Annotated in this window: 58 protein-coding genes and 1 tRNA gene (2 of these 59 only partly in view); 35 read left to right on the forward strand and 24 right to left on the reverse strand. The window is 62.1% G+C overall.

What is annotated here, in order from left to right; genetic code table 11:
- On the forward strand, positions 1-47 hold the end of the coding sequence (locus tag PWG15_RS01820; RefSeq protein WP_275022796.1) for a M48 family metallopeptidase. Its footprint begins 1,009 nt before the window's first position; 47 of the gene's 1,056 nt are visible here — the last part of the coding sequence; the start codon falls outside the window, past its left edge; its stop codon occupies positions 45-47.
- 90 nt (positions 48-137) lie between these two features.
- On the opposite strand, the gene PWG15_RS01825 is transcribed toward PWG15_RS01820, so the two are convergent.
- Complete coding sequence (locus PWG15_RS01825; protein WP_425536768.1) at positions 138-1,157, reverse strand: Fe(3+) ABC transporter substrate-binding protein; 1,020 nt, start codon at positions 1,155-1,157, stop codon at positions 138-140.
- Between the two features lie 213 nt (positions 1,158-1,370).
- Here PWG15_RS01825 and rirA point away from each other — a divergent pair, with 213 nt between their 5' ends.
- On the forward strand, positions 1,371-1,835 hold the full coding sequence (rirA, locus tag PWG15_RS01830) for an iron-responsive transcriptional regulator RirA (protein WP_057251106.1): 465 nt from the start codon (positions 1,371-1,373) through the stop codon (positions 1,833-1,835).
- Between the two features lie 108 nt (positions 1,836-1,943).
- Here rirA and PWG15_RS01835 read toward each other — a convergent pair whose 3' ends face one another.
- Both PWG15_RS01835 and PWG15_RS01840 read right to left on the reverse strand, forming a co-directional pair.
- Positions 1,944-2,333 (reverse strand): response regulator, encoded by a 390-nt coding sequence (locus tag PWG15_RS01835; RefSeq protein WP_275022798.1) that lies wholly within the window; start codon positions 2,331-2,333, stop codon positions 1,944-1,946.
- A gap of 73 nt (positions 2,334-2,406) precedes the next feature.
- The gene (locus PWG15_RS01840) at positions 2,407-3,120 is read right to left on the reverse strand and encodes a helix-turn-helix transcriptional regulator (protein WP_275022799.1); all 714 of its coding nucleotides are present in this window, start codon (positions 3,118-3,120) and stop codon (positions 2,407-2,409) included.
- A gap of 648 nt (positions 3,121-3,768) precedes the next feature.
- On the opposite strand from PWG15_RS01840, the gene PWG15_RS01845 reads away from it, so the two are divergent.
- The 8 genes from PWG15_RS01845 to PWG15_RS01880 all read left to right on the forward strand — a co-directional run bounded on the left by PWG15_RS01845 (position 3,769) and on the right by PWG15_RS01880 (position 11,288).
- Entirely contained in the window at positions 3,769-5,364 is a 1,596-nt protein-coding gene (locus PWG15_RS01845) for an ABC transporter substrate-binding protein (protein WP_275022800.1), read from the forward strand.
- 203 nt (positions 5,365-5,567) lie between these two features.
- Positions 5,568-6,572, forward strand: coding sequence for an ABC transporter permease subunit (locus PWG15_RS01850; RefSeq protein WP_275022801.1), 1,005 nt, complete (start codon positions 5,568-5,570; stop codon positions 6,570-6,572).
- 10 nt (positions 6,573-6,582) lie between these two features.
- Entirely contained in the window at positions 6,583-7,491 is a 909-nt protein-coding gene (locus tag PWG15_RS01855) for an ABC transporter permease subunit (RefSeq protein ID WP_275022802.1), read from the forward strand.
- 2 nt (positions 7,492-7,493) lie between these two features.
- The gene (locus PWG15_RS01860) at positions 7,494-8,336 is read left to right on the forward strand and encodes an ABC transporter ATP-binding protein (RefSeq protein ID WP_275022803.1); all 843 of its coding nucleotides are present in this window, start codon (positions 7,494-7,496) and stop codon (positions 8,334-8,336) included.
- Positions 8,333-9,163, forward strand: coding sequence for an ABC transporter ATP-binding protein (locus tag PWG15_RS01865; protein ID WP_275022804.1), 831 nt, complete (start codon positions 8,333-8,335; stop codon positions 9,161-9,163). The genes PWG15_RS01860 and PWG15_RS01865 overlap by 4 nt, the downstream gene beginning before the upstream one ends.
- A 180-nt stretch (positions 9,164-9,343) precedes the next feature.
- Positions 9,344-9,691, forward strand: a complete 348-nt coding sequence (locus PWG15_RS01870) for a RidA family protein (RefSeq protein ID WP_060516475.1) — start codon at positions 9,344-9,346, stop codon at positions 9,689-9,691.
- Positions 9,692-9,867: 176 nt separating this feature from the next.
- The gene (locus PWG15_RS01875; protein ID WP_275022805.1) at positions 9,868-10,038 is read left to right on the forward strand and encodes a hypothetical protein; all 171 of its coding nucleotides are present in this window, start codon (positions 9,868-9,870) and stop codon (positions 10,036-10,038) included.
- Positions 10,039-10,142: 104 nt separating this feature from the next.
- Positions 10,143-11,288 carry an AI-2E family transporter gene (locus tag PWG15_RS01880; protein ID WP_275022806.1) on the forward strand — a complete coding sequence of 382 codons (1,146 nt, stop codon included), beginning with the start codon at positions 10,143-10,145 and terminating at the stop codon, positions 11,286-11,288.
- 16 nt (positions 11,289-11,304) lie between these two features.
- Here the strand turns inward: PWG15_RS01880 and PWG15_RS01885 are convergent, their stop codons facing one another.
- A complete protein-coding gene (locus PWG15_RS01885; protein ID WP_275022807.1) occupies positions 11,305-12,102 on the reverse strand; it encodes a response regulator in 798 nt (265 codons plus the stop codon).
- 177 nt (positions 12,103-12,279) lie between these two features.
- On the opposite strand from PWG15_RS01885, the gene PWG15_RS01890 reads away from it, so the two are divergent.
- Entirely contained in the window at positions 12,280-12,492 is a 213-nt protein-coding gene (locus PWG15_RS01890; RefSeq protein WP_275022808.1) for a NepR family anti-sigma factor, read from the forward strand.
- A 60-nt stretch (positions 12,493-12,552) separates the two neighbouring features.
- Here PWG15_RS01890 and PWG15_RS01895 read toward each other — a convergent pair whose 3' ends face one another.
- Complete coding sequence (locus PWG15_RS01895) at positions 12,553-12,801, reverse strand: YMGG-like glycine zipper-containing protein (RefSeq protein ID WP_275022809.1); 249 nt, start codon at positions 12,799-12,801, stop codon at positions 12,553-12,555.
- 463 nt (positions 12,802-13,264) lie between these two features.
- Between PWG15_RS01895 and PWG15_RS01900 the strand changes: the two genes are divergently transcribed.
- Both PWG15_RS01900 and PWG15_RS01905 read left to right on the forward strand, forming a co-directional pair.
- Positions 13,265-13,588 (forward strand): hypothetical protein, encoded by a 324-nt coding sequence (locus PWG15_RS01900; protein ID WP_275022810.1) that lies wholly within the window; start codon positions 13,265-13,267, stop codon positions 13,586-13,588.
- A gap of 48 nt (positions 13,589-13,636) precedes the next feature.
- On the forward strand, positions 13,637-13,834 hold the full coding sequence (locus PWG15_RS01905) for a CsbD family protein (RefSeq protein ID WP_275022811.1): 198 nt from the start codon (positions 13,637-13,639) through the stop codon (positions 13,832-13,834).
- Between the two features lie 135 nt (positions 13,835-13,969).
- Here the strand turns inward: PWG15_RS01905 and PWG15_RS01910 are convergent, their stop codons facing one another.
- A complete protein-coding gene (locus PWG15_RS01910) occupies positions 13,970-14,167 on the reverse strand; it encodes a hypothetical protein (protein WP_275022812.1) in 198 nt (65 codons plus the stop codon).
- 226 nt (positions 14,168-14,393) lie between these two features.
- Between PWG15_RS01910 and PWG15_RS01915 the strand changes: the two genes are divergently transcribed.
- The 3 genes from PWG15_RS01915 to PWG15_RS01925 all read left to right on the forward strand — a co-directional run bounded on the left by PWG15_RS01915 (position 14,394) and on the right by PWG15_RS01925 (position 16,533).
- Entirely contained in the window at positions 14,394-14,558 is a 165-nt protein-coding gene (locus PWG15_RS01915; RefSeq protein ID WP_034800864.1) for a DUF1328 domain-containing protein, read from the forward strand.
- Positions 14,559-14,711: 153 nt separating this feature from the next.
- Positions 14,712-15,215 carry a TIGR00645 family protein gene (locus PWG15_RS01920; RefSeq protein ID WP_275022813.1) on the forward strand — a complete coding sequence of 168 codons (504 nt, stop codon included), beginning with the start codon at positions 14,712-14,714 and terminating at the stop codon, positions 15,213-15,215.
- Between the two features lie 64 nt (positions 15,216-15,279).
- On the forward strand, positions 15,280-16,533 hold the full coding sequence (locus tag PWG15_RS01925) for an NAD(P)/FAD-dependent oxidoreductase (RefSeq protein ID WP_275022814.1): 1,254 nt from the start codon (positions 15,280-15,282) through the stop codon (positions 16,531-16,533).
- A 76-nt stretch (positions 16,534-16,609) separates the two neighbouring features.
- Here PWG15_RS01925 and PWG15_RS01930 read toward each other — a convergent pair whose 3' ends face one another.
- A complete protein-coding gene (locus PWG15_RS01930) occupies positions 16,610-17,362 on the reverse strand; it encodes a 3-oxoacyl-ACP reductase family protein (protein WP_425536729.1) in 753 nt (250 codons plus the stop codon).
- Between the two features lie 93 nt (positions 17,363-17,455).
- On the opposite strand from PWG15_RS01930, the gene PWG15_RS01935 reads away from it, so the two are divergent.
- Entirely contained in the window at positions 17,456-18,076 is a 621-nt protein-coding gene (locus tag PWG15_RS01935) for a TetR/AcrR family transcriptional regulator (protein WP_275022816.1), read from the forward strand.
- A 77-nt stretch (positions 18,077-18,153) separates the two neighbouring features.
- On the opposite strand, the gene PWG15_RS01940 is transcribed toward PWG15_RS01935, so the two are convergent.
- Entirely contained in the window at positions 18,154-18,609 is a 456-nt protein-coding gene (locus tag PWG15_RS01940) for a hypothetical protein (protein WP_275022817.1), read from the reverse strand.
- A 256-nt stretch (positions 18,610-18,865) separates the two neighbouring features.
- Between PWG15_RS01940 and PWG15_RS01945 the strand changes: the two genes are divergently transcribed.
- A complete protein-coding gene (locus tag PWG15_RS01945; RefSeq protein WP_275022818.1) occupies positions 18,866-20,005 on the forward strand; it encodes a fumarylacetoacetate hydrolase family protein in 1,140 nt (379 codons plus the stop codon).
- 45 nt (positions 20,006-20,050) lie between these two features.
- On the opposite strand, the gene PWG15_RS01950 is transcribed toward PWG15_RS01945, so the two are convergent.
- Positions 20,051-20,299 (reverse strand): hypothetical protein, encoded by a 249-nt coding sequence (locus PWG15_RS01950; RefSeq protein WP_275022819.1) that lies wholly within the window; start codon positions 20,297-20,299, stop codon positions 20,051-20,053.
- Between the two features lie 196 nt (positions 20,300-20,495).
- On the opposite strand from PWG15_RS01950, the gene ggt reads away from it, so the two are divergent.
- Positions 20,496-22,100 carry a gamma-glutamyltransferase gene (ggt, locus tag PWG15_RS01955; RefSeq protein ID WP_275022820.1) on the forward strand — a complete coding sequence of 535 codons (1,605 nt, stop codon included), beginning with the start codon at positions 20,496-20,498 and terminating at the stop codon, positions 22,098-22,100.
- A gap of 283 nt (positions 22,101-22,383) precedes the next feature.
- Here the strand turns inward: ggt and PWG15_RS01960 are convergent, their stop codons facing one another.
- The 3 genes from PWG15_RS01960 to PWG15_RS01970 form a co-directional block, all read right to left on the reverse strand.
- Positions 22,384-24,132, reverse strand: a complete 1,749-nt coding sequence (locus tag PWG15_RS01960; protein ID WP_275022821.1) for a flagellin N-terminal helical domain-containing protein — start codon at positions 24,130-24,132, stop codon at positions 22,384-22,386.
- Between the two features lie 127 nt (positions 24,133-24,259).
- Positions 24,260-24,595 carry a hypothetical protein gene (locus PWG15_RS01965; protein ID WP_275022822.1) on the reverse strand — a complete coding sequence of 112 codons (336 nt, stop codon included), beginning with the start codon at positions 24,593-24,595 and terminating at the stop codon, positions 24,260-24,262.
- A 191-nt stretch (positions 24,596-24,786) separates the two neighbouring features.
- Positions 24,787-24,860: transfer RNA gene (locus tag PWG15_RS01970), tRNA-Gln, on the reverse strand.
- 372 nt (positions 24,861-25,232) lie between these two features.
- On the opposite strand from PWG15_RS01970, the gene PWG15_RS01975 reads away from it, so the two are divergent.
- From PWG15_RS01975 to PWG15_RS01985, 3 genes are read left to right on the forward strand one after another with little or no spacing between them, the layout of a single operon-like run.
- Positions 25,233-26,816, forward strand: coding sequence for a Ppx/GppA phosphatase family protein (locus PWG15_RS01975; RefSeq protein ID WP_275022824.1), 1,584 nt, complete (start codon positions 25,233-25,235; stop codon positions 26,814-26,816).
- Entirely contained in the window at positions 26,813-27,550 is a 738-nt protein-coding gene (locus PWG15_RS01980; RefSeq protein WP_275022825.1) for an RlmE family RNA methyltransferase, read from the forward strand. Before PWG15_RS01975 ends, PWG15_RS01980 begins: the two co-directional genes overlap by 4 nt.
- Position 27,551: 1 nt before the next feature.
- Positions 27,552-27,932: a VOC family protein gene (locus PWG15_RS01985; RefSeq protein WP_275022826.1), complete on the forward strand. Its 381-nt coding sequence runs from the start codon at positions 27,552-27,554 to the stop codon at positions 27,930-27,932.
- A 60-nt stretch (positions 27,933-27,992) separates the two neighbouring features.
- On the opposite strand, the gene PWG15_RS01990 is transcribed toward PWG15_RS01985, so the two are convergent.
- Positions 27,993-29,402 carry a DHA2 family efflux MFS transporter permease subunit gene (locus PWG15_RS01990; RefSeq protein WP_275022827.1) on the reverse strand — a complete coding sequence of 470 codons (1,410 nt, stop codon included), beginning with the start codon at positions 29,400-29,402 and terminating at the stop codon, positions 27,993-27,995.
- Positions 29,403-29,592: 190 nt separating this feature from the next.
- Between PWG15_RS01990 and PWG15_RS01995 the strand changes: the two genes are divergently transcribed.
- The 5 genes from PWG15_RS01995 (at position 29,593) to PWG15_RS02015 (ending at position 34,988) form a co-directional block, all read left to right on the forward strand.
- Positions 29,593-30,579 carry an MBL fold metallo-hydrolase gene (locus tag PWG15_RS01995; RefSeq protein WP_275022828.1) on the forward strand — a complete coding sequence of 329 codons (987 nt, stop codon included), beginning with the start codon at positions 29,593-29,595 and terminating at the stop codon, positions 30,577-30,579.
- Positions 30,580-30,793: 214 nt separating this feature from the next.
- Positions 30,794-32,296: an IMP dehydrogenase gene (gene guaB, locus PWG15_RS02000; protein ID WP_275022829.1), complete on the forward strand. Its 1,503-nt coding sequence runs from the start codon at positions 30,794-30,796 to the stop codon at positions 32,294-32,296.
- Positions 32,297-32,391: 95 nt separating this feature from the next.
- Entirely contained in the window at positions 32,392-32,808 is a 417-nt protein-coding gene (locus tag PWG15_RS02005; protein ID WP_275022830.1) for an MAPEG family protein, read from the forward strand.
- 162 nt (positions 32,809-32,970) lie between these two features.
- On the forward strand, positions 32,971-33,999 hold the full coding sequence (adhP, locus tag PWG15_RS02010; RefSeq protein ID WP_275022831.1) for an alcohol dehydrogenase AdhP: 1,029 nt from the start codon (positions 32,971-32,973) through the stop codon (positions 33,997-33,999).
- A gap of 113 nt (positions 34,000-34,112) precedes the next feature.
- Entirely contained in the window at positions 34,113-34,988 is an 876-nt protein-coding gene (locus PWG15_RS02015) for a dienelactone hydrolase family protein (protein ID WP_275022832.1), read from the forward strand.
- A gap of 12 nt (positions 34,989-35,000) precedes the next feature.
- On the opposite strand, the gene PWG15_RS02020 is transcribed toward PWG15_RS02015, so the two are convergent.
- On the reverse strand, positions 35,001-35,912 hold the full coding sequence (locus PWG15_RS02020; protein WP_275022833.1) for a hydrogen peroxide-inducible genes activator: 912 nt from the start codon (positions 35,910-35,912) through the stop codon (positions 35,001-35,003).
- Positions 35,913-36,099: 187 nt separating this feature from the next.
- Here PWG15_RS02020 and katA point away from each other — a divergent pair, with 187 nt between their 5' ends.
- Positions 36,100-37,584, forward strand: coding sequence for a catalase KatA (gene katA / locus PWG15_RS02025; protein WP_275022834.1), 1,485 nt, complete (start codon positions 36,100-36,102; stop codon positions 37,582-37,584).
- 84 nt (positions 37,585-37,668) lie between these two features.
- On the opposite strand, the gene PWG15_RS02030 is transcribed toward katA, so the two are convergent.
- Complete coding sequence (locus PWG15_RS02030; RefSeq protein WP_043618309.1) at positions 37,669-38,619, reverse strand: LysR substrate-binding domain-containing protein; 951 nt, start codon at positions 38,617-38,619, stop codon at positions 37,669-37,671.
- 206 nt (positions 38,620-38,825) lie between these two features.
- Between PWG15_RS02030 and PWG15_RS02035 the strand changes: the two genes are divergently transcribed.
- Positions 38,826-39,122 carry a YjiS-like domain-containing protein gene (locus PWG15_RS02035; RefSeq protein WP_275022835.1) on the forward strand — a complete coding sequence of 99 codons (297 nt, stop codon included), beginning with the start codon at positions 38,826-38,828 and terminating at the stop codon, positions 39,120-39,122.
- Between the two features lie 343 nt (positions 39,123-39,465).
- Here PWG15_RS02035 and PWG15_RS02040 read toward each other — a convergent pair whose 3' ends face one another.
- From PWG15_RS02040 to PWG15_RS02065, 6 genes are all read right to left on the reverse strand, one after another.
- Positions 39,466-40,293, reverse strand: coding sequence for a DUF937 domain-containing protein (locus PWG15_RS02040; protein WP_275022836.1), 828 nt, complete (start codon positions 40,291-40,293; stop codon positions 39,466-39,468).
- Between the two features lie 113 nt (positions 40,294-40,406).
- Complete coding sequence (locus PWG15_RS02045; RefSeq protein ID WP_275022837.1) at positions 40,407-41,780, reverse strand: glutamate--cysteine ligase; 1,374 nt, start codon at positions 41,778-41,780, stop codon at positions 40,407-40,409.
- 245 nt (positions 41,781-42,025) lie between these two features.
- Positions 42,026-42,763 carry a 16S rRNA (uracil(1498)-N(3))-methyltransferase gene (locus PWG15_RS02050; RefSeq protein WP_275022838.1) on the reverse strand — a complete coding sequence of 246 codons (738 nt, stop codon included), beginning with the start codon at positions 42,761-42,763 and terminating at the stop codon, positions 42,026-42,028.
- A gap of 10 nt (positions 42,764-42,773) precedes the next feature.
- Positions 42,774-44,279 (reverse strand): inorganic phosphate transporter, encoded by a 1,506-nt coding sequence (locus PWG15_RS02055; RefSeq protein WP_275022839.1) that lies wholly within the window; start codon positions 44,277-44,279, stop codon positions 42,774-42,776.
- Between the two features lie 139 nt (positions 44,280-44,418).
- A complete protein-coding gene (locus PWG15_RS02060) occupies positions 44,419-44,925 on the reverse strand; it encodes an NUDIX hydrolase (RefSeq protein WP_275022840.1) in 507 nt (168 codons plus the stop codon).
- Positions 44,926-45,130: 205 nt separating this feature from the next.
- Positions 45,131-45,919, reverse strand: a complete 789-nt coding sequence (locus PWG15_RS02065; protein WP_275022841.1) for a FadR/GntR family transcriptional regulator — start codon at positions 45,917-45,919, stop codon at positions 45,131-45,133.
- 272 nt (positions 45,920-46,191) lie between these two features.
- Between PWG15_RS02065 and PWG15_RS02070 the strand changes: the two genes are divergently transcribed.
- Positions 46,192-47,466, forward strand: coding sequence for a DUF3422 family protein (locus tag PWG15_RS02070; RefSeq protein ID WP_275022843.1), 1,275 nt, complete (start codon positions 46,192-46,194; stop codon positions 47,464-47,466).
- Positions 47,467-47,554: 88 nt separating this feature from the next.
- On the opposite strand, the gene PWG15_RS02075 is transcribed toward PWG15_RS02070, so the two are convergent.
- Positions 47,555-48,451, reverse strand: coding sequence for a LysR family transcriptional regulator (locus PWG15_RS02075; RefSeq protein ID WP_275022844.1), 897 nt, complete (start codon positions 48,449-48,451; stop codon positions 47,555-47,557).
- A gap of 106 nt (positions 48,452-48,557) precedes the next feature.
- On the opposite strand from PWG15_RS02075, the gene PWG15_RS02080 reads away from it, so the two are divergent.
- The 4 genes from PWG15_RS02080 (at position 48,558) to glcF (ending at position 53,028) form a co-directional block, all read left to right on the forward strand.
- On the forward strand, positions 48,558-49,997 hold the full coding sequence (locus PWG15_RS02080; RefSeq protein WP_275022845.1) for an FAD-linked oxidase C-terminal domain-containing protein: 1,440 nt from the start codon (positions 48,558-48,560) through the stop codon (positions 49,995-49,997).
- A complete protein-coding gene (gene glcE / locus PWG15_RS02085; protein ID WP_275022846.1) occupies positions 49,994-51,205 on the forward strand; it encodes a glycolate oxidase subunit GlcE in 1,212 nt (403 codons plus the stop codon). The genes PWG15_RS02080 and glcE overlap by 4 nt, the downstream gene beginning before the upstream one ends.
- Positions 51,206-51,235: 30 nt before the next feature.
- Positions 51,236-51,616, forward strand: coding sequence for a DUF4870 family protein (locus PWG15_RS02090; protein WP_275022847.1), 381 nt, complete (start codon positions 51,236-51,238; stop codon positions 51,614-51,616).
- A 116-nt stretch (positions 51,617-51,732) separates the two neighbouring features.
- Positions 51,733-53,028, forward strand: coding sequence for a glycolate oxidase subunit GlcF (gene glcF / locus PWG15_RS02095; protein ID WP_275022848.1), 1,296 nt, complete (start codon positions 51,733-51,735; stop codon positions 53,026-53,028).
- Between the two features lie 64 nt (positions 53,029-53,092).
- Here the strand turns inward: glcF and PWG15_RS02100 are convergent, their stop codons facing one another.
- Both PWG15_RS02100 and PWG15_RS02105 read right to left on the reverse strand, forming a co-directional pair.
- A complete protein-coding gene (locus tag PWG15_RS02100) occupies positions 53,093-53,788 on the reverse strand; it encodes a L,D-transpeptidase (RefSeq protein WP_275022849.1) in 696 nt (231 codons plus the stop codon).
- 181 nt (positions 53,789-53,969) lie between these two features.
- Entirely contained in the window at positions 53,970-54,740 is a 771-nt protein-coding gene (locus PWG15_RS02105; RefSeq protein WP_275022850.1) for a L,D-transpeptidase, read from the reverse strand.
- 251 nt (positions 54,741-54,991) lie between these two features.
- On the opposite strand from PWG15_RS02105, the gene PWG15_RS02110 reads away from it, so the two are divergent.
- Positions 54,992-55,201: the 5' portion of a DNA-3-methyladenine glycosylase I gene (locus PWG15_RS02110; protein WP_275022851.1), read on the forward strand. 435 nt of this gene lie beyond the right edge of the window; 210 of the gene's 645 nt are visible here — the first part of the coding sequence; it begins with the start codon at positions 54,992-54,994; the stop codon falls past the right edge of the window.

Raw genomic sequence — 55,201 nt, forward strand, 5'->3', positions numbered from 1 at the left:
AGGCGATCCTTGACTATGCGGCAGAGCTGCGTGCCAAGGCTCAATGATACAGCACCTCTTCCTGGCGCATGCTTCATCCCGAAACGAAAACAGCGGGCCGATGGCCCGCCGCTCTTGTCTTGCGATTTGGAATTCGATCAATCCTGCGGACCGTCGTTGTAGCCGACCTTGTCGACCAGTTCGGAAGCCTTCTTGCGGTTTCCGGCGATCTCGGCAAGCGGCAGTTCGTCCGGCTTGATCGTGCCGAAGGACTTGACGACCTCAGAGGGTTCCGCGCCCGGCAGAACCGGATATTCGAACACCTGCTCGGCGTAGATCTTCTGGGCTTCGCCCTCCGACAGGAATTCCATCAGCTTCAGCGCGTTGTCCTTGTTCGGGGAATTCTTGGCAAGTGCCATGCCCGAGATGTTGACGTGCGTGCCGCGGTCCTTGGCGTTGGGGAAGAGCACCTTGATAGCGGCAGCCCATTCCTTCTGTTCCGGTTCCTTCTCGTTGGTCATCATCAGACCGACGTAGTAGGTGTTGCCGAGCGCGAGGTCGCATTCGCCGGCGAGGATCGCCTTGGCCTGGTCGCGGTCGCCGCCGTCGGGCTTCTTGGCGAGGTTGTTCTTCAGGCCGGTCAGCCACTTCTCGGTTTCGGCTTCGCCGTGATGAGCGATCATCGAGGCGAACAGGCCGATGTTATAGGAATGCTGGCCGTCGCGGGTGCAGATCTTGCCCTTCCACTTCGGATCGGCAAGTTCTTCATAGGTGATGTCGTCCTGGGCGACGCGATCCTTGGAAGCGTAGACGACGCGGCCGCGGGTGGTAAGCCCGAACCAGTTGCCATCAGGATCGCGGAAATGTGCCGGGATGTCCTTGTTGATCGTCTCGTTGACGACCGGCTGGGTGACACCTGCGTCCTTGGCTTCCGTCAGGCGGCTGATGTCGACCGTCAGGATCACGTCGGCCGGCGAGTTGGCGCCTTCGGCCTGGATGCGTTCGACGAGACCCTTGTCGAGGAAGAGCACGTTGGTGGTGATGCCGGTTTCCTTGGTGAAGGCGTCGAGCAGCGGCTTGATGAGATCGGGCTGTCGGTAAGAGTAGATGTTGACCTCACCGTCGGCCCAGGCGGCGCTCGTCGCCAGCAGGGTTGCCGTCAGGGACAGAACGCCCATCGCTGCTCTTGAAACGGACATCGCTTCCTCCATTTTCTTGTTTGAGCTAAGTTAACAAAATCGCTCATCTTTCTGACCGCAGCGCCGTAAACAGTCAATCGGGAAACCGTAAACACTCAAGAAGAAGTGATTTTTCGAGCTTTTTGGAATTGTTCCAAACTACGATCCGTCCTATATGATGGACTCGTGAACCTCTCGATGCCGGAGTGAATGATGCGTCTGACGAAACAAACGAACTACGCGGTTCGCATGTTGATGTACTGCGCCGCCAATGGCGAAAAGCTCAGCCGCATTCCCGAAATCGCCAGGGCCTATGGCGTTTCCGAGTTGTTTCTCTTCAAGATTCTGCAACCATTGACCAAGGCCGGCCTGGTTGAGACCGTTCGCGGCCGCAACGGCGGCGTGCGTCTGCCGAAGCCCGCATCGGCCATCACGCTGTTTGATGTCGTCAAGGTCACGGAAGACAGCTTCGCGATGGCGGAGTGTTTTGAGGCGGGCGAGATCGACTGTCCGCTCGTCGACAGCTGCGGCCTCAATTCGGCACTGCGCAAGGCGCTGAACGCGTTCTTCGAAGTGCTGCAGGGCTATACGATCGACGACCTCGTCAAGGCGCGTCCGCAGATCAACTTCCTGCTCGGCCTCGAAGAGACGAAGCGTCCGCAGACGACTGCTGCCTGACGATCCCAGACCTACTGCATGTCTCCTGAAATCGACCTCTTGAGGAGACATGCAGCAAATCAAAGTGCTACCGCGTGCGTCTGATGAGACACGCGGCGCTGGCTGGCTTCACGCCTGCGGCAGATACTCCCGCAATATGAAATCGATCGCAGTCGGGTCGATCTCCGCCTTGTCGATGCGGAAGTCGGCACCATACTCTTCCAGACGCTGAAAATAGGAATCGGCGAGCGACGCCGAAATCACCCCGATCGGTCCGATGTAACCCTGATGCCGAAGCGCCGGCACGGTCTCGCGGAAGTCGAGCTGCGGCTGAAGTCGGTTGTCCAGAAGGATCATCGAAACCGGCTTGCCCGAGCGCAGGAACTCCAATGCGCTCTCCATCGTCTGGCAATAGTGCAACTCGATTTCGATATTGCTCACCTTTCGGATCAAGGCGCGCAGGATCAGGTTTTCAGTCGGATCGTCGTCAACGAGCAGGATGTAAGCTTTTCGCGTCATGACCGATACCCTTGCTGATTTGCAGGCGTCCTGTTTATTGGGCGTGGTGCAATGGAGTACTACGCAACGGCTATCACTGGATGATCTGTTCTCGGATCGCCTTCGCCACCATTTGGGTGCGGTTGACGACGTCAAGCTTCTTCAGAATCGTTGCCGTGTGGGAATTCACGGTGTGCTCGGACACGGAAACGATGAGAGCGATCTCGCTTGCCGTCTTCCCGTGCGAAATCCACTTGAGGATTTCGGTTTCCCGCGGCGTCAGGCCCATGCCGGTCTTGTTGGCGAGCGCGACGCGATGGAAGTAATCGAAGGCCGAGACCGCGTCATAGGCCACTTCGACATGCTCGGCGCGGCCGATGTCGTCACCATCGCCCAAGAAGAGAACGGCGTAGCGCGCGCCGGTGGCAGCCGCATGCACGGGCACGCTGAGCAGTAGCTCGAAGCCGAGCTGCACGAGCAGGTTTTGGCCGGTGTCGCAACCCGGATCGTCCGTCCGCCAGACCGAGGAAATCGCCGACCGATGCAGCGTTTTGTAAAAGAGGGAGTCTCCGAAGCGGTGGCGCTTGTCGTATTCCTCAGCGAGTCCGGACGGGAGATCGTGCAGCACCAGGCGCGTGGACAGCATGCACGCATCGTTCTCGTTGCCGAGCTGAAGAATGCCGAAATGGCTGAAGCCGAACCTGAGTGCCATCGTGTGGAAGATGCGAAAGAAGTCGACGCGGTTCAGCGCTCTCTCAAGTTCGTCGCGAAGATCGTATCGCCTGTGATTTTCCAGCAAAGCCGCCACGGAATGGCTATCCCCTTGTCGTCGCGCGGCAGTTTAGCCGGCGCACCGGAGCGATCAACCGGCAAGGATCGGCGCCGGCATTGCTGGCAGCAAGCATCATGCTCGTCCCTCGGCAAGCCTGCCGAAAGACGGCAAATTGTAGAAGGCGGCTGCCGGTCCCTCCCAAGGACGTCTGGGCACGTCGATTGTCTCCCCCGAGTTTGTATACATTTTATGGCACAATCCTGTTGGTGATTTCTACCATACTATCTTGGGATTGACGGAAACCTGTCGGGACCGAATCGCACTCTCGTGTGGCGATTGAACGTGTATTCCGCCGGCCCGCGGTTCGCGCTAGAATAAGGGCGGGCATCCGGGGCGAAACCAGTCCCGGTGGAGGGACGAACGAGGCGCGTTGTAAACCCTGCGGAAGCAGCCGGGAAGCCCTGGTTCGAAGGTGTCGCGCTGCATCGATTCGTCAGTCGATTCTAAAACAGTGGACAGATATCCCGGCTCTACCTGCGGGCGAATTTTTCGCATAGACAAATTTATGCGGCGACTTATTGCAATGCGACGCCAAATGTCGTTCCATCCGGCCTTGACCGGGGGGCAGCGGCATTCCGCGTCAGGAAAACACGAGAACAAAAACAAATCTGGGAAGCAAAGCTCATGAAAAAGCTCACTACTCTCTTTGCAGCGACGGCGCTTGCCACGCTGATGGCCGGCTCTGCCTGGTCGAAGACGTTCGTCTATTGCTCGGAAGGTTCGCCTGAGGGTTTTGACCCGGGCCTGTACACCGCCGGCACCACCTTCGACGCGGCTGCGCACACGGTCTACAACCGCCTGCTCGAGTTCAAGAAGGGCACGACCGAAGTTGAGCCGGGTCTCGCCGAAAGCTGGACGATCTCCGACGATGGTCTCGTATACACGTTCAAGCTGCGTCCGGGCGTCAAGTTCCAGACGACCGAGTTCTTCACGCCGACCCGCGAGCTGACCGCAGACGACGTGGTGTTCTCCTATGAGCGCCAGCTGAAGGCTGACAATCCGTGGAACAAGTACATCACCGGCGCTTCGTGGGAATACGCAGCCGGCATGGGCTTCCCGGAAGTCATCAAGTCGGTCGAGAAGGTCGATGACCTGACCGTCAAGTTCACCTTGACGCGCAAGGAAGCTCCGTTCCTCGCCAACATCGCGATGCCGTTCGCTTCGATCCTGTCAAAGGAATATGCCGACAAGCTGCAGGCCGATGGCAAGATGGAGCAGATGAACCAGATGCCGCTCGGCACCGGTCCGTTCGCTTTCGTCGCCTACCAGCAGGACGCCGTCATCCGCTACAAGGCAAACCCGGACTACTGGGGTGGCAAGCAGAAGATCGACGACCTCGTCTTCGCAATCACTACCGACGCTTCGGTTCGCTTCCAGAAGCTCCAGGCCGGCGAATGCCACCTGATGCCGTACCCGAACGCTGCCGACGTTGAAAAGATGAAGGCGGACCCGAACCTGAAGGTCATGGAACAGGCCGGCCTCAACGTCGCCTACCTCGCCTACAACACGACCCAGGCTCCGTTCGACAAGCCGGAAGTCCGCAAGGCGCTGAACAAGGCGATCAACAAGCAGGCAATCGTCGACGCCGTCTTCCAGGGCGCTGCCCAGCCGGCCGTCAACCCGATCCCGCCGACGATGTGGTCGTACAACGACAAGCTCGAAGACGACACCTACGAGCCGGAAAAAGCCAAGAAGATGCTCGAGGATGCAGGCGTCAAGGACCTGTCGATGAAGCTCTGGGCGATGCCGGTATCGCGTCCGTACATGCTGAACGCACGTCGCGCAGCCGAACTGATGCAGTCTGACTTCGCCAAGGTCGGCGTCAAGGTCGAGATCGTCTCCTACGAATGGGCCGAATACCTCGACAAGTCCAAGGCCAAGGATCGTGACGGTGCCGTCATCCTCGGCTGGACCGGCGACAACGGCGACCCGGACAACTTCCTCGACACGCTGCTCGGCTGCAACGCTGTCGGCGGTAACAACCGTGCACAGTGGTGCAACCAGGAATTCGACGCTCTCGTGAAGAAGGCGAAGGAAACCTCGGATGTCGCAGAACGCACCAAGCTCTATGAAGAGGCCCAGGCCGTCTTCAAGCGCGAAGCGCCGTGGGCGACGATCGACCACTCGCTTTCGGTCGTTCCGATGCGCAAGAATGTCGAAGGCTTCGTTCAGAGCCCGCTCGGCGATTTTGCCTTCGACGGCGTGGACATCACCGAGTAATTTAGTTAACTGATCCTTAAGGGGGCGTTTGCCAAGGGCAAGCGCCCCTCTTTGCATCCACTATAGCGACCCGAGTTCCACCTGGAGCGCAAAAGGTCGCTGTGGCATTTCGACTTGCTGTATGCTTCGCCGTTAAGTGGGAAAGCATGCAGTGGTGCCAGCGGCGGGATACAATGCCGCGGCAACATGGCGCGGGGTTTAACATGTTCCGATTTCTCTTGGGGCGATTGGCTGTCCTGATACCGACATTCGTCGGGGTCTCCATCATCGCCTTCTCCTTCATTCGCCTGCTTCCGGGCGATCCGGTAGCGCTGCTTTCGGGCGAGCGCGTCATGTCGCCGGAGCGACATGCTGAAATTTCACATGCGCTCGGTTTCGACCGGCCGATCGTGGTCCAGTACCTCGACTATCTCTGGGGCGTGCTCCACGGGGATTTCGGTACTTCGATCGTGACCAAGAAGCCGGTCATCGACCAGTTCTTCGAGCTGTTCCCGGCGACCGTCGAGCTTTCGCTCTGTGCGATCCTCTTTGCGGTCATCCTCGGCATTCCCGCCGGTGTGATTGCGGCGATCAAGCGCGGCTCGGCTGTCGACCAGGCGATGATGGGGACCGCGCTCGTCGGCTTCTCCATGCCGATCTTCTGGTGGGGCCTGCTGCTCATCATGCTGGTTTCCGGCATGCTGCAGTGGACGCCGGTCTCGGGCCGCATCTCACTGATGTACTTCTTCCCGCCGGTCACGGGCTTCATGTTGATCGACTCGCTGCTGTCCGGTCAGGCCGGCGCCTTCAAGTCGGCGGTCAGCCACCTGATCCTTCCGACGATCGTGCTTGGCACCATTCCGCTTGCGGTCATCGCCCGCCAGACGCGCTCGGCGATGCTTGAAGTTCTCTCCGAAGACTATGTGCGTACCGCGCGCGCCAAGGGGCTTTCGACCTTCCGTGTCGTCGGCGTCCATGCGCTGCGCAATGCGATGATCCCGGTGGTCACGACCATCGGCCTGCAGGTGGGCGTCATGCTCGCCGGCGCGATCCTCACCGAAACGATCTTCTCCTGGCCGGGCATCGGCAAGTGGATGGTGGATTCGGTATCGCGTCGCGACTACGCCGTCATCCAGGGGGGGCTTCTGGTCATCGCTGCGGTGATCATGCTGGTCAACCTCATCGTCGACCTGCTCTACGGTCTCATCAATCCGCGCATCCGGCACTAAGGAGGGCGTCATGTCTCAAGCTGCTGCAACAAGCGCCGTTTCGACCGATCCGTCCCGCCGGGCGCGTCTGGCCGAGTTCTGGTATTACTTCTCAGAGAACCGCGGTGCCGTTATCGGCCTCGTGTTCTTCCTGTTCCTCGTTCTGCTCGCGATCTTCGCGCCGTGGATTGCGCCGCATGATCCGGTCGAGCAGTACCGCGATGCGGTTCTGATTCCGCCGGTCTGGCAGGAGGGTGGCCGGGCTGGCTTCCTGCTCGGCACCGACGCCGTCGGCCGCGACATGCTGTCCCGTCTGATCTACGGCACGCGCTTCTCGCTGTTCGTTGGCGTCATTGTAACGACCCTGTCGCTCGTCGGTGGCATCGCACTTGGCGTCATTGCCGGCTATTTCCGCGGCTGGGTCGATACCGTCATCATGCGCGTGATGGACATCATCCTTGCCTTTCCGTCGCTGCTCTTGGCTCTCGTGCTGGTGGCCGTTCTCGGCCCGGGCCTGGTCAACGCCATGATCGCGATTGCACTTGTCTTCCAGCCGCACTTCGTGCGCCTGACGCGCGCTGCCGTCATGAGCGAAAAGACCCGTGACTACGTGGTCGCCGCCAAGGTTGCTGGTGCTGGCCATGGCCGTCTGATGTTCAAGACGATCCTGCCGAACTGCATGGCGCCCTTGATCGTCCAGGCGACGCTCTCCTTCTCGAGCGCCATTCTCGACGCTGCAGCCCTCGGCTTCCTCGGTATGGGCGCCCAGCCGCCGACACCGGAATGGGGCACGATGCTCGCTGAAGCGCGCGAGTTCATCAGCAGCCACTGGTGGGTGGTGACGCTGCCTGGCATCGCGATCCTGGTCACGGTGGTGGCGATCAACCTGATGGGTGACGGCCTGCGCGATGCGCTCGATCCCAAGCTGAAGAGGTCCTGATCATGGCGCTTCTCGAAATCGAAAACCTGGTCGTCGAATTCCAGACGGCCTCCGGTCCCTTCCGCGCCGTCAACGGCGTGTCGATGAAGGTGCATGAAGGCGAAGTGCTTGCGATCGTCGGTGAGTCCGGCTCGGGCAAGTCCGTGTCGATGCTGGCGGCCATGGGCCTTCTGCCCTGGACGGCGAAGGTCACGGCCGACAAGCTCACCTTCAACGGTCGCGACCTGCTCGGCATGTCGGCCAATGAACGGCGTAAGATCGTCGGCAAGGACATTGCCATGATCTTCCAGGAGCCGATTGCCAGCCTTAACCCCTGCTTCACCGTCGGCTTCCAGATCGAGGAAGTGCTGCGCGTGCACATGGGCCTCGACAAGGCCGCTCGCCGCAAGCGGGCGATCGAACTGTTCTCGGCGGTCGGCATCCCCGATCCGGCCGAGCGGCTCGGCCACTTCCCGCACCAGATGTCGGGTGGCCAGTGCCAGCGCGTGATGATCGCGATCGCGATCGCCTGCAACCCGAAGCTCTTGATCGCAGACGAGCCGACCACTGCGCTCGACGTGACCATCCAGAAGCAGATCCTCGATCTCTTGATGAAGCTTCAGGCCGAGCACAAGATGGGCCTGATCATGATCACCCACAACATGGGCGTGGTTGCGGAAACCGCCGACCGTGTGGTGGTGCAGTACAAGGGCCGAAAGATGGAAGAGGCCGACGTGCTGACGCTGTTCGAAAATCCGAAGAGCAACTACACGCGGGCGCTTCTGGCGGCGCTTCCCGACAACGCGACAGGCGATCGTCTGCCGACGATCTCCGAACTCTTCGTCGATGAAGGAGCGGCCCAATGAGCGTGATCCTCGAAGCGCGCAACCTGGTGCGCGACTACCACATCCCCGGCGGCCTTCTGAAGAAGGCAAAGACGGTTCACGCACTGAAAGGCGTGAGCTTCAACGTCGAAGAGGGCAAGACGCTGGCGATTGTCGGCGAGAGCGGCTGCGGCAAGTCCACGCTTGGTCGCATCCTCACCCTGATCGATCCCGCGACCTCGGGCGAGCTTTTGATCGAAGGCAAGAAGATCGATATCGCCAAGGGCGACATGACGCCGGAAATGCGCCGCAAGGTGCAGATCGTCTTCCAGAACCCTTACGGCTCGCTCAATCCGCGCCAGAAGATCGGCGATATCCTGATGGAGCCGCTGGTCATCAACACCGACACGCCCCCCGACGAGCGTCGCGACCGGGCGATGACGATGCTGAAGAAGGTCGGGCTCACCGAACTGCACTTCAACCGCTACCCGCACATGTTCTCCGGCGGTCAGCGCCAGCGTATCGCCATTGCGCGCGCGCTGATGCTCAATCCGAAGCTCCTGGTGCTGGACGAGCCGGTGTCGGCGCTCGACCTTTCGGTCCAGGCACAGGTCTTGAACCTGCTGGCCGATCTGCAGGACGAGCTCAAGCTCACCTACGTCTTCATCAGCCACGACCTCTCGGTCGTGCGCTACATCGCCGACGACGTCATGGTGATGTATTTCGGCGAAGCGGTCGAATACGGCAGCCGCGACGAGGTCTTTGCCGACCCGAAGCACAGCTATACCAAGACGCTGTTTGCGGCGACGCCGCGTGCGGACGTGGAGAGCATCAAGGCTCGATTGGCGAAGAAGAAGCAGGCGGCCTAATCCTTTCCTGCTGATTTCTGCTGAAGAAACAAAAGAAGCCGGGCAGCAACTGCCCGGCTTCTTTGACTTGGGAACGCGATCGTGTAGAGGTGTCGCGCCGCCTTCAACTCTCGCCTCTGGGCGGCGGGCAGCCGCATTTTGGCCGACCGACCGGTCTGGCCCAACCTCAGGAACACGATCATGGAAATCAAGCGTTTCGAAACCGGCCCCCGTATGAGCCAGGCTGTGGTCTACAACAACACCGTCTACCTCGCCGGCCAGGTCGGCAATGCCGGTGACGATGTCGTGACGCAGACGAAGCAGGCGCTTGCCGAAGTCGACCGTCTTCTGGCGCTCGCCGGCACCGACAAGACCCGCATTCTCTCGGCCACCATCTGGCTCGCCGACATGGCCGACTTCCCGAAGATGAATTCGGTCTGGGACGCTTGGGCTCCGCAGGGCCACACCCCGGCTCGCGCCACCGGCGAAGCCAAGCTCGCGACCCCGGAATACCTCGTCGAAGTCATCGTCGTCGCTGCTGCCGCCTAAGGCCGCGGCAGCGGGCTTTCCCGTATCTTGCTTCCACGCCGTCGGACCTGTGTCCGGCGGCGTTTTTCATTGTGGCGCCTGCCCTCGCGCGAGGAACCAATCGAGGCATCTGCACGTTATCTGTCCGGTCCAAGAAACTGGCCGACAAGCGGCCGACTGAATCGGGAGGACTGTCTATGCTGTATTGGCTGCCTCGGGTCTGCGTCCTGCTTCTTGCCGTCGTCCTCATCGGGTTCGGTCTCGTTCCCTACACCGCCGCAGGTGTCGCCAACACGCTGCTCATCATCATCCTGGGCCTTGGCCTGCTTTCACTGACGCTGCATATCTTCCCGCCGGAACACCATTGATGGCGCGTGGTCCAAGCGGCGTGCCACAGGCTGAGCCGGAACGCGGCGACCCATCGGCGAATGCGGGGGCACTGCGTGCATCTTCGGCTCCTGGAAAGCGCGGCATGATCGCGGAAACCCTGCGGCGTGCCGGTTCTTCGCACGAGCACAAGCGCGCAAGACGCATCGTCGAAGAGGAGGCTGCCGTTGCGACCGCGGCACCGTCGACGGCGCCGAAGCGTGATGGCATCGACCTGATGGTCGCCTGGAGCATCGTCGGTCTCTTCGTGATCGCGGGATGTGCCGCCATCTACGCCATGGAAACGATCCTGCTACCCATCACGCTGGCGATCGTCGTCGGCATCGTCCTCGGGCGCACGGCCGACGCGCTCGCGCGCTACGGCCTGCCCCCGATCTTCGGCGGCCTGTTGCTTGCATTGGTCTTCGTGATCGGCCTGTCGTGGCTCGTCAATGCGCTGCTCGGCCCCTTGACGGCGCTCGCCTCCGAAGCACCCAAGCTTGCCGAAGGCGTCGTTGCACGGGTCATGCCGTTTATCGAGCGCTTTGAATGGTTGCGGCTGGCGGTTGCCCGCAGCGTCGGCAACGATGCGATTGCCGATACCGTGATGAAGAACGCAGGCCCGATGCTCGCTGCTACGGCAGCGGGCCTGACACCGGCCCTCGTGCAGATTTTGATTTTCCTGGCGGCGCTCGGCCTGTTTCTGCTCGGACGGCTGCAACTGCGCAAAGCCGTCATTCTGGCTTTTGCCAGCCGTGAGCGACGCCTCAGCGCCATCCGCATCATGAACGGCATCGAGGATGCACTCGCGCGCTATTTTTCCATCGCCAGCCTGATCTATCTGGCGCTCGGGACCGTGACGATGATCATCGCTCTCGTGGGCGGTCTTGCGGTGCCCCCGCTCTGGGGCCTGTTTGCCTTCGTGTCGAGCTTCATTCCCTATCTCGGCGTGACGGTAATGACGCTCAGCCTGCTCGTGGCGGGCTTGATGACACATGAGGTCCTGTGGCTGGCATTGGCGCCGGCCATGGCCTTCTTCGTCGTTCACCTTGCGATGGAGAACCTCGCGATCCCGGCCATCCTCGGCAACGAACTCGAGGTGAACCCGTTCCTCGTGTTCATTGCCATTGTCTTCTGGACCTGGATGTGGGGTGCCGTCGGCGCCATGCTGGCGCTTCCGCTTTCCCTCATCGTGCTGGCAATTGTCGAAGAAATCCGCGAGCAGCCGCCGGAACGTCAACTGCCGGGATAAGGCGAGCCAGCCTGGGCTAGCGCCGAGCCGAACGGGCGTGTTCGTCGAAGAACAGCGCCTGGCTGATCAGCGCCTTCACCATGTCCGGATTGAACGGCTTGGTGACGAGGAAGGCCGGTTCCGGTCTTTTGCCGGTGAGCAGGCGTTCAGGGAAGGCAGTGATGAAGATCACCGGTACCGTTGCCTGAGTGAGGATTTCGTTGACGGCGTCGATACCCGAGCTGCCATCGGCGAGCTGGATGTCGGCAAGCACCATCTTCGGCGATGTCTTGCGGTAGAGGGCCAGCGCCTCCGTGTGGGTGCGGGCGATGCCGGTGACCCTATGGCCGAGGCTTGTCACCATGTCTTCGATGTCGAGCGCGATCAGCGGCTCGTCCTCGATGATCAGCACGTCGGTCGCGACCTGACGCGAGATGTCTTCCGAGGCAATCGTCAAAAGCTTCGAGAACTCGCCCTGGCTCAGACCCATGATCTCCGCCGCATCGGCGATCGAGAAACCTTCGACCGAGACGAGCAGGAAGGCTTGGCGCGGGGCAGGCGCGATCAGCGAGAGGTTGGCGGCCGCCTGTTGTTCCCAGGCAAAGGGCGAGGCGTTTTCCGTTCGATCGATCGAAATCTTCTCGAACTGCGAGCAGAATAGCTTGTAGAGGCCGATTCGATCGTTCGGCATATCCGGGAAGAGGCTGATGTCTTCGATAAGGGCCTCGAGAACGGCGGCCACATATCCGTCACCTGCGGCCTGCGAACCGGTGACGGCGCGGGCGTAGCGGCGCAGGAAGGGCAGGTGTGGCGCGATCCGGGTCGAAAGTGACATCAACGACTTCCTTAGGTGCAATACGTTTCGTTTGTTTTCTGAGGATAGGGGAGATCCGGCGGAATACGTGAATGGTTTTGAACACGTTTTTCGGCCTAGAGCAAATTCGGCAAACTCGCGAGACGGTCTTCTGTGCGAGTGGGTGGAAAACAACGGGAAGACCGCAAGCGGCGGTAGATGCAGAACATGGACGACGGGACCGAAAGACCGGAAGAGCAGGGCAATGGACTGGGGACGGGCGCAGAAAGTTCGGAGGCCCGCGGGCTGATCGGCGTCAGCTTGAAGGCGCTTTACCAAGCGCTGGAACAGGAGCCGATTCCTGACCTCTTCATCGATCTTCTTGAAAGGTTGGAAAAAGCGGAAACGACGGCGGCTGAGCGGGCGCCCTGAGCCTGGCCCGCCTTAACGGGAGAAACGGGCCTTGGCCCGTTTCTCCGTTGCTCATGCCGATCAGCAGGCGGCCTCATAGCGGCGGCCGTAGCGGTCGCGATAGATGCAGCGGCCGGGCTCGTTGGCATTGCCGATGAGCGCGCCGGCGACACCGCCGATCGCTGCGCCTACGGCTGCACCCCGAACGTTGTTCGTTGCAGCGCCGCCGATGATGGCGCCACCGGTCGCGCCGATTGCCGCACCCTTTTCGGTTTGCGTGCAGGCGGCCAGCGGGAGAATGAGGCTTGCTACGATCAGTATCTTCTTCATGACGCGTTCCTATTCGAAGGTTTCTCTGTTGGACATAGAATCGGTTACGGGAAATTGATTTGTCGGGACTGATGACGAACAGAATGACGACAATGAGGCATCTGTCGCACCCGGCGCCGCGTCATTGGCCAGCTTTGGCTTGCTCGCAACGGGCGAGCTTCGTGTGGTGTTTCCTTGCCTCCCAGCATCTCCTCCATCGCTCGGCCGCAGTCCGCAGCACTTGTTATCGTTGCGAAAACGACGGCTGCGGCGTTTTGTTCCATTCCGCCGGCCGGGCATGGCATCTCTCGCCGGCAGTGACGGTTGCCAGAGCGACGTTCATCCGCAGCTGCAGCACGAGACCTGGGTGCAGCGAACGCGTTGCGCCTGCAAAGGTTCCAATAAAAATTTGATCTCCGCCGGGGAACAGGAGGGCAGGCGTCCCCGTTTGCCGTTCTCAAGTTTGACGTTGGGGAGCATGCCCATGGAACATATCGCTACCATCATGGTCCTGGTTGGCTGCATGCAGGCCACGGACGCCTGCCGCGAGGTGCCGGCACCGACCGAGGCGTTCGAAACCGTAGACGAGTGCCGCGAACTGCTTTCGCCAGCGATCGAGGCGACCGCCGGCGCCTTTAAGCACGCCTATGGCGCCTGTGCCGAGGTCGACCCGGCCCTGTTTGTCGAGGACGCGACCATCGAATGGCACGTTACTTCTCCGGGCCGCTTGCAGGTCAAGGTAGAGGTCGATGACGGCAGCTACGCCGTCGCCGCGCGCGATGACAGGAATGCGAAGACCCGCAACTGAGTCTATTGGCCACCCGTGTGGCCGCCCCACCAACCGAAAGGCAAAGCAATGAATTGGGATATCGTCGAAGGCAAATGGCATGAAGTGAAGGGCAAGATCCAGGCGCAATGGGGCAAGCTCACCAACGACGACCTCGACGTGATCGATGGTCGCCGGCAGGAGCTTGCTGGACGTATTCAGGCCCGCTATGGCGTCGCACGCGACGAGGCCGAACGTCAGATCGACGAGTGGATGTCACGGCGCTAGAGAGGCTTTGATCCGACACGACAGCAACAACCAGCGCTGCGCGAAGTAGCGGATGGAATGAAGACAGATCCTGAAACAAGAAAAGCCGCCCGGCTCTGGCCGCGGCGGCTTTTCAGTTGTCTTGCAGAAATTCGGCTATTTCTTACGTGCCATACGTTCGCGCCGGCGAAGTTCTTCGAGAAGATGTTCAAATTTCGTACTCTGATCTTCGCTGCTATTGGCGTAGAGATCGCGCATCGTCTTACCAATGTGAAGATTACCAGCCTGGAGATCTTTTCTCTCCCGACCCGCTTCAACCGCCACTTTCCAGATATGTGCTGTCGGCATTTTCATTTCGACCCTGCATATTCCATGGAGGAGGAACGTCAGAGTATCTCGAAGGTTCCGGGCATTTCCGGTACGGCGCGTCTCGATTTGGGACTCTTTCGTCTATCATGGTAAATGATCGGTTAATCTCTGTGCAGATCAAGATTTTCGTGAAGCTCGTTTCATAAGATGTTTGGAACAAAACCATAGTTCCGGCGTTTGCATTGCAGTAATCCTGGCAAGGAGAATTGCTATGCTATACTATGCGCTTGTCTTCCTCGTTGTGGCGATCATAGCGGGCGTACTTGGATTCGGTGGCATCGCGGGCACCTCCGCGGGTATCGCGCAGATCCTTTTCTTCCTCTTCCTCGTCTTCCTGGTTATTTCGCTGGTGGCGGGTCTGGTGCGTCGAGGTTGACGGGAGCGGTCGCAAACGCAAGTGGATCGGACATGGGCGGCGGCAACGTCGCCCTTGCTGCATCTGCACGGCGGCGCGTCTTGCTTGCCCTTGCGGGCCCGCTTGGCTATTGATGCCGGAACCGCAGCTTTTGCCTTGGGGATACCGAACATCATGAAATCGCTGGAACTGCTCGTCGAGCGGATCATCCTCTCCAGCCGCTGGCTTCTCGTCATTTTCTATCTCGGTCTTGTCGCGGCACTTGCGCTCTACGGCGTCTCCTTCGTCTACAAATTCCTGAAAATCGCCGACATGGTCTTTGTCTATGACGATGCCCAGATGATCCTGGCGATGCTCGGACTGATCGACGCGGCCCTGGTTGCGAGCCTGATCGTCATGGTGATGATTTCCGGCTACGAGAATTTCGTCAGCCGCTTCGACGAGGGCGATGCCGAGGTGTCGTTCCTCGGCAAGCTCGATGCCGGCAGCCTGAAGATCAAGGTTGCCTCTTCGATCGTGGCGATCTCTTCGATACATCTGCTGCAGATCTTCCTGAACACGCAGCAATATTCGAGCGAACAGTTGATGTGGGCGACGATCATGCATCTTGCCTTCGTCGTCTCAGCCGTGCTGCTCGGCTATCTCGAACAGATCATGAATGCGCTGAAGAAGAAGTGACGTTGGCGCCGTGGCTTGAGGCGAAGCCGCGGCTTGTCTTGATCGGAAAACGGGGCAGCCGCAAATGAAGACTGACGTAGTGGTTCTTGGCGCCGGCATCGTCGGCATCTCCACCGCCATCCATCTGGCGCGGCGCGGCAAGTCTGTGGTGCTGCTCGACCGTCGTGGTGCCGGCGAAGAAACCTCTTACGGCAATGCGGGCCTGATCCAGCGCGAAGGCGTGTTCCCCTATGGCTTCCCGCACGACTTCGGCGCGCTCTTCCGTTCCGCGCTGAACAACACCATCGACGCCCACTACCATTTCCGCGCCCTGCCGGGCCTGGTGCCGTTCCTGGCGCGCTATTGGTGGCATTCGGGCTTTACCCAGCACCAGCGCATCGCCCATCTCTATGCGCCGCTGATCGAGCATTCGATCGGCGAACACCAGGATCTGATCGAGGCGTCAGGTGCCGGCGAACTCATCCGTAAAGACGGCTGGATGAAGGTGTTCCGCACCGAGAAACAGCGGGATGCCGCCTACAAGGAAGCGGAAAAGCTTTCGGCCGGCTTCGGCGTCAATCACCAGAAGCTCTCGACGAGCGAGTTGAAGACGATTGAACCGTCCATCAGGGCCGACCTCGTCGGCGGCCTGCGCTGGAGCGACCCCTGGTCGATCCGCGACCCGCACAGCCTCAACAAGGCCTATCTCGCCTATTTTCAATCGCTCGGCGGACGCTTGGTGTCTGGCGACGCAGCCACGACCGAACATGTGCTCGAAGGCCCCGGCTGGCGCATTGCGACGCCGGAGGGCCCGCTCGAGACCCGCGAAGTTGTCGTGGCGCTCGGTCCCTGGGCCGACACGGTTACCCGCAAGCTCGGCTATCATTTCCCGCTCGCAGTCAAGCGCGGCTACCACATGCACTATGGCATGCAGGACGGCGCACAACTCAACAACTGGGTGCTCGACGCCGAGCGGGGCTATTTCCTGGCACCGATGCTGCGCGGTGTGCGGCTCACGACCGGCGCCGAATTTGCCTGGCGCGACGCGCCGAAGACGCCCGTGCAATTGACGCGCGCCGAACGGGTGGCGCGCGAGTTCTTCCCGCTTGCCGAACGCCGCGACGAAGAGCCGTGGATGGGGGCGCGCCCCTGCACGCCGGACATGATGCCCGTGATCGGCAAGGCGCCGCGCCACGAGGGCTTGTGGTTTGCCTTCGGCCATGCGCATCACGGCATGACGCTTGGGCCCGTGACCGGCCGGGCACTGGCGGAAGCGATGACCGGAGAAAAGACGGTCATCGATATCGCGCCCTACCGGCCGGAACGTTTCCTGGCTTAGCGGTCCCTGCTTCGCAGCAGTCTCAGACGAACTGGGCCGAAGCAATGCTTCCGGCCTTGTTCATGTCTGGAGCGGTTCAGGCGTTGGTGCCGCCATCGATGGTGAATTCGGCGCCGGTGACACTGCGCCCGTCGGGGCCTGCGAGCCAGGCGACGACGCCTGCCACATCGCTTGCCTCGTTGAAGCGGGGGATGGCCATCAGCCCGCGCTGGGGGCCGGCGTGATCGCCATCGGCAGGGTTCATGTCCGTATCCGTCGAGCCGGGATGGACGACGTTGACTGTAATCCCTCTCGGTCCAAGGTCGCGCGCCACCGCCTTGGTAAATCCGATAAGTGCGCTCTTGCTTAGCACATAGAGGCTCATGCCTGGCCAGGGAACGCGGGCGGCTAGGTTGCTGCCGATCGAGATGACGCGTCCGCCCTCGGGCATATGGGCGGCTGCAGCGCGCGTTGCGAGAAACACCGCCTTCACATTGACGTCGATGGTCCGGTCGAAATCCTCCGCCGTTACCTCCGTCACCGTTCCGGCATCAAACACGCCGGCATTGTTGACGAGGATGTCGATGCGGCCGTGTTTCTCGGCAACGGCGCCGACAGCGGCCTCGACCGCGGCCGGATCGCGGTTGTCCGCCTGGATTGCCAGCGCGCTGCCGCCACCCTTGATGATCTCAGCCACCAGTGCCTCGGCCTTCGCCTTGGACTGGCTGTAGGTCACAGCGACAGTTGCGCCTTCCGCCGCCAGCCGCCTTGCGATCGCCGCGCCGATGCCGCGGCTGCCGCCAGTTACCAGGGCCACCTTGTTTTTCAAACTCGTCACTGGTTTCTCCATATTTGTAGTGATCGATACATATATGGAGAGACGACTTGCCATCCTCTGTCAAGCGATTTATGTATTGATCGATACAGAAAGGAATTGACCCTGATGTCGAGCCGCGGCCGGCCACGCAATTTTTCCCGAGAGCAGGCGCTCGCCAGCGCCATGCAGCTCTTCTGGGACAAGGGCTACGACAACACGTCGCTTACCGATCTGACCCAGGCGATGGGGCTGAAACCGCCGAGCCTCTACGCCGCCTTCGGCAGTAAGGCGCAGCTCTTCATCGAGGCGGTCGATCTCTATGGCCGGACGGACGGCGCCGGCATCTGGGATGAGTTGGAAACGGCCCCGACCGCCAAGGCGGCGGTCCATGACCTGCTGCGACGGACAGCCGACAATTTCACCCGCAGCGGCGAGCCGCGCGGCTGCATGGTCGTGCTTTCGGCGCCGCAGATGGCGGGAGGAGACGCGGAGGTCTGTGATGCGCTGAAGCTGCGCCGGCTTGAGAAGCAGGTCGCACTGGAGCGTCGGTTCGAGCGCAGCGTTGCGGACGGCGACTTGCCGGAAGGCACCCCGTGCGCGGCGATTGCGGCCTATGTTGCCTCGCTCCAGCATGGAATGTCGATCGAAGCTCGCGACGGCGCGACGCGAGAAACCTTGCTGGCGATCGCCGACTGCGCCGCCGCAGGCTGGGATGCCATGGTCGCGGCGTCGCTCAAGCCGATTTGAGGGCTGCCGGATCCCTGGCTGCCCATTTCCATGAAATGGCCGGAGAGAGCCCTCCAGCCATCGGTGTCGGTCAGCCGTCATTGTGCCGGCTGCGTCATGCTGGGCGTCGTGCCCGGCGTAGAGTTCGGGGTCGAGCCCTGCGTTTCGGGTGCTTGCTGCGGCGTTGCTTCGGGTGCCGGCTGGGTCGCCGTTCCGCTAGAAGGTGCCGTGCTGTTATCGGCCGGAGGCGTCGTCTGGCCCGCCGTGCCCGGTGTTGCGGTACCGGGTGCCGTCGCGTCCGGCGTCGACTGGCCCGTTGCCGGCTGGTCGGTTGTCGGCGGCGGCGCTGCCGTATTGGCCGTATCACGGCTCAGCTCAGCCGGTAGCCAGGCGATCAGTGCCAACACCAGACCGGCGAGCAGGATGATGATGATCGGCCAGTTGCTGCGCCCAGAACGGGCCGGAGGCACATCGCTCATCTGCGCCTGCGGCATAGGCTGCCCTGTCACCGGGTCGATCACCGGCTTGTCCTTGAACTCTTCGTGCTGGTTCATTGCGTTCATCCTTTTCTTGGCGTCCTCCTGGCCTCGGGCGACTGCGCCTGAACCTTCCCGGGCAGTCGTAGGCAGCGGATTTCGCGCCGTCGCGAAGCGACAAGGGCGCCCGGAGGGCGCGTGGCATAACCATAAACGCGTGAAAATTTGCAATGTTCCGGGCACTACAACCCAAGGGACGTTTGCGGGCTGTCGTCGGCTTTACAGTCACTGCTTCGACTGCAAGAAATAGAACGCTCAGTGAGGGTGAGGTGGCATGACCGATACGGCATTCAGCAAGGGCACTTTCGTCGGCCGCGTCTGGCGTCCGGATCTCGGCGGGCCGTCGCTTGTCACGATCCGTGACGGCGCGCTCTTCGACATCACCTCGAAAACGACGCCGACGATGCGCGACTTGCTTGAGCTTCCCGATCCGGTTGCACATGTGCGCTCCGCGTCCGGCGAGCAGCTCGTGTCGCTTGAAGAGTGTCTCGCACGGAAAGCGGATACAACCCGCCTCCATCTCATCGCGCCTGCTGACCTTCAGGCTGTGAAAGCCTGCGGAGTCACCTTCGCGCGTTCGATGATCGAGCGCGTCATCGAGGAGCGAGCGGCGGGCGATGCGTCCCGCGCCGAGGCGATCCGCGCACGCGTCACCGCCGTCATTGGTGACAGCCTGCGCAACCTGAAGCCAGGTTCGCCGGAAGCGGCCCGCGTCAAGGCCGCGCTCCAGGAAGAGGGCGTCTGGTCGCAATATCTGGAGGTGGGCATCGGCCCGGATGCCGAAGTCTTCACCAAGGCCCAGGTGCTCTCGTCGGTCGGCCCTGGCGCCGATGTCGGCCTGCACCCCGCCTCGCGCTGGAACAACCCGGAGCCGGAGATCGTGCTCGCGGTCTCTTCCAGCGGTCAGGTCAAGGGCGCAACGCTTGGCAACGACGTCAACCTCCGCGACATCGAGGGCCGCTCCGCGCTGCTGCTCGGCAAGGCCAAGGACAACAATGCCTCCTGCGCCATCGGCCCGTTCATTCGCCTCTTCGACGAAACCTACACGATCGACGATGTCCGCAAGGCCGAGCTCACATTGTTCGTCGAAGGCGAGGACGGCTACCGGCTCACCGGCCGAAGCTCGATGGCGGAAATCAGCCGCGACCCGATCGATCTCGTCGCCCAGACCATCGGTCCGCACCACCAGTATCCCGATGGTCTGATGCTGTTCATGGGTACGCTCTTCGCCCCTGTCGAAGACCGTGACGACCCCGGACAGGGTTTCACCCACAGGCTCGGCGACGTGGTGACAATCGCCAACGCCGAACTCGGACGGCTGACCAACACCGTCCGGCTTTCGACGCAATGCCCGCCCTGGAACTTCGGCGCGGCAGCGCTGATGCGCAACCTTGCGGGCAGGCGGCTGCTCTAGCGCCACCAGCCGCTTCCTCGGCCCGGCCGTTCCGGAAGCAGGCTCCTATGTCATCTTCCGCATGATCCAGAGCGTGCGGCCAGGGTGGGCAATGTCGGGCACGACTTGAAGGCGCGCATCGTCCTTCAGGCGCTCCGCTTCGATGGCGTCGAGAAACAGGACCTCTTGATCGGTCTCGTTCGCGTTCGGCGTAATCCACCACCGCCGATCCTCGCAGCAGAGGCCGGCCTCCGGGTTTTCCTGGATATATTCGATCGCATATTCGGCGTCCGTCTTTCTGCCGGCATCGAACATGGGCCGTCCTCCGCTTGTGATCGCTTGCACGCGGGCGATTATGCGCCCGCTGCGGAGCTTTGTGCAGCCTGGAAGTGCTTTCCCACCGCTCGTCTTTACAATTCCCCGGCGCGTCAACGTCGGCCTTTTCATCCGGCCGGCAGGTGCATAGGCTTGCGAGCCTGAGTTGTCCTTGTGTCCTTGGAGTTCCCGTCCCATGCGTGACCTGCACCTGCCCGGCCGCTCCGTCGTCATGGGGCGGCACGGCGCCGCCGCCACATCGCACGCCCTGGCGACGCTCGCTGCCATCGAGATCCTGCGCCGCGGCGGCAATGCCGCTGACGCCGCGATTGCAGCCTGCGCGGTGCAATGTGTTGTGGAGCCGGGCTCGACCGGCATCGGCGGCGACAATTTCGTTCTCTTCGCCCCTGCCGGTACCAATCTCGCTCAAGGCGATCGGGTTTATGGCCTCAACGGTTCGGGCCGTGCGCCTGAGGGACTGACTGCCGAATACCTGCTGAAGCAGGGATTGAACGAGATTCCGCTCACCTCGGTGCATGCCGTCACTATTCCCGGCGCGGTCGATGCCTGGAGCAAGCTGAACCAGCGTTTCGGCTCCATGCCGCTCGGCGATCTGCTGCAGCCTGCCATTCGCCACGCGGAGGAGGGATTTGCGGTCACCGAACGGGTTGCCGTCGATTGGGGCCGCAACGAAGACAAGCTGAAGGCGGATGCCAACAGTGCGCGCATGTGGCTGAAGGACGGCCGTGCTCCTCGGGCTGGTGAAGTCTTCCTCCAGCCGGAGCACGCGCAGGTTCTACGCGAGATCGCTACCAAGGGCCGTGATGGTTTCTATTCAGGCTGGGTCGCCGAGGACATGGTGACTTACCTGCGCAGCCTCGGCGGCACGCACGCGCTCGACGATTTCGCCACGCAGGAGGCCTTTTGGGTTGACCCGATCTCCACCACCTATCGCGGCATCGAGCTTCTGGAGATTCCGCCAAGCGGCGTCGGCATCACCACCTTGCTGATGCTCAACATCCTCATCGGCTTCGATCTGGGCAGATACGATCCGGTCGGCGTTGAGCGCTTCCATATCGAAGCCGAAGCCACGAGGTTGGCCTTCCAGGCGCGCGATCGCTATGTCGCTGATCCCGATTTTGCCGAGGTACCGGTCCAAAAGCTGCTTTCGCCTGCCTTTGCAGACGAGTTGCGCAGTCGCATCGACCTGAAGAAGGCCATGCCGGTGGTTGGTCCAGCCGGTGCCAGCACCTATCGCGACACGGTTTACATCAGTGTGGTCGACGAAAAGGGCAATGTCTGTTCCTTCATCAATTCGCTGTTCTGGTCGTACGGTACCGGTATCAGCAGCCCGAAGGCCGGCGTTCTGCTGCACAACCGCGGCGTCGGCTTTCGCGTCGATCCCGCGCACCCCAATTGCGTGGGGCCGCGCAAACGCCCGCTGCACACGATCATTCCGGCGATGGCGATGAAGGAAGGCAGGCCGTGGCTCTCCTTCGGGGTGATGGGCGGTGGCTTCCAGCCGGTCGGGCAGAGCCACGTGCTGACCAACATCGTCGATTTCGGCATGAACGTGCAGGAAGCGATCGACTGCGCCCGCGGTTTCCACCAGATGGGCCGTTTCGAGGCGGAACGTGGCATTCGCGAGGATGTGCTGAGAGGGCTCTCGTCGCTTGGTCACGAGATCAATATGGCCGAGATGCCACATGGCGGCGGCCAGGCGATCCTGATCGATTCAGTCAACGGGGTGCTGCAGGCGGGCTCGGATCCGCGCAAGGACGGTTGCGCCCTGGCTTTCTAGGCTTTGCAGCCATCCGTTCGGTAGATCGCGCGCGACAAGGCGCGTATTGGCGGCCAAGGGAAGGCCTTCACCAAAATCTGAGCGCCACCGTTCTCGACTGCCTCCACGGTGCCATGGGCTCCAGCAGAAAACGTTCGGATCCGGTATCGATCTCGCGGCTTGCCCAAGGCGAAGAACGCGATGTGGTCCTTCACTTTGAGATGTTCAACGACGAAGCCGCGAGCAAGAGCCCCCGAGTTCGAGGTCTTAAGCGTCCAGAACGGCAAATCGCAACTCACACCCCCTATCGGAACAACGACAGCACATTGGCGGCGTTGGTGTTCGCGATCTGCAGGGACTGTATTGCCAGCTGTTCCTGTGCTTGAGCCGCTTTCAGGCGAGCCGACGCTTCGTTCATGTCTGCGTCGACGAGGCGCCCGACCCCCTTGTCGATGCTCTCCATCAGAGTACTGGTGAAGTTGGACTGCAGTTCGATGCGCATTTGCAGTGAGCCAAGAAGGCTCGCGCTCGAGATCGCGCCCTTCAGCATGTATTCGATACCTTCGATGTACTCGCCGACAGTAAAGTCCGTGCCCGTCACATCAATCTCGGCCAGGTCGAAGTCGAGCGTCCAGCGCGGCGTCGAGCGCACGTTTTCGACGGTAACTCTTGCAGCGCGATTTCCCGCCTCCGGGTAGATGGCCTGATCCGCTGAGAAGGTGAGTGTGGTACCGGATGCGGTCACCGCCAGGCCGCTGCCGGCGGAAGCGAATTCGATGACCGTCGCCAGGTCGGCCGCGTTGCCGACCGTGCCGTCACTTGTACCAAGTGCGGCATCCACCGTTGCGCGGTCTATGGTGTAGGTCTGCAATGTGCCTGGGCCAACCTGGACGTCAAAGTAGATCGCGGCGGTCGGAGAGACCGTAAACGGTTTGGTGAAGCCTATACTCGCCTGGGGATACATATTGTCGTGGTTGTTTATCGGCGCGTTCTCCAGGCCCAACGCAAAGCCTGCGGGACGAACGCCGTTGAAGTCGGACACCACATTGGAAATATCGATGCTGGAGCCTGGTTCCCCGGACGTTTCAAGCGATCCGATTTCGAATTGATTTGATGAGGATGACCCGCTGAACAATGTTTCATATGCGGTTGCGGGAACTGCGTTGTCCTGAAAGACGCGCTGCAGGACAGCACGCATTTGGGACGCCGTATTGATCTTGCCATCGGTCGTGCCGAGCGCGGCGTCGATAACCGCCTTGTCGATCCGCAAGCCGGTAAAAACCACGCCGGCGGAATGTGTACCCGCATCGACTGTAAGGTCGAACTCGATGTAGTCCGTTGATCCGAATGTCGCCGGACCCGTGAAGGCATGGTTCTCGTGACCCTGATGGGCAACCGAGTTGATCCCCGCCCGCCGGAAGCCGCCAATGTCACCCACGCCGCCGATTTCCTTCTGCAGGATGCCGCCGCCTCCCGCATTGAGCATGCTCGTCAGTTTGAGATTGAGGTCCGTCGTGTTCAGTTCGATGGATCCATCCGCTGCCCTGACGAAAGACGAGACCAGGGACGTGCTCAGTTCGGCGGTCTGCATGAGATGGGTCGCGGCGTCTGTACGCAGCCAGTTCACGCCGTTGAAGCTGGACGAGGCAATGACGCTCTCCGCCTGAGCGTTGAGTTGGTCGAGCTCCTTCTGGATCTTGGCTTTGTCGACGCCCGGTTCCGCTGCAGCGACCAGTCTTGCCTTGAACGCAGTTAGGATTTCGACGATGGAGTCTGTCCCCTCATAGGCGACGCCCACCTTCGCTGTCCCCAGGCCGAGTGCATCGGCAACGGCCGAGATAGCCTTCCGATCGGAGCGCATCGTCGTGGCGATAGACCAGTATGCAGCGTTGTCGGCCGCGGTTTGGATGCGGAGGCCGGAACTCACTTCACCATGAGTGGTAGCAAGGGTTGCAGCGGTATCTCTTAAAATATGGACGGCAGACATCGCTGCCGCGTTCGTATGAATGCTGGACATAATGAAGCCGTCGATTGGGAAAATGGCGCCCTTCATGGGCGAGTCGATGGCTGCACTCAACCACAAATTTGGTTAACGAGCTACTAATTTCGCAAGCGTGCCCGCACCATACTCTACCCAGAGATGCATCAATTCCCAACGTGAATAACTCGCTCATCTCTTCTCACCCAAGACAATCCGCGGCGTCGAGAAGCGCAGCCATTGTTTGGTTCGGTAAGCGCCTTTCCGTCCCCTCCGCGGTTGCCTGAAGGTCGATCACTGGATCCGGCTCGGTCTTGGAGGCGGTGGTCAGCGACATCATTTTGCCGATTGATCTTGAGGAAGTGTCGTTTTCCGCGGCACTTGCGCGCTTCCCCGAGTAGCTCCACGCTTCAGCTACTTCGGAGGAGATTGCCGCAGCCTGACGGATCGCTTGCTTGGCGCCCGGTCGATTCGTCGCGATATCCACGGCTGCTTCCCGCTTGGCTTTGTGGCGTACGAGCAGCCTGACGAATTCCATGAGACGGTCGGGTATAGCGCATCCTCAATGGATTGAGGCTGCAGTGGCGTGCAACATGTTGCATCGCATGTCGCGGAGCTGCCGAGTGTCACAGCAAATCGTTGAAAAACAAGGGTAGCCAGTTGCTGCATGCTCTCGCGGATTCGCGAGCGGCGCAATGTCTAGTGCTTTGATTTATCGAGAGGAATGGTTGGCTGGGGAACCTGGATTCGAACCAGGACTAACGGAGTCAGAGTCCGCTGGTCTACCGTTAACCTATTCCCCAAGGTCGCTGTCGGGCGCTGCCCGTCGCGTCGGTGTGGCGGGCTTATAAACAAAAGCGCGGCCAATGCAAATACCTTTTGGGAAAAAAATGCGATCTCGATGTGGCGGGCGGACTTTTGCACCGATTGGCCGGTGGCGATGACGTCTGATGGGACCCAGCATTTGTGGCTGAGCGGCGGCGATGAGCGCAATTGCAAGGGGCGCTGAGCGACGTCGTCGTCCGCACTACTGGCGGCATCCGGTCTTAACCCTTGGCGGCGCAGTCAAAAACAGTTTGGCGAACGGGGCTTGCGCTGGTACAGTCGCGCCAACGAAAAATCGAGAGAGCGCCTTGAGCGGCCCCAGGGCTTGCGCGGCGCCATGGTTGAGACAAGTGAAAGACCCCGATCACGGCGAAAAGCCGTCCGAATCCGGGGCGTCGGCAGCAGGCCGCAGCTATGGATCGAAGCTCGGTCCGCGCAACGGCAAGGGCAAGCGGAAACGACGCAAGTCGTCTGCTTCGCCGTCTGCAATTGCCAGCCAATCCGGCAGTGCCGGTGTGGCAGGGCGTCCCGCAGGAGAGAACGAGGCGGAACCGGCGCGCAAGCGCAAACGGCGTCGTCGTTCGAAATCCGCAAAACAACAGGCCGTAGTCGCGTCCGCTCCTCAAGGTAGCAACGCGCAACTCGTCGAGCCGTCTCTCGGCGAGCGCAAGGGCCACAAGCGCAGCAAGAAGGCGCGGCATCGCCGTGGGTTGCAGGGGCGCCCGCTGACAAGCGGCGAGCGCCAGCCCACGCAGCAAAGGGCTGCCGATGGCGGCAATGCGCGATCAGGATCCTCCGCCTCCAACGGACAGACGGCCGCACAGCAGCGGTCCGGCCAGCGCGGCGAACAACCGCGCTCGCCCTACGTTGCTGCCAGCGAGCCACCGGCGCCGCTCTATGCCGCGCTCGACCTCGGTACCAACAATTGCCGGCTGTTGATCGCCCAGCCGACGCGCCCGGGCCAATTCCGGGTGGTCGACGCCTTTTCGCGTATCGTTCGCCTGGGCGAGGGGCTCGGCGCCAGCGGCCGGCTGTCGGACGAGGCGATGGAACGCGCGGTCGAAGCGTTGAAGATTTGCGCCTCGAAGCTTGGTGCCCGCGCGATTCGCCGCAGTCGCTTGATTGCGACGGAAGCCGCGCGCGCTGCCGAAAACGGCGAAAGCTTCCTTGAGCGGGTGGCACGGGAAACCGGCCTTGATCTCGAGATCATCAACCGCGAAACGGAAGCACGGCTTGCCGTTTCCGGCTGCTCGTCGCTCGTTGATCGCGAGACCCGTTCGGTCGTGCTCTTCGATATCGGCGGCGGCTCGTCGGAGATCGCCGTCATCCGCATCGGCGACAGCAGGTCGAACCGACTCGCCAACCACATCACCCACTGGACGTCGCTGCCAGTTGGGGTCGTCACGCTTTCGGAGCGGCATGGTGGTCAGCATGTGACGCCGGCGAGCTTCGAGGCGATGGTCAACGAGGTGGAGGGCATGCTCGCCCGCTTCGACAGCCCACCGGTCGAGGCGCTGGCAAATGGCGCTTCCGGCAGCGGCTTCCATCTGATCGGGACCTCCGGTACGGTCACGACGCTTGCCGGCGTGCATCTCGACCTGCCGCGTTATGATCGCCGCCGCGTCGATGGGTTGTGGCTCACCGACGACGAAGTCTCGGCCATGCAGGCGCGCCTGCTCTCCTGGGATTTCAATGCGCGCGCCGCCAATCCCTGCATCGGTCCGGATCGTGCCGACCTGGTGCTGGCCGGCTGCGCGATCCTCGAGGCGATCCGCCGCCGCTGGCCGTCGACGCGCATGCGTGTTGCCGATCGCGGCCTGCGCGAAGGGCTGCTCACCGACATGATGGCGGACGACGGAGCCTGGCGCCGCTCGCGGCCGCGCCGTCACCAGCGCGGCGCCAATGCCGGCAGCCAGGAAGGAAACAAGGCATGACGAAACCCCCTGTTGGCGGCAATCGCAGCGGCCGCAAGCTTGGCCAGAAGGTCAAGAAGGGCAAGCTCAAGGCATCTTCCCGCCGCTGGCTGGAGCGCCACATCAACGATCCCTATGTGCAGCGCGCGCAGCTTGAGGGCTATCGCGCCCGCGCTGCGTTCAAGCTGCTGGAGATCGACGAGAAGCACAAGATCCTGAACGGCGCGCGCCGCATCATCGACCTCGGTGCTGCCCCCGGAAGCTGGTCGCAGATCGCCGCCAAGGTCACCAATTCGACCGATGCCGATCCGCGCGTCGCCGCGATCGATTTCCTCGAAGTGGACCCGATCCCGGGCGTGCATATCCTGCAGATGGATTTCCTTGATCCTGAAGCGCCGGCCAAGCTCAAGGAAGCGATCGGCGGAACGCCGGATCTGGTGATCTCCGACATGGCGGCGCCGACCACCGGCCACCGCCAGACCGACCACCTGCGCACCATGCATTTGTGCGAGGTTGCCGCCTATTTCGCGATCGACGTGCTTGCTGAGGGCGGGCACTTCCTGGCGAAGACCTTCCAGGGCGGCACGGAGCGCGAGCTGCTCAACATGCTCAAGCAGAACTTCCGCCAGGTGATCCATGTGAAGCCGGCCTCGTCGCGCGCCGAATCGGTCGAGATGTTCCTGCTCGCCAAGGGTTTCAAGGGACGCCAGAAGGCCGGCAGCGAGACGGAAACCGAAGACGAGGCGGCCGAGTAGCATGCTGCTCTACGTGACCGTCGGCACCAACGATCTTGAGCGCGCCGGTGCATTCTATGATGCGGTGTTGCCGGCGCTCGGCTACCACCGCCAGCGGCAGGATGAAACCGAGATCGGCTATGGCGCTGCGGGCGAGCGCATCCGCTTCTGGGTGGTGACGCCCTTCAACCGCACGCCCGCGACCTATGGCAACGGCGTGAGCATCGCGCTGGACGCCAAGACGCGCGCGGCCGTCGATGCCTTCCACGCGGCAGCCCTTGCCAATGGTGGCGCCGACGAGGGCGCGCCGGGGCTGCGTCCGTTCCACGCGAATTTCTACGGCACATGGGTGCGCGATCTCGACGGCAACAAGATCGCTGCCGTCTGCGAGCGCCCGGAATAACGCGCGCTGTTGGCGCCGCTCCTTCGGATCGAACGTTGCCGCGTGTTTCCCTGAATATCCTTACTTGCCCGCCGCCGACTCGATTTCGCGCGCCGGCAGCCGGTGCCCCGAGACCGAAGCGCCGGCGTTCTTCGCCATGGTGAGGAACGGGATCGCCGCGATCAGGTTGGCGGCGGCGATAATCATGAAGGCGGTGTGGAAATCATCGAGCTGGAGCGGTCCGCCGCTGAGCTTGGTCTCGATTTCGAGGATCGCACCGGCAACGGCAACGCCGAGCGCCAGGCTGATCTGCTGCAGCACAGCACTCATCGAGGTCGCCTTGCTGGCATCCGCATCGTCGATATCGGCGAAGGAAAGCGCATTGACGCTGGTGAAGAAGAACGAGCGGGCGAAACCGGCGATCAGCAGAATCGTGATGAGAACCAGGTAGGGCGTCTCCGGCGTGAAGAAGCCGTTGGCGAAGGTGGTGATCGCGGCGAGGATTGCGGCGAGGATCAGTGTCGTGCGGAAGCCGGCGAAGGCGAGCACGCGCCGCGCGTAGAACTTTGTGGTGATGGCGCCGACCGCGCCGATAAAGGTGATGAGGCCCGATTGGAACGGATTGAGCCCGAAGCCGACCTGCAGCATCAGGGGCATCAGGAAGGGCACAGCGCCGACCGAGATACGAAAGATCGTGCCGCCGATCGAGGCGGCGCGAAAGGCGCTGTCCTTGAAGAGATCGAGATCGAGGACCGGCGCCGGATGGCGGCGGGCATGACGGATGTAGAGCAGGGTCGCGACCACGCCGATGAGAACGGAAGCGATACCGACAGCAGGCGGCAGTGCCGGCAGGCTGATCACCGACAGGCCGAAGACGATACCCGAAGCGGCGATGCCGCCGAGCACGAAGCCGATGACGTCCACGGGCGGCGGGTCACGCGTTTCCATGTGCGGCAGGTAGATGCCCGAAAGGATATAACCGGCGATCCCGACGGGTACGTTGATCAGGAAGATCCAGTGCCAGGAGAAATAGGTGGTGATGAAGCCGCCGAGCGGCGGGCCGGCCAGCGGCCCGACAAGTGCGGGGATCGTCAGAAGCGCCATCGCCGAGACGAGTTCGCTGCGCGGCGTGCCGCGTACCAGCACGAGGCGGGCGACCGGCGTCATCATCGCCCCACCCATGCCCTGCAGGAAGCGCGAAAAGACGAAGGCCGGCAGGCTGTTGGAGATCGCGCAGAAGATGGATCCGGCGATGAAGACCAGGATCGCCGCACGGAAGATCTTCTTGGCGCCGAAACGGTCCGCCATCCAGCCGCTCAAGGGTATGAAAATCGCCAGCGCCACCATGTAGGCCGTCAGCGCCAGCTTCAGTGTGATCGGCCCGACGCCGATGTCGCGGGCGATCGCCGGCAGCGACGTGGAAATGACGGTCGAATCCATCTGCTCCATGAAGAGAGCGACGGCGAGGATCATCGGGACGATACGGTTCATGAAACGGCGCTTCGGAGACGGTCTGCAATAAGCAGAAGCTAATAATGCTGGTGATGGCTTTTGTCGGGGCGAAACCGGTGATTGCGGATCAAAAGCGTGTGATCCCGGCTGGCCTTTGCTGTCAAGACGCTAGTTCTGGCCCAGTTGTCCTCAGCGGCAACGGATCCAACAGGGCAAAAGGGATTGGACCATGAGTGAATTTTCGATGAAGCGCCGGACATTGATGGGAGCGGGCGCGTTTGGGGTGCTCGCGGCGCCGTCGCTGCTGACGGGCGTTGCGGCGGCCCAGGAGAAAATGGAAAACACGGACATGAAAAGCGCTCCTCCGATCCGATCGTTCAAGCTCGGCGCCTTCAAGGTCGTCGTCGTCAATGACGGCACGCGCGTCACCGAGAAACCGCACGAGATCTATGGCACCAACCAGTCACAGCAGGCGGTGGCGGAGCTGCTGCAACAGAACTTTCTGCCGACGGAGGCATTGGTCAACAGTTTCTCGCCGGTTCTCGTCGATACCGGAACGGAGGTCGTGCTCTTTGATACCGGTATGGGGGAGGGCGGTCGCGAAGCTGGTCTCGGCCGCCTCGCCGATGGCATCCGTGCTGCCGGCTATGTGCCGGAGCAGCTGTCGGTCGTGGTGGTGACCCATATGCATGGCGATCACATCGGCGGCCTCATGGAGACCGGCAAGCCGGCATTTGCCAATGCCCGCTACGTGATGGGCGAAACTGAGTATGCCTTCTGGAAGGACCCGGCACGGGCCGGCACGCCAGCGGAAAACGGGCACAAGGCGGTGCTGGAGAAGGTGGTGCCGCTGGCGGAAAAGACGACCTTCATCGGTGACGGCGCCGCGGTCGTGCCGGGCATCTCGGCGGTTGCCGCCTTTGGCCATTCACCCGGTCACAGGGTGTTCCGCCTCGATTCCGACGGCCGGGGCATGATGCTGACGGCCGATACCGCCAACCACTACGTGCTGTCGCTGCAGCGCCCCGATTGGGAGGTGCGCTTCGACATGGACAAGGCAAAGGCGGCGGAGACTCGTCGCCGGGTTTTCGACATGATCGCCAGCGAGCGGCTGCCCTTCATCGGCTACCACATGCCCTTCCCCGCGGTCGGCTTCGTCGAGAAACAGGGCGAGGGCTACCGCTTCGTGCCCGTCAGCTATCAACTCGATATCTGATTGCTATCCACGGGTACGGCGGCCGCATGGCGCGAGAATGCTGCTCTGCAACAAATATCGGCCGAAGGCGCGACATTTCCCGGCTTTGGCTATTTTCATCCTGACATATCCGTGTTACGAGCCCTCGCCAACTTCCAAGACACGCTTTGAAGTCGCCCGGTGGACAAAACGCAGCCCGTCCCCGGGGGTTTTCGCTATTTGAAGGGAATTGGCCATGGCGCGCATCATCGAAACGGCAACTGGTCTGGAGGCTTTGACCTTCGACGACGTCCTGCTCCTGCCCGGACATTCCGAAGTCATGCCGGGTCAGACCAACATCGCGACCACCATCGCCCAGGACATCGACCTCAACCTGCCGATCCTGTCCTCCGCGATGGACACGGTGACCGAAGGACGCCTCGCAATCGCCATGGCGCAGGCCGGCGGCATCGGCGTCATCCACCGCAACCTGACGCCGGCCGAACAGGCCGAAGAGGTCCGCCAGGTCAAGAAGTTCGAAAGCGGCATGGTCATCAATCCGGTGACCATCGGCCCCGACGCCAAGCTCGCCGATGCGCTGGGCCTGATGAAGCAGCACGGCATCTCCGGCATCCCGGTCGTTGAAAACGGCGGTGCCGGCGGCCAGAAGCAGGGCCGTCTCGTCGGCATCCTCACCAACCGCGACGTCCGCTTCGCTTCGGATCCGAACCAGAAGATCCATGAGCTCATGACCCATGAGAACTTGGTCACGGTCAAGGAAAGCGTCGACCAGCAGGAAGCCAAGCGGCTCCTGCATGCGCACCGCATCGAGAAGCTCCTGGTTGTCGACGGCGACGGCCGCTGCGTCGGTCTGATCACTGTCAAGGACATCGAGAAGGCTCAACTCAACCCGAACGCCTCCAAGGACGCGCAAGGCCGTCTTCGCGCCGCTGCCGCCATCTCGGTTGGCGATGACGGCTTCGAGCGTGCCGAGCGGCTGATCGATGCCGGCGTCGACCTGATCGTTGTCGACACCGCCCACGGCCACTCGCAGCGCGTGCTCGATGCCGTCGCTCGCGTCAAGAAGCTCTCGAACTCGGTCCGCATCATGGCCGGCAATGTGGCCACCGCCGCTGGCACCAAGGCGCTCATCGATGCCGGTGCGGATGCGGTCAAGGTCGGTATCGGCCCGGGCTCGATCTGCACCACGCGCATCGTCGCCGGTGTCGGCGTTCCGCAGCTGGCCGCGATCATGAGCGCGGTGGAAGCCGCCCAGGCTGCCGGCATTCCCGTCATCGCCGATGGCGGCATCAAGTTCTCCGGCGACCTCGCCAAGGCGATTGCTGCCGGCGCTTCCGCCGTCATGATTGGCTCTCTGCTTGCCGGCACCGATGAAAGCCCGGGCGAAGTGTTCCTCTACCAGGGCCGTTCCTTCAAGGCCTATCGCGGCATGGGCTCCGTCGGCGCCATGGCGCGCGGCTCGGCAGACCGCTACTTCCAGGCGGAAGTGCGCGACACGCTGAAGCTGGTTCCCGAGGGCATCGAAGGTCAGGTTCCCTACAAGGGTCCGGTTGCAGGCGTGCTGCACCAGCTCGCCGGCGGTCTCAAGGCCTCCATGGGCTATGTCGGCGGCCCGACGATCAAGGAATACCAGGAGCGCGCCCAGTTCGTGCGCATCTCCGGCGCCGGCTTGCGCGAAAGCCACGCCCATGACGTGACGATCACCCGCGAAAGCCCGAACTATCCGGGCGCGCACTGATCATGCATGCATTCGGAGGGCGCCGCGTCACCGCGGCGCCCTCCATCTTTTCAAATTAAGTATTTTTTAAGCAAGCGTATTTCCGGGAGCAGGGCATGACGGGTTTCGAGATCTTCTGGCCGATCGTGGCGCACGTCCTTCTCGTCTTCTGCCTCTACGCTCTCCTATCCTTCCGCCGAATGAGCCTGGTGCGCGCCGGCAAGGCGAATTCGGCTCAGTTTCGCGAGAATCGCGACGAGCCGAGCGAAAGCCTGGTGGTGAAAAACAGCATCGCCAACCAGTTCGAACTGCCTGTTCTCTTCTATGTCTGCTGCGTGCTGCTCTACATCACCGAGGCCGACAACATCGTCTCTGTCGTCCTTGCCTGGCTCTTTGTCGTTCTGCGCTATGTGCACGCCTTCGTGCATGTGACCAGCAACCGGATCCGTTACCGTCGTCCGCTGTTCATGGGCAGTGTCGCGACGCTTTTTGCGATGTGGGTGTGGCTTGCCGTCTGGATGGCGATGAGCTGATTAGAAGTTCCGACTTCTACGATCTGGCGCAGATCTGAGACAGTTTGCGACGTTATCTTCGCGCCTTGATGTGTATCAAGTACGCATCACGGCTTCTGCGTGTAGTCTGTTCGTCGTTGGCGTGACATCGCCGACCTTGACGACAACGCATCGGAGGACGAGATGACCGCAACGATGAAAGCCGCCGTGGTGCGCGAATTCGGCAAGCCGCTGGTAATCGAGCATGTGCCGATACCGGAGCCGGGCCCCGGTCAGGTGCTGATCAAATACGAGGCGACCGGCGTCTGCCACACGGACCTGCATGCCGCCAACGGCGATTGGCCGGTAAAGCCAAAGCCGCCCTTCATTCCCGGACACGAAGGCGTCGGTTATGTCGCCAAGCTCGGCAGCGGCGTCGCACGGTTGAAGGAAGGCGACCGCGTCGGCGTGCCGTGGCTGCACACGGCCTGCGGCGGCTGCACGCCCTGCCGCACCGGCTGGGAAACGCTCTGCGGCAGCCAGCAGAACACCGGCTATTCCGTCAACGGCACCTTTGCCCAATATGGCCTTGCCGATCCGGACTTCGTCGGGCGCCTGCCGGCAAAACTCGAATTCGGAGCGGCCGCGCCAATCCTCTGCGCCGGCGTTACGGTCTATAAGGGTCTCAAGGAAACCGAGGTGCGTCCCGGCGAATGGGCGTTGATCTCCGGCATTGGCGGGCTCGGCCATATGGCGGTGCAATACGCCAAGGCGATGGGCATGCATGTTGCCGCGGTCGATATCTTTCCGGACAAGCTGGAACTTGCCAGGAAGCTCGGTGCCGACCTCGTGGTGAATGCGCGTGACAAGGACGCGGTCGAGCAGGTACAGAAGGCGACCGGCGGTGTGCATGGCGCACTGGTGACGGCGGTCGCACCCAAGGCGATGGAGCAGGCGTTCAACATGCTGCGCTCCAAGGGAACCATGGCGCTTGTCGGCCTGCCGCCCGGGCAGATGTGCGTGCCGATCTTCGATACGGTGCTGAAGCGCATCACCATCCGCGGTTCGATCGTCGGCACGCGCCAGGATCTGGAGGAGTCGCTGGAGTTTGCCGGCGAGGGCAAGGTCGCCTCGCACTTCACCTGGGACAAGATCGAGAACATCAACGCCATCTTCAAGCGCATGGAGGAAGGCAAGATCGACGGCCGGATCGTGCTCGACCTCAACGGTTGAAGCCGTTCACGGCCAGTAACAGAAGATTGTCTGTTCGATACCGCCCGCCGACTTATTCTGTTGCGGGCGGTTCTGTCTGCCGCCGCGGGAGAGCGAAACCGAAGGAGGCCGACATGCAGCAACCGACAATTACGCAGGCGATGATCGACGCCTATGACGAATACACGCACCTGACCCTCGATCGCCGTCGCTTCATGGAAAAACTTACCGGACTGGCTGGTTCCGCGGCCGCGGCCGCGGCGATCGCGCCGCTGCTTGCGGCCAACGGCGCCAAGGCGGAGATCGTTGCCGCAACCGACGCCCGGGTCGTGGGCGAGGACATTTCCTACCCCGGTGCGGACGGCGACATGAAAGGCTATCTCGTTCGGCCTGCGCAGATGAGCGGCAAGCTGCCCGCTGTCATCGTTATCCACGAGAACCGCGGACTCAACCCGCATATTCGCGACGTGGCACGGCGCATGGCGCTCGAAGGATTCCTGGCGCTGGCACCGGATTTCCTGTCGCCGTCGGGCGGAACACCCACCGACGAGGACAAGGCGCGCGAGATGATCGGCGCGCTCGACGCCGCGGCAACGACGGCGAATGCCGCAGCGACGGTGACGTTCCTCGAAGGACACCAGCAGTCGACCGGCAAGGTCGGTGCCATCGGCTTCTGCTGGGGCGGTGGGCTCGTCAATCGGCTCGCGGTCGGCTCACCGGATCTGAAGGCCGGTGTCGCCTATTATGGTGCGCAGCCAAAGGCGGAGGATGTGCCGAAGATCAAGGCGGCGCTGCTGCTGCACTATGCCGGGCTCGACGAGCGTATCAATGCCGGCATCGACGCCTATCAAAAGGCGCTCAAGGACAATGGCAAGGACGCGACGATCTATGTCTATGATGGTGTCAACCACGCCTTCAACAACGATACGTCGGCCGCCCGCTACGACAAGGCCGCAGCGGACCTTGCCTGGGGCCGGACGGTGGAGTTCCTGAAGGCCAAGCTCGCTTGAGCGCGTCTTAGCTCAGGCGGCAGCTGCCCGGATAATGTCGTCAGCGCAGGCGCGGATTGCCGTTGCGAGCGCTTCCATGTCGCGCTCGCGCGGACTGCTGCGCCGCCAGACGAGGCCGATCTCACGCGCCGGCTCGGGTGCAGCGAAGGGCACGATGCGGATCGAATTGCGCGCGGCCTCGGTCGCGATAGCGATCTCGGGGATCAGCGTCATGCCCATGCCGTTGGCGACCATCTGCAAGAGCGTCGTCATCGATGTGGCGCCGAAGCTGACGAGGCGCCGCTTGCCGGCCGTACTGCAGACGGCCAGCGCCTGGTCGCGCAGACAGTGACCCTCTTCGAGCAGCAGCAACTGCTCGACATCCACCTGATCCTCGGTCAGCGGCGACATCAGGATGTTTCGCTCGTCGTCCGCCATCGCCATGTAGAAACGGTCGGAGAAGAGCGGCTTCGTCGAAAGCCCCTCGGTTTCGATCGGCAGGGCGGCGACGACGGCGTCGAGCAGACCCTCTCCAAGATCCGCGACCAGTCGTGACGTTACTGATTCCTTCAGCTCAATTTCGATCGCCGGATAGACGCGCCGCAAATGCGGCACCAGTCGCGGCACGAGATAGGGCGCGAGCGTTGGAATGACGCCGATGCGGATCCGGCCCTCAAGCGTGCCGGAACTCGCGCGGGCGCTCTGCTCCAACTGGTCCACTTCGGCGAGGATGGCGCGGGTGCGGGCGAGCACCTCTTCGCCCTTGCGGGTGAGGAAAACGCCGCTGCGGCTGCGTTCCACCAGCTTCACGCCCAAGTGGCTTTCCATTTCCATGATCTGGGCCGAGAGCGCCGGCTGGCTGACATGGACCAGTTCGGCGGCCTTGCCGAAGTGGCGAGCGGAGGCAAGCGCCTCGAAATAGCGCATCTGTCGTAGTGTAATCATGATAGGAAAATCCTATCGATTTTTAATTTATATGCAATTGGAGATTATCGAAACCCTATGGGAAAACCGCCTTGCCAAAGCGTCCGGGCTTTGAGCGCCGCGCGAATTGCGGCTGGCAGCCGCCGCGGCTGCGATCGGGCAGCCTGTCCGATTTCCCGGGCGCGAAACCCTTTGACAGGAGGACGCGATGTCAGATCGCCCCATATTGACCACGAGTGCCGGAGCCCCGGTGCCCGACAACCAGAATTCCCTGACCGCCGGCCCACGCGGTGGCGTCATGATGCAGGACTACCAGCTTATCGAGAAGCTGTCGCATCAAAACCGCGAGCGCATCCCCGAGCGCGCCGTACACGCCAAAGGCTGGGGTGCCTATGGCACGCTGAAGATCACCGGCGATATCTCCAAGTACACCAAGGCCAAGGTGCTGCAGCCGGGCACTGAGACCCCGATGCTGGCGCGCTTCTCCACAGTTGCGGGCGAGCAGGGTGCTGCCGACGCCGAACGCGACGTGCGCGGCTTCGCGCTGAAGTTCTATACGCCTGAAGGCAACTGGGATCTGGTCGGCAACAACACGCCGATCTTCTTCGTCCGCGATGCGTATAAATTTCCGGACTTCATCCACACCCAGAAGCGCCATCCGAAGACCAACCTTCGTTCGGCGACTGCCATGTGGGATTTCTGGTCGCTTTCGCCGGAAAGCCTGCACCAGGTCACGATCCTGATGTCCGATCGTGGATGTCCGGTGTCGCCGCTGCACATGAACGGCTATGGTTCGCACACGTTCTCATTCTGGAACGACGCCGGCGAGCGCTACTGGGTCAAGTTCCATTTCAAGACCCAGCACGGCCACAAGTTCTATACCAATGCGGAAGCCGCCGAGGTGATCGGCCGGACGCGCGAAAGCTACCAGGAAGCGCTCTATGGCGCAGTCGAGAAAGGCAACTATCCGCGCTGGACGCTGCAGGTGCAGATCATGCCGGAACTCGATGCCGAGAAGACTGCCTACAATCCCTTCGACGTCACCAAGGTCTGGCCGCATGCGGACTATCCGCCGATCGAGGTCGGCGTGCTGGAACTCAACCGCAATCCCGAGAACTACTTCGCCGAGGTCGAGAACGCCGCCTTTTCGCCATCGAACATCGTGCCCGGCATCGGCTTCTCTCCGGACAAGATGCTGCAGGCGCGGCTCTTCTCCTATGCCGATGCCCACCGCTATCGGCTCGGCACGCACTACGAGCACATCCCGGTCAACCGGCCGAAATGCCCTGTTCATCACTATCACCGTGATGGCCAGATGAACACGTTCGGCGGTATCCAGACCGGCAATCCGGACGCCTACTACGAGCCGAACTCGTTCAACGGTCCCGTCGAGCAGCCATCCGCGATGGAGCCACCGCTTCGCATCAGTGGCGATATGGCACGCTACGATCACCGCGAAGGCAACGACGACTACAGCCAGCCGCGGGCCCTCTTCAACCTGTTCGATGCCGGTCAGAAGGCGCGCCTCTTCGCAAACATCGCCGCCGCGATGGGCGGCGTGCCGGGCTCGATCGTTGAGCGCCAGCTTGCGCATTTCAAGCTCGTCCATCCGGACTACGAAGCCGGCGTGCGAGCGGCGCTTCACGCAGCGCACGCCTATGAAGCAGAGGCGGTCGGCACCGCTGCCGAATAGGCGGTGCGCGCGCCGACTGCCGCATCAAACAAAAAGGCCACGCATCCGGTGATGCGTGGCATTTTTTTAGATCTCTACCGGCTCTTACCAGCCCGGCAGCATATGGCTCTGCCTGAGGCGCGGATAACGCGGGAAGCCCTTGATATCGGCTTCGAGATCGTCATTGGCGCTGATCGGAGTGATGTTGTCGAGGCAGGCGGTGATGTGGTTGCTGATCGCGTTGGAAAGCGAAGGCGACAGGCCCGGCCGCTTCATGATGCCGATCTGCACCGGGGCTAGCGCCGGGAAGCCATCGGCAAGCGTCAGCACCTTCATGCCGGGACGAAGCGCCGATTCCGGCAGCACCGAAACGGCCATGCCGGCAAGAACCGCGGCAGCGACAACCGTCGATGACCAGCTAGTGAACAGGATCTGGTATTCCCGCCCGGTCGCGTCGAGTGCCGCGCAGGCGGCCTGCCGCCACAGACAGTCGCGCCTTCCGACGGCAAGCGGGATCGGTGCATTTTCCGGCAGCGGGTGGTTGATCGAGCTCACCCAGCACAGCGGCTCCGTTCGCACCACGTCGGAAGCGCGGGCACGCGGATTGTGCGTGACGAGCGCGATGTCAAGGTCGCCCTTGGCCATCTTCTCGGCGAGGTCCACGGAGGGCTCGCAGACGATGTAAAGCTCGACATTCGGATGCGTCTTGGCGAAACGCATGATGATCTCGGGCATGTAGCGATCGGCGTAATCGTCGGGCGTGCCGATCCGGAGCGTGCCTTCGAGGCGATTGTCGTCGAAGGAAGCGATCGCCTCGTTGTTGAGGCGGATCATCCGGCGTGCGAAATTGAGCAGCCGGTCGCCCTCGACCGTCAGCCGATTGCCGCGGCCATCCTTCATGAACAGCGCCTTGCCGATGCGTTCTTCCAGGCGGCGCATCTGCATGGAAACGGCGGATTGAGTCTTGAAGACCCGGTCGGCCGCCTTGGTGAAGCTGCCCGTGTCGGCGATCGCGACAAAGGTCTGGAGCTGGTCGATATCGAGCGGTGCGGACATGGCCGTGGTGCATCCATAAAATTGTTTGATGAATATCATTAAAAACATTCGTTGGACTGATCAATAAGGATTTGCGATCTATCAGGGGCAAATTCATCGATCCCCGGCCGGCAATTTCGCCGGCGATTCCCAAACCTTTTGGCCCGCCCCTGCGTTTGACCTCCCCGCAGGGGATGGGCCTCTTCGTGCCTGAAAGGAGAATTGTCATGCGCACGACACAGCACGTCCTCGATCTCGACCTCGTTGCAGGAAAGCAGTCCTATGCCTCCCGCGCCGCCGGCGTGACAGGCATGCTGACGTCCGCATGGCGCATGCTCCTGAACCGATACGCGATCGGCCGTCTGAATGACCTGGATGACCGCCAGCTCCTCGATATGGGGCTGAAGCGAGAAGATGTGCGTGAGGCGATCACCTCGCCCTTCTTCGACAATCCGGCGAGCTATCTGACGCGCGCCTCGCGAAACCGGGCGAGCCTCTTCTACAAGGGGACCCGCCACGACTGACCCTTGACGAGTTGGAGCGGGATGAAAGCGGGGAACCGCACCCTCGGCCCGCTTCACGGCGCATCCCGCCGCTTAGGGTGTGCCAGTCGAGCATGATCCGCGAAAGCCAGCCGCCGCCGCGGATCATGCTGCGAAATTCAGAGTTCGGCGCTGCTGACCCTTAGAGGCCGCGCGTCCAAACGTTCCCCGCAGGGTAGAGCCAATAGACCCTGCCGCTTGGCCCGGTACATGACCAAGACATGTACCGGGCCTTTTTCTTTTGAGATTTGCTCAGGCAAGCGCGCACGCTCTCGGGCGCAGCAGGTTGCGCCGTCCAACGGAGGCATCGATAGGGAAGGGCGTTTCAGCTCTTGGTGCTGGGGCCGGTCTTGTAGATGTCGAACAGGGCCTCGACGTTCTTCTGATATTCCTTCTGCATCTCCAGCCCGGTGTCGAACATGCTGTTCATCACTTGGGAGAACTGGGCAAGAGCCGGATTGTCCGGTGCCGGCTTCTGCGAGCCGGTCGCGCCTGCCTGCATCATGTCCTGAAACGCCTTGACGAAGGGGTTGTCGGCAAAGACGTCGGCCGTCTTGGGCTTCTCTTCCTTCTTGGCCATGCCGAAGAAGCCCTGCATCGCCTGGGTGAACGGATTGTCGAAGGGGTTCGGTTGCGGCTCCGGCTTCTTGGCAAAGCCGGCCGCTTCCATCCACTGGCGCATGGCCGTGGCCATCGGGTTATTGGCGAATGCGTCGCTTGCGGCGGCGAATTGCCCCGTCGTCTGCTTGAACAGCCCGCCCATCAGCGTGTCGGCCATGACAGGCAGCATCTGCTTGTAGATCTCCTGGCTGATGCCAGTGACCTGGGCGGCCTGCGCGGCGATCGCGCGCGACATTTCCTTCGAGCCGAACAACTGCCCGAGAACGCCGTTGCCGTCGACCATGCCTTGCGGCGTGAAGGCCTGGCTCATGTCTTCGAAGTATTTGGCATAGTTGCCGCTGCCGAGCGCCGTGAGCAACGCGCCGAAGTCATACGGGTTGGCGGTGTTGCGCTTGAAGGCGGCCGAGAAGGCGGGCAGCAGGGCCGCCGTCGCCTTCGTCATCTGCTCCTGGGCGAGGCCGAATTGTTGAGCCATCAGTTCGATGGCCTTACCGTTCTGCGCCTGTGCGAACATGTCAAAAAGCGGTGCCATGCCAATTCCCCTTCGGCATCTCTACGCGCGGCGCTAAAAGCGACGCATATCCTTGCACTATAACGGGAAATCGGGGGCTGGAAACCGCTTTTTGAGAGCGCCTGGCGGGCGCCTCAATATTGGTATTCGGCGAAGACAGGTTCGACTGATCCACTCCAGCGACCATTGTAGAGCGCCAGCAGATCTTCGGCGAGCGTCGCCTTCTTGGCGAGCACCTCGTCGAGCGGCGCCAGGAACTGGCTTTCGTCGATGCCGTCGCCGTTCAGCCGGTTGCGGCGCTTCAGGCCGCCGCGCGAAATAGCGATGACTTCGCGGGCAACGTCATGGAGGTTGCCAGCGCGGAATTTTGTCGCAAGCGCCTGCACTGGCACTGCGTCGCGCATAGCGCTCACCTCCTCGAAGGTCCAGTCGCGCGTCAGTGTCTCGGCGGCATCGAGCGCTTCGCGGTCGTAGAGCAGGCCGACCCAGAAGGCCGGCAGTGCGCAGATCCGCCGCCACGGCCCGCCATCGGCGCCGCGCATTTCGAGGAAGCGCTTGAGCCTGACGTCGGGGAACAACGTCGAAAGATGGTTCGTCCAGTCGCCCATGTTCGGCTGCCAGTCGGCAATTTCGCCCTTGAGCGCGCCGGCCATGAACTGGCGGAACGTGACGTGGGTACAGTCGTGATAGTGGCCGTCACGCACGACGAAGTACATCGGCACGTCGAGCGCCCATTCGACATAGTCGGCAAAGCCGAAATCCGGACCGAACGCGGGCGGCAGCAGGCCGGCACGCTGGTTGTCGGTGTCGCGCCAGATGTCGCCGCGCCAGGAGAGGAGGCCGTTCGGCTTGCCGTCGGTAAAGGGCGAGCTTGCAAACAGCGCCGTTGAAAGCGGCTGCAGCTTCAGTGACACCTGCATCTTGCGGCGCATGTCCTCTTCCGAGGAGAAGTCGAGGTTCACCTGGATCGTGCAGGTGCGATACATCATGTCGAGGCCCTTGGTGCCGACCTTGGGCATGTAGCGGCTCATGATGCCATAGCGCGATTTCGGCATGCGCGGGGTTTCGTCAAAGGTCCACTTCGGGCTACCGCCGATGCCGAGGAAGCGGATGCCGAGCGGCTCGGCGACTTCGCGCAGAACCGCGAGGTGCTGGTTCGATTCCTTGCAGGTCTGGTGCAGGTTTTCCAGTGGCGCGCCGGAAAGCTCGAACTGGCCGCCCGGCTCCAGCGAGATCGCACCGTTGCCCGACTGCTCCGCCAGGCCGATGATATTGCCTTCGTCGACGATCGGTTCCCAGCCGCTCTTTTCAGCCATGCCGTTCAGAAGCGCCTGGATGCTGGCCTCGCCGAAATAGGGAACGGGGCTGTTGTCCGCCTTAAAGAAGGCGAACTTTTCGTGCTCCGTGCCGATCCGGAACCGCTCCTCCGGTTTCGAACCTTCTGCCAGATAGGCGGTCAGGTCAGCAACAGAGGTTACCGGCGTCTGGTCGGTGGTATCTCGGGCCATGAGCGTCTTCTTTTGTTTGGGCGGTTCCCACTGGATAGCGGGAGTTGATGCAGGCTGCTTGAACCGTAATCAGGTGCGGTGCAAGTCAATTTCTTTCAAGATCTCATCAAAAAAAGTAGGACGATTGCTTGCGCTGGAGCAAGCTCCGTGGAACTGGGTATCGCCGACCCAACCGTACCTTGTCTTTAAGAGACCACCTTCTCCTAGGAGAAAGTGCTGCACCCTGGTTGCTCCGGAGCGACCGGCTATCGCCAGTCGCCGACAGTGGCCTGAATGACCGCCATGGCCGCGACGGCCGCGGTGTCGGCCCTCAAGATCCGCGGTCCGAGCGGAATGGCGCTGACGAAGTCGAGGCTGCGCAGCAGCGTCCGTTCGGCGTCCGAGAAGCCGCCCTCCGGACCGATCAGCAGAGCAAGCTTCTCCTCCTTGATTCCGGAAAGGACCGGCAGCGGATTCTGGCTGTCGCTGCCTTCGTCGCAGAAGATGATGCGCCGGTCGCTGGGCCAGGCGGAAAGCACGTCCTCCAGCCGGCGCGGTTCTTCGACATCGGGAATGCCGAGCACGCCGCATTGTTCGGCCGCCTCGATGACATTGGCACGGACCCGCTCGATGTTGCCGAGCTTGCCCTGCACATGCTGCGTCATGACCGGCTGCAGCACGCCTGCGCCCATTTCGACGGCCTTCTGCACGAGGTAGTCGAGGCGCCCGACCTTGAGCGGCGCGAAGAGATAGACGAGATCGCAGGGTTCCGGCTGCGGCCGCGTCTGTTCGACTGATGTCAGTACCAGCTTTTTCTTGCTGGCGAAGGAGAGCTTCGCACGCCACTCGCCGTCACGTCCGTTGAAGACGAGGATGGACGAGCCTTCCTCATAGCGAAGCACGTTGATGAGGTAGTTGAACTGTTCCTTCGTCGCCTCCTGGGTGGAGCCGGCGTGGAGAGCGTGCTCGACGAACAGTCGCTGCATGCGAAAATTGGCGCGCATATCGGGGCCTTCACATGAAAATGCTGGAGAGGATGAAATAGAGGACGGCCGACAGCGCGGCCGAGGCGGGGACGGTGATGACCCATGCGCCGACGATCGTCAGGAAATGCGAGCGGCGGACCAGGCGCCGGCGCCGCACTTCGGCGAAGTTGGTCTCCGCCGTTTCCATGAAGTCGGTCTGGCCTGTCTTCTGCCGGACATATTGCAGGCGACGCTTGGAATTGCGGATGTACCATTCACGGAAGAAGCCGACGCCGAAGACGGCGCCAACGGCGGTGTGCGTCGAACTGATCGGCAGTCCGAGCGCAGACGCAAGAAGTACCGTGACCGCGGTGGCGAGGGCCACGCAGAAGGCGCGCATGGGGTTGAGCTTGGTGATCTCCTGGCCGACGACGCGGATGAGCTTCGGGCCGTAGAGAAGCAGGCCGATCGAAATGCCAAGCGCACCGATCGCCAGTTCCCACAGGGGTGCCGGCGATTTCTCGGTGGTAATGACGCCGTCCAGGGCAGAAACAATCGCGGACAGCGGGCCGATCGCGTTGGAGACGTCGTTGGCGCCGTGCGCGAAGGAGAGAAGTGCCGCAGCCAGAATGAGCGGCGCCCGAAACAGCTTGCGAAGTGACTGGTTGCGATTGTCCAGTCCTTCTGACTGTTTGTAGATCCACGGCTTGGTCAGAAAATAGACGACAGTACCGATGATGACGCCGAGGCCAAGTCCCGTTGGCAACGAGATTGCCGCAACCTGGACCAGGGCGATCTCCGCGAGATATGCGGTGAAGCAGCCCGCGGTGACACAGAGAATGACCGGCATCCATCGCCTTGCTGCGGCGATCTTGTCCTCGCGGTAGATGATGAATTCCTTGAGGAAAGCAAGGAAAGCGGCGGCTATCGCGCCGCCAAGCAGTGGCGAGACCGACCAGCTCATTGTGATGCCGGCAAGGGACCACCATTGAACGCTGGAAAAACCGGCCGCGGCAATGCCGGCGCCGACGATACCGCCGATGATCGAGTGTGTGGTGGATACAGGCGCCCCTGAATAGGTGGCGATATTGATCCAGGCCGCAGCGGAGGCGAGTGCCGCCATCATGATCCAGACGATCGTCTGTGGGCCGAGCACGTCTTCGCCGTAGACGATGCCTGCCTCGATCGTCAGCGCGACCTGCCGGCCGGCAAGCATCGCGCCGGCGACCTCGAAGATGGCAGCGATGATGAGTGCCGTCGCCATCGACATGGCCTTGGCGCCGACGGCGGCGCCGACGTTGTTGGTCACGTCGTTGGCGCCGATGTTCATGGCCATGTAGCCGGCAATGGCGGCCGCGGCGATGATGATCGGCGCGCTCGCAGAACTCGTCACGAAGCTTGCAGCGAAGGCCATGCTGAGCAGCAGAAAGAGACCGGCGAGCGCCGGTGCCGCGAGGCTGCGACGGACATGCTGCGACGCTTCTTCGGCAAGGCTCAGCTTGTCGAGGTCTTTGTCGAGCGTCTGTTTTGCGAGGCGTATGCGCGGCTGTGCCACTGCCTGTAACTCCATTGTCACAATGGCCACTAAGGCCACTGCAACACGCATTCAAGTGGATTTGATGGACATCGGTTCCACGCGTGTCGGGAACCCGCGTTCAGGGGGGCACTGGATGCCCGGGAGATGGCCTGGAAGGCTAGCCGTTCGCAGCCTTCGGCATCGACGCAGGCGCCGCCGCCATGCGTTCGCCGAAGGCGAGAATGAGGTCCTTCAACGACGGCTCTGCCACCCGCGAAGCCGCCTCCTTGTAGTCGACCCATTCGAGCTGCCGGCGGCCTTCCTCGGGGAAGTGCTTGCAGAGGTCGTCGACTTCGAGGGCATGGACCTGCACCTTGACCGAGATCTTCAGCCCATGGTCCATGCGCTTCTGGTAGAGATAGTATCCGATCGTCGACTTCTGCACATGCCCTTTGACACCGGCCTCTTCGTAGGCCTCGCGCTCGGCCACCTCGTGGGCGCGCTTGCCCTGCATCGGCCATCCTTTGGGAATGACCCAGCGACCGGTGTCGCGGCTGGTGATCATGAGGATTTCGAGGGCCTTGGTCTTCTTGCGGATCCGATAGCAGAGCGCGGCATACTGCATGCGCGCCGGGCGGCGCAACATCAACTGAACGTCGGATGCGAGTCTGTTCAAGAAGTTCAAGGTCGTCTGCGCTCCTCTCGGCGAATCAGTGTTCTTCTGTCTGTTAAAGGCAGTATGGCAGCGTCCTGTTGCGTGTAAATGTCGCGGCCGACGGGCAGCCGGATATGCAATCAGCTTTGCGCTGAACTGTGGTCCAGATACGACAGGATATGGTGTTTCAGCGGCGGTTTGCCAAACGCCGGCAACCGGGCGTAGGTCTGCTCCGTCAGTTCGCGCGGTCGCGCTGCTGCAGGCGCAGGCGGGCGATGCGATTCCATTCGCCGGTGCGTTCCGCCTCGCGGGTTGCTGCGGCAACGAAGTCGATATGGTTCTGCGACGCTGCCTTTGCCTTTGCCGGATCCCGCGCCATGATCGCGTCGTAGATCGCCTCGTGCTGCGCAAGCAGCCGGTCACGTGCACCCGGCGCATCGAAGACCGAGTTGCGGTGGAAGAAGATTCCCTGCTGAAGCAGCCGATAACAGGCGCGCAGCGTGTGCATCAGGATGATGTTGTGGGCGCTCTCGCCAATGGCCTGGTGCAGCTCGATATCGGCCTCGAGCTCCGCGTCGAAGTCGCCGGCGGCGTGTGCCGTGCGCATGCGTTCGATGATCCTGGTCAGGATATCCCGATCGAAATCCGTGGCGCGGGTGGCGGCCAGTTCTGCGGTCAGTCCTTCGAGTTCACGCCGATATTCGAGATAGTCCTGCGTCGCCTTGTGATGACGGGCGATCAGGTCGATCAGCGGCCTGGAGAAAATCTGCCCGACGACATCGGCGACGAACGTGCCGCCGCCATGGTGGCTCTCGACGAGGCCGCGCCCCTCGAGTTCCTTGAGCGCCTCGCGCAGAATCGGTCTCGATACGTCGAAGCGTTTGGAGAGCTCCCTTTCGCCCGGCAAGCGATCGCCATCGCGCAGCACACCTTCGAGGATCAGGAGCTCGATCTGCTGTACGACTTCGTCTGCCGTGCGGCTATGGCTGATGCGGGCGAAGAGGTCGATCTGGTCGTCGGTCACGTCTTGGTCTCCCGGATCACGATGATTTCCGGTCACTTCGGCCAAAAGATATCGTGATTCTGATAGGTTAGGGCGGAAAGGGCGACAAGTCGCGAAGGTTCCCTGATCCCGCTCTGTGCCGCAATCTAGGCAGCCGGCGCCAAGTGGTCAATTTGCTTGTCCACTTTGTGCTGGCTGACAAAAGTCAAACTGCGGCAATGCGTCCTTTTTCTTTTGCTCGTTCGATTGATAAGAAAGTGGTGATGAACGCGTGAGGGGGACAAGAGCGCTTCATGGCAAAGGGTAGTTTTGCATTTCCGGTGGCGCCGATGCGCGCCTTGGCCTTGGGCGAGGTTCATTCGCGCCCCTATGCGCTGGTGACCACACCGCGTGTGATCTTCCAGCTCGCCTTCCTGACGGACGGTGGCTCGATCGTCGATCATGCCGTGTTGTCGGAGCTGTCGCGCGCACGCGGTATCGCACCGCCGGGGCGGGACGCGAACCATCATGCAATGCCTTGGGGGCAGGGCACGTTGCGTTGGGAGCGGCACACCGAATTCTCCACCTATTTCTGGGATGCGCCGCCGCCGGAGCAGTTCGGCGGAGAGGTGTCGATCCACCCCTTCGGCGACGGCTTTTCGCCGCCGGGTTCGTTGATCTCTGGCATCCGGCTGGAAATCCGGCCGGATACGCCCGAGACCCGAGAAGCGATCAAGCTCCTCGATCCGACAAGCCTCTGCTACAGCGAAACCAAGAACGGCCAGGCGGTAATCGTCACCGACTTCCGCCAGAACGGCGACGGCCTGACCCAGATCCTGGTCATCGACCGCGGCATGACCGAGGCGGGCACTGGTGCGCTCGTTCAGCGCCTGCTCGATATCGAGACATATCGCACACTGGCGATGATGGGCCTGCCGCTTGCCCAGTCGCTGTCGCCGGAAATCCGTCGCACCGAGGATGGTTTGACGGGGATCACCCAGCGCATGAAGGAAAATGTGCGCGAGGAGGCCGACGACATGTTGGCCGAGATTACTCGGCTTGCCGCCGACCTCGAGGCGGGTGCCGCGCTCAGCCTCTATCGCTTCGGCGCCAGCCGCGCCTATTACGGCATCGTCCAGGAACGTCTTCGCACGCTTTCCGAAACACCGCTGCCGGGCTACGAGACCATCGGCACCTTCCTCGAACGGCGCCTCGCGCCGGCGATGCGCACCTGTCAGTCGGTCGAGGAGCGCCAGGCCAACCTGTCGCGCAAGCTCGCCCGCGCCACCGCCCTTCTCAGAAGCTGGGTCGATGTCGAGCTCGAACGGCAGAACAGTGCGCTGCTGAATTCGATGGATCGGCGCGCCAAGCTGCAGTTGCGCCTGCAGCAGACGGTCGAGGGCCTGTCGGTTGCCGCCATTTCCTACTACGTGGTCGGGCTGTTCGGTTATCTTGCCAAGGCTGTCAGCCACGAACTGCCGATCGATCCGGGCCTGCTGACCGGTCTTGCCGTGCCCTTCGCCGTTGCCGGTGTGTGGCTGATCGTGCGCCGCATCCGCCGCCATCACGAGGACAGCGATCACAAATAAGCAATTCCAGCAAGAGTGCGCAGCGGTCTTGCGTCCGGAATTGCGGGAAGCGAGGAAGCAGCAAAAGTGCAGAGCGGCGTCGAGGCCCCTATTGCTCCCAATAGGGGATCGGCCCGTAAAGCGCGGCCAGGTAGTCGATGAAAAGGCGCACCTTGGCCGGCAGGAACTGTCGGCTCGGATAAACGGCCGAGAGCGTCAGCTGCTTGGAACCCTCCCATTGCGGCAGCACCTGCACCAGTTGGCCGCTGCGCAATTCCGGGCCGATATCCCAGGTGGAGCGAAGGGCAATGCCAGCGCCGGCAATGACAGCGGCGCGCACGATCTCGGAGGAGTTGGTCACGAGCGGTCCCTCGGGGTGCCAGACCAGTGCGCCCTCGGGCCCTTCGAGTTTCCAGTTGTCGTTATTATGGGCGGGCAGGCAGAGATGGTCCGCGAGATCGCTGATCTCCGTCGGCGCGCCGTTGCGCGCGATATAGTCCGGCGAGGCGCAGAGCAGCCGACGCACGGGAGCGAGTTTCCGCGCGACGAGTGACGAGTCCACCAGTTCGCCGATGCGAACCGCCATGTCGAAGCCTTCGGCGACGATATCCGTGAATTCGTCCGTCAGCACGATGTGCAGTTTCAGGTCCGGATGGTCCTTCATGAATTTCGTCAGATGCGGCGCGATGTGCATCCGGCCGAACGAGGTCGGCGCCGAGATTCTGAGCACGCCGAGCGCATGCGACGAGCGACCGGAAGCATAGGCCTCGGCCTCCTCGATGCCTGAGAGAATGCCGAGTACCCGATCGTAGAAACCCTGGCCGGCCTCCGTCAGCGAGATCTGGCGTGTCGTGCGCTGCAGCAGCCGCGTACCGAGGCGATCTTCGAGCCTCTTGATCCGTTTCGAAATCACAGCTGGGGAAAAACCCAGCACCCGACCTGCGGCCGACATGCTGCCTGTGGAAACGACCCGTGCAAAAATCTCAAGATCGCCTAAATTCGTCATCAATCGTTGCCATTGTTTCCAAAACGGAAAAGCTCAATAGCATTTGCAGGGACTCTAGCCTAGTGGTAAAGAAAATAGACCAATTGACATGCGGCGGGAGAGGCTGATGGCGGAGACGATCGGTTTTCTGCAACCGAAACAGGCTGTTATCTCCCGGCGCCGCGAGATCGTCGCCGATCTCGCCGACCTCCTGCCCGAGGGCTGCCTGATCAGCGATGAGCGCGGGCTGAAGCCCTTCGAGACGGACGCGTTCATCGCCTATCGCCGTATGCCGCTTGCAGTTGCCTTGCCGGAAACGACGGAGCAGGTCGCAGCCCTGCTCAAATATTGCAGCCGCTATGGCATCCCTGTCGTTCCACGCGGCGCCGGAACCTCGCTTTCGGGCGGCGCCATCCCGCAGGAGGATGCAGTCGTCATCGGCCTTTCGAAGATGTCGCGCATTCTCGATATCGACCTCTTCAACCGCGCTGCTACCGTCCAGGCAGGCGTCACCAATCTGAACATTTCGGAGGCTGTTTCCGCCGACGGATTCTTCTACGCCCCGGACCCGAGCTCGCAGCTTGCCTGCACGATCGGCGGTAATATCGGCATGAACTCCGGCGGCGCCCATTGCTTGAAATATGGTGTCACCACCAACAATCTGCTCGGTGTGAAGATGGTGCTCTACGACGGCACCGTCATCGAACTCGGCGGCAAGGGGCTGGATGCAGGCGGCTACGATCTGCTCGGCCTCGTCTGTGGCTCCGAGGGGCAGCTAGGCATCGTCACCGAGGCAACTGTGCGGCTGATCGCCAAGCCGGAGGGGGCTCGCCCGGTGCTCTTCGGATTTGCCTCGTCGGAAGCGGCCGGCGCCTGCGTCGCCGATGTCATCGGCTCCGGCATCATCCCGGTTGCGATCGAGTTCATGGACAAGCCGGCGATCGAGATCTGTGAAGCCTTCGCCCATGCCGGCTATCCGCTCGACGTGGAAGCGCTGCTGATTGTCGAGGTCGAAGGGGCCGAGCCGGAAATGGATGCGATGCTCGCCAGCATCGTCGCCGTCGCGCGCCGTCATGGGGTGGCGACGATCAAGGAATGCCAGTCGGCAATGGAGGCGGCTGCGATCTGGAAAGGCCGGAAATCCGCCTTCGGCGCCACCGGGCGCATCGCTGACTATATCTGCATGGATGGTACCGTGCCGCTCAGCCAGCTCTCGCATGTGCTGCGTCGCACTGGCGAGATCGTCGCGAGCTATGGCCTGCGCGTCGCCAATGTCTTCCACGCCGGCGACGGCAACATGCATCCGCTGATCCTCTACAACATCAACGATCCGCAGGATGCCGCGCGCGCCGAATCTGCCGGCAACGATATCCTCAAGCTTTGCGTCGATGCTGGCGGCTGCCTGACCGGCGAGCACGGCGTCGGCATCGAAAAACGAGACCTCATGCTGCATCAGTACAACCAGGTCGACCTCGACCAGCAGATGGCGGCGCGGGCCGCCTTCGATCCGCAATGGATCCTGAACCCGTCCAAGGTCTTCCCGCTGGAAGGGCGTCCCGCCGCATGATCGTGCATTTCGAACCGGCGAGCGAAGAGGGGATTGCGACCGTCGTTCGCGCGATGGCGGCCGATAGGGCTTCGCTTGCAGTGATCGGTGGCAACACGCGCTCGGGTCTCGGAAACCCCATGCGCGCCGACCGCGTACTGTCGACGCGCCGCCTGTCCGGCATTGTCAGTTACAATCCGGCCGAGATGACGATCACGGCGCTCGCGGGAACGCCGTTACGCGAGATCGAAGAGGCACTGGCCGAAAACCGGCAGATGCTTGCCTTCGAACCGATGGACCATCGGCCGATCTTCGGCTCGTCGGGAGAGCCGACGATCGGTGGGGTCTTCGCCGCCAACGTGTCCGGCCCGAGGCGATACGTTGCCGGTGCCGCCCGCGACAGCCTGCTCGGCGTCCGCTTCGTCAACGGCGAGGGCGAGGCGATCAAGGCAGGCGGGCGGGTGATGAAGAACGTCACCGGGCTTGACCTTGTCAAGCTCATGGCCGGCTCCCACGGCACACTCGGCATCCTGACCGAGGTCACCTTCCGTGTTCTGCCGCTGCCGCCGGCGTCGGAGACCATCGTTGTCTCCGGGCTCAACGATGCCGAAGCCGCGGCTGTCATGGCCGAGGCTATGGCACAGACGGTGGAGGTTTCGGGTGCCGCGCATTTGCCCGAGAGCGTGCGCGGACGGCTCCTGGACGGCGGGCTTCCGGACGCCGCCGCGACGGTGCTGCGGCTCGAAGGGCTGGAGGCATCGGTCACGCTCCGGGCCGAAAAACTGACGAAGGCGGTCGGTCGCTTCGGGGCGGTGACACGGCTCGATGCTACCAGGACATCGAAGCTCTGGGCCGAGATCCGCGACGTCAAACCCTATGCCGACGGCACCAGGAAGCCGCTCTGGCGCGTGTCCGTCGCTCCATCGCTCGGCCACCAGTTGGTGGCGGCGCTGAGGCTTCAGACCGGCGTCGATGCCTTCTATGACTGGCAGGGCGGACTCGTCTGGCTGCGCATGGAGGCCGACCCTGAGGCGGAACTGGTACGCCGCTACATCAAGGTTCTCGGCGGCGGCCATGCAACCCTCGTTAGGGCCGAAGAGGGCTATCGTGCCGCCATTCCATCGTTTGAACCACAACCCTTGGCCGTGGCACAATTGAGCGAACGCGTCCGCGCGAAGTTCGATCCGCACCGGATCTTCAATCCGGGTCGCATGACTGCGATCTCCTGAGACGACAGCGATGGAACATGGGAGGAGCTGATGAGCGATAATGATCCGCAGACACCGTTTTCCCGAGAGACCGACAAATGGCTGGAGCCCGGCAAGATCAATGTCCAGGTGATCTATGTCCTTTATCTCGTCGGCTTTGCGGTGGGGATCACCCCGATCATTGGTGTGGTAATGGCCTATCTTAACCGCGGCAAGGGTGCGCCGTGGGTTCAGACGCACTATGAATGGGCGATCAGGACCTTCTGGATCGCCCTTTTGTTCGGAGTGATCTCGCTGCTGCTGACGGTGTTGTTGATCGGCATTCTCGGCTTCATCGCCACCGCCGTCTGGGTCGTCGTGCGCTGCGTCGTCGGATTGCAACGGGCCGCGCGCCAGGAGCCGATCACCAATCCTGAAAGCTGGATGGTATAGACCAAGGCGCAAACCCAGAAGCCGGATCCGGCCAAAGGATGCTGAAATCAGAATGCTGCGGTGACCGAGCACGTCGCAAGGGCCGGTACCGCAGAACCGGAGAGTGGAGTTCGCGTTTGCAGACCAATTTTACACCCGCACAGCTTGCCGACCCGCATGTGGCCGAATCCGAGGCCATCCTGCGCAAATGCGTGCACTGCGGCTTCTGCACCGCCACCTGTCCGACCTATGTGACGCTGGGCGACGAACTCGATAGTCCGCGCGGGCGCATCTATCTGATCAAGGACATGCTGGAAAACGGCAGGGCGGCCGACAAGGAAACGGTGACCCACATTGACCGCTGTCTCTCCTGTCTCGCCTGCACCACCACCTGTCCCTCCGGCGTCGACTACATGCATCTGGTCGACCATGCGCGGGTCCACATCGAGAACACCTATCAGCGCCCATTTAAGGACAGGCTGGCGCGTTCCGTGCTCGCGGCAGTGCTGCCCTATCCCGCGCGCTTCCGCCTGTCGCTGAAAGCGGCCGGTCTTGCTCGGCCCTTCGCAGGGGTGATGAAGCGCATGCCGTTGCTGAAGACCTTCGGCGTCATGCTCGATCTGGCACCTGCCGCCGTGCCGCAGCCCTCCGCTTCCGCCATGCCCGGCGTCCACGCGGCGCAGGGAAAACGTGTCGGTCGTGTCGCGCTCCTGACCGGATGCGCCCAGCCGGTGCTGAAGCCCGAGATCAACGAGGCGACGATCCGTCTCTTGACGCGTTTTGGCGTCGAAGTCGTCGTCTCGGCGGGTGAAGGCTGTTGTGGCGCCCTGGTGCACCACATGGGCCGCGAGAACCAGGCGCTCGAAGCTGCCCGCCGCAACGTCGACGCCTGGCTGAAGGTCGCGGACGAAGGCGGGCTCGACGCCATCGTCATCACAGCGTCGGGCTGCGGAACGACGATCAAGGACTACGGCCACATGCTCCGGCTCGATCCTGAGTATGCGGAAAAGGCGGCGCGGGTATCGGCGCTCGCCAAGGACGTTACCGAGTATCTGGCGACACTCGACCTGCCGGAACAGGATGGGATGGGCATGACGCTCGCCTATCATTCCGCCTGCTCGATGCAGCACGGCCAGAAGATTACCATGGCGCCGAAGCAGCTTCTGAAACGCGCCGGCTTCGTTGTTCGCGATCCGGCCGAAGGCCACCTCTGCTGTGGTTCGGCCGGCACCTACAACATCCTGCAGCCGGAAATCTCGGCGAAACTGAAGGCGCGCAAGGTCAAGAACATCGAGGCGACGAAGCCGGATGCGATCGCGACCGGCAACATCGGCTGCATCACCCAGATTGCCAGCGGTACCGCGATCCCCATCCTGCACACGGTCGAACTGCTCGACTGGGCCTATGGCGGGGCAAAGCCCCAGGGGCTCTGATTGACAGGAAAAAGGCCGGCTCCGTGAGGAACCGGCCTTTCAAGCCGTGCATCGCCGATGGCTGTCAGCCGCCGAAAATCTGGCGGAAAATATCGACGCCGCGATCGTTGAAATAGGTGTCGCCCGGTTTGCTGCCGGGGCCGATGACGATAACCTTGGTGCCGACGTCGGCGCGGTCGTACAGATGCTCGACGTCCTCGTTCATCATGCGGATGCAGCCCGACGACATGTTCTGGCCGATGGTCCACGGCTGGTTGGTGCCATGAATGCGGAAGATCGTGTCGCGGCCGCCCTTGTAAAGATACATGGCGCGGGCGCCGAGCGGGTTGTCGATGCCGCCTTCCTGGGTGACCGGCAGGATGCGGCCCTTGGCTGCTTCGCGGACGCGCATTTCCTTTGGCGGCGTCCAGGTCGGCCATTCCGCCTTGCGTCCCACCTTCACCACGCCCGACCAGCCGAAGCCGTCGCGGCCGACGCCGATGCCATAGCGCGTCGCCCGATTCGGGCCGTCGATGTAGTAAAGGTACTTGTTGTTGGTATCGACGATGATCGTGCCGGGGGCTTCGTCGGTTTGGAAGCGGACTTTCGTGCGCCAGAATTGTTTTGCCGGTTTCTTCGGGGTGGCCACGAGTACAATGTCGGATGACTTGACCTTGGTCCCAGTCGTTGGCGTCGGCGTGAAAGCCGAGGCGCTTGCGGCGGCAAGAATAGTGCTGGCCGCGATGGCGATCGCGACCACTTTGCTGGCATGACGGTTCATATACGATTCCCTCTAAACCCTCGTTGCAGGCAGGCTATGCAAAATGCGGCTAAGTTCAAGCCTGCGATACAGCCGGCGGACCGCCGAACTAATATCTGTTCATACTGCTGTTGCCTGAAAATCACGCATAGGCAACAGCAACACGTGCGAGGGAGAGGGAATATTCTATGCTATGCTCCAATTATATGACGATAACCTTCGTGCCCAGCTTCACGCGCTCATAGAGGTCGACGACGTCTTCGTTGCGCATGCGAATGCAGCCGGAGGAAACGGCATAGCCGATCGTCCAGGGCGCATTGGTCCCGTGGATCCGATAAAGTGTCGAGCCGAGATACATGGCGCGTGCGCCAAGCGGGTTTTCCGGGCCGCCGTCCATGCGCGCCGGCAGGTAGTGGCCCTTGGCGGCTTCGCGGCTGATCATCTCCTGCGGCGGCGTCCAGCTCGGCCACTCGGCCTTGCGGGTGACCTTGTGGGCGCCTGCCCATTCAAAGCCGGGCTTGCCGACGCCGACGCCATAACGCCGTGCCTCACCGTTGCCGGTCACCAGATAGAGGAAGCGGTTGTTAGTATCGATGACGATCGTGCCCGGCTGTTCCTTGCTTTCGTAGGCGACTGTCTGCGGCAGGTATTGCGGGTCGAATTTCGACTTGACCGGCCGTTGGGCGCGCGTGGCGTTCGCCGGCTGGATTAACGGGTTGATGGCGCGGCGCTTGACCTGCGGCTGGCCGACCTGCCCTTGATAATACTGTTTTCGGGTGGCCGCTGGAATCTGCTGCCGGTAGATCACCTGCCGCGTGCGGGCCTGTTGCCCACCGAGCTGCATCACCCAGGGAGCGGTGAGGTCAGGGCTGACGACAACGGGAGGCCGGTTCTGATACCTGTCCTGTGCCTCTGCCTGGCCGGCGACGAAGGTCAGAAGGGAGGCGGCTATAAGAAGGGATTTTTTCAACATCGGACGGACTCGCTACCTTTCGCCGAAATTCACCAAGGGGGCGCAGACAGCCGAGAACCGGACGCTCAAGCGGGGGTATGCGCCTTGGCAATGGCGCGATCGTGTCACCGGGGGGCCACCGAATGGTAAACGGCGCTTCATTAAAAGACGATGGTGCCGATAAAGCTTTGGGTAGGGTTATCCGCCGCTTTAGGAATCTGGTTTGCAAATGGTAAAGGCACCGAAATGGCGAATGTGGAGCGAGAAAAGCGATGACGGCGAGCGGCATAGTGATCGGTGAGGATGGACTTCAGCGCTGCGCCTGGCAGGGCAATCTCGACGACTATCGTCGCTATCATGACGATGAATGGGGACGCCCGGTCACGGACGACCGCCGCCTGTTCGAGAAGATCTGCCTTGAAGGCTTCCAGTCCGGCCTGTCGTGGCTGACGATCCTGCGCAAGCGCGAGGCATTCCGTGCC

The sequence above is a fragment of the Ensifer adhaerens genome, assembly GCF_028993555.1.
GTDB classification, from domain to species: domain Bacteria; phylum Pseudomonadota; class Alphaproteobacteria; order Rhizobiales; family Rhizobiaceae; genus Ensifer; species Ensifer adhaerens_I.

Coding starts and splice junctions, on each gene's coding strand:
- PWG15_RS01995 (WP_275022828.1), top strand. CDS start 29,593: ATGAGTGAATTTTCGATGAAGCGCCGGACATTGATGGGAGCGGGCGCG.
- PWG15_RS01890 (WP_275022808.1), top strand. CDS start 12,280: ATGCAGAACATGGACGACGGGACCGAAAGACCGGAAGAGCAGGGCAAT.
- PWG15_RS01855 (WP_275022802.1), top strand. CDS start 6,583: ATGTCTCAAGCTGCTGCAACAAGCGCCGTTTCGACCGATCCGTCCCGC.
- PWG15_RS01825 (WP_425536768.1), bottom strand. CDS start 1,157: ATGGGCGTTCTGTCCCTGACGGCAACCCTGCTGGCGACGAGCGCCGCC.
- PWG15_RS01835 (WP_275022798.1), bottom strand. CDS start 2,333: ATGACGCGAAAAGCTTACATCCTGCTCGTTGACGACGATCCGACTGAA.
- PWG15_RS02030 (WP_043618309.1), bottom strand. CDS start 38,619: ATGTCCGCACCGCTCGATATCGACCAGCTCCAGACCTTTGTCGCGATC.
- PWG15_RS01905 (WP_275022811.1), top strand. CDS start 13,637: ATGAATTGGGATATCGTCGAAGGCAAATGGCATGAAGTGAAGGGCAAG.
- PWG15_RS01965 (WP_275022822.1), bottom strand. CDS start 24,595: ATGGAATTCGTCAGGCTGCTCGTACGCCACAAAGCCAAGCGGGAAGCA.
- PWG15_RS02035 (WP_275022835.1), top strand. CDS start 38,826: ATGCGCACGACACAGCACGTCCTCGATCTCGACCTCGTTGCAGGAAAG.
- PWG15_RS02020 (WP_275022833.1), bottom strand. CDS start 35,912: ATGATTACACTACGACAGATGCGCTATTTCGAGGCGCTTGCCTCCGCT.
- PWG15_RS01945 (WP_275022818.1), top strand. CDS start 18,866: ATGACCGATACGGCATTCAGCAAGGGCACTTTCGTCGGCCGCGTCTGG.
- PWG15_RS02075 (WP_275022844.1), bottom strand. CDS start 48,451: ATGACGAATTTAGGCGATCTTGAGATTTTTGCACGGGTCGTTTCCACA.
- PWG15_RS01885 (WP_275022807.1), bottom strand. CDS start 12,102: ATGTCACTTTCGACCCGGATCGCGCCACACCTGCCCTTCCTGCGCCGC.
- PWG15_RS01915 (WP_034800864.1), top strand. CDS start 14,394: ATGCTATACTATGCGCTTGTCTTCCTCGTTGTGGCGATCATAGCGGGC.
- katA (WP_275022834.1), top strand. CDS start 36,100: ATGTCAGATCGCCCCATATTGACCACGAGTGCCGGAGCCCCGGTGCCC.
- PWG15_RS01950 (WP_275022819.1), bottom strand. CDS start 20,299: ATGTTCGATGCCGGCAGAAAGACGGACGCCGAATATGCGATCGAATAT.
- PWG15_RS01930 (WP_425536729.1), bottom strand. CDS start 17,362: ATGGAGAAACCAGTGACGAGTTTGAAAAACAAGGTGGCCCTGGTAACT.
- PWG15_RS01925 (WP_275022814.1), top strand. CDS start 15,280: ATGAAGACTGACGTAGTGGTTCTTGGCGCCGGCATCGTCGGCATCTCC.
- adhP (WP_275022831.1), top strand. CDS start 32,971: ATGACCGCAACGATGAAAGCCGCCGTGGTGCGCGAATTCGGCAAGCCG.
- PWG15_RS02070 (WP_275022843.1), top strand. CDS start 46,192: ATGGCAAAGGGTAGTTTTGCATTTCCGGTGGCGCCGATGCGCGCCTTG.
- PWG15_RS01895 (WP_275022809.1), bottom strand. CDS start 12,801: ATGAAGAAGATACTGATCGTAGCAAGCCTCATTCTCCCGCTGGCCGCC.
- ggt (WP_275022820.1), top strand. CDS start 20,496: ATGCGTGACCTGCACCTGCCCGGCCGCTCCGTCGTCATGGGGCGGCAC.
- PWG15_RS01980 (WP_275022825.1), top strand. CDS start 26,813: ATGACGAAACCCCCTGTTGGCGGCAATCGCAGCGGCCGCAAGCTTGGC.
- PWG15_RS02100 (WP_275022849.1), bottom strand. CDS start 53,788: ATGAACCGTCATGCCAGCAAAGTGGTCGCGATCGCCATCGCGGCCAGC.
- PWG15_RS01990 (WP_275022827.1), bottom strand. CDS start 29,402: ATGAACCGTATCGTCCCGATGATCCTCGCCGTCGCTCTCTTCATGGAG.
- rirA (WP_057251106.1), top strand. CDS start 1,371: ATGCGTCTGACGAAACAAACGAACTACGCGGTTCGCATGTTGATGTAC.
- PWG15_RS02105 (WP_275022850.1), bottom strand. CDS start 54,740: ATGTTGAAAAAATCCCTTCTTATAGCCGCCTCCCTTCTGACCTTCGTC.
- guaB (WP_275022829.1), top strand. CDS start 30,794: ATGGCGCGCATCATCGAAACGGCAACTGGTCTGGAGGCTTTGACCTTC.
- PWG15_RS02040 (WP_275022836.1), bottom strand. CDS start 40,293: ATGGCACCGCTTTTTGACATGTTCGCACAGGCGCAGAACGGTAAGGCC.
- PWG15_RS01850 (WP_275022801.1), top strand. CDS start 5,568: ATGTTCCGATTTCTCTTGGGGCGATTGGCTGTCCTGATACCGACATTC.
- PWG15_RS01875 (WP_275022805.1), top strand. CDS start 9,868: ATGCTGTATTGGCTGCCTCGGGTCTGCGTCCTGCTTCTTGCCGTCGTC.
- PWG15_RS01935 (WP_275022816.1), top strand. CDS start 17,456: ATGTCGAGCCGCGGCCGGCCACGCAATTTTTCCCGAGAGCAGGCGCTC.
- PWG15_RS01865 (WP_275022804.1), top strand. CDS start 8,333: ATGAGCGTGATCCTCGAAGCGCGCAACCTGGTGCGCGACTACCACATC.
- PWG15_RS01880 (WP_275022806.1), top strand. CDS start 10,143: ATGATCGCGGAAACCCTGCGGCGTGCCGGTTCTTCGCACGAGCACAAG.
- PWG15_RS01940 (WP_275022817.1), bottom strand. CDS start 18,609: ATGAACCAGCACGAAGAGTTCAAGGACAAGCCGGTGATCGACCCGGTG.
- PWG15_RS01985 (WP_275022826.1), top strand. CDS start 27,552: ATGCTGCTCTACGTGACCGTCGGCACCAACGATCTTGAGCGCGCCGGT.
- PWG15_RS02090 (WP_275022847.1), top strand. CDS start 51,236: ATGAGCGATAATGATCCGCAGACACCGTTTTCCCGAGAGACCGACAAA.
- PWG15_RS02005 (WP_275022830.1), top strand. CDS start 32,392: ATGACGGGTTTCGAGATCTTCTGGCCGATCGTGGCGCACGTCCTTCTC.
- PWG15_RS01960 (WP_275022821.1), bottom strand. CDS start 24,132: ATGAAGGGCGCCATTTTCCCAATCGACGGCTTCATTATGTCCAGCATT.
- PWG15_RS01860 (WP_275022803.1), top strand. CDS start 7,494: ATGGCGCTTCTCGAAATCGAAAACCTGGTCGTCGAATTCCAGACGGCC.
- PWG15_RS01900 (WP_275022810.1), top strand. CDS start 13,265: ATGGAACATATCGCTACCATCATGGTCCTGGTTGGCTGCATGCAGGCC.
- PWG15_RS01910 (WP_275022812.1), bottom strand. CDS start 14,167: ATGAAAATGCCGACAGCACATATCTGGAAAGTGGCGGTTGAAGCGGGT.
- PWG15_RS01870 (WP_060516475.1), top strand. CDS start 9,344: ATGGAAATCAAGCGTTTCGAAACCGGCCCCCGTATGAGCCAGGCTGTG.
- PWG15_RS02080 (WP_275022845.1), top strand. CDS start 48,558: ATGGCGGAGACGATCGGTTTTCTGCAACCGAAACAGGCTGTTATCTCC.
- PWG15_RS01845 (WP_275022800.1), top strand. CDS start 3,769: ATGAAAAAGCTCACTACTCTCTTTGCAGCGACGGCGCTTGCCACGCTG.
- PWG15_RS02050 (WP_275022838.1), bottom strand. CDS start 42,763: ATGCGCGCCAATTTTCGCATGCAGCGACTGTTCGTCGAGCACGCTCTC.
- PWG15_RS02015 (WP_275022832.1), top strand. CDS start 34,113: ATGCAGCAACCGACAATTACGCAGGCGATGATCGACGCCTATGACGAA.
- PWG15_RS01920 (WP_275022813.1), top strand. CDS start 14,712: ATGAAATCGCTGGAACTGCTCGTCGAGCGGATCATCCTCTCCAGCCGC.
- PWG15_RS02045 (WP_275022837.1), bottom strand. CDS start 41,780: ATGGCCCGAGATACCACCGACCAGACGCCGGTAACCTCTGTTGCTGAC.
- glcE (WP_275022846.1), top strand. CDS start 49,994: ATGATCGTGCATTTCGAACCGGCGAGCGAAGAGGGGATTGCGACCGTC.